The following is a 57,671-nucleotide window of genomic DNA, read 5'->3' on the forward strand; positions in this document are numbered from 1 at the left end:
TTCCATTTATGTAGTCCATTACTACCTTCTTCTTGAATTCATAACTGTATTTTGACATAAAAATACCGACCTCCAAAATTAGATTTTTTAGGTCTAACTTTTGGGGGTCGGGTCATTACTTTACGATATTGACTGCTGTTTTTATATTGTTCTATTTTCTTTTCTTTATTAATTACGGTTTAACAAAATACTTTTATAGTTACTTGGCAAAACAGTTTGCTAAACTATATTTAAAATCTTTTGAATTTAAATTATTATACAGTAAACTCTGTCAATAATCAATAATTTTCTTCGTGAATTTCAAAGTATGACTGTGGGTGAGCGCACACAGGGCAAACCTGCGGAGCTTTCTCTCCTACTACAATATGACCGCAGTTACGACATTCCCATACCTTAACTTCACTCTTTGCAAACACTTCCTGCATTTCAACATTATGGAGTAATGCACGGTAACGCTCTTCGTGTGCTTTTTCAATAGCACCGACCATACGGAATTTCTTTGCGAGTTCAGGAAATCCCTCTTCCTCCGCTGTCTTTGCAAAACCTTCGTACATATCAGTCCACTCGTAATTTTCGCCCTCTGCAGCTGCGGCAAGATTTTCTGCTGTACTGCCAATACCGTTCAATTCTTTAAACCACATCTTTGCATGTTCTTTTTCATTATCTGCTGTTTTCAGAAATAATGAAGCTATCTGCTCAAATCCGTCTTTCTTAGCCTTTGACGCAAAGTAAGTATATTTATTTCTTGCCTGTGATTCACCTGAAAAAGCCTCAAGTAAATTTTTCTCTGTCTGTGTACCGGCATATTTATTTGCCATAAAGTTCAACCCTTTCTAATTCATATTTTCTATAATTATCATATAAATCAGTAACGATTACTGTATTTATATGATATACTATTCTCGAGTATTTGTCAACACTTTTCCGAAAAATTTTTCAAAAAATAAAAAGGCAACTTTTACATTTTCTTTCTACCAAATTATAAAGTTTTAATTTTACACAAGCTCTATCGGAGCAAGCTGCGGAAATATATTTCTCAATACCGTATATATCATTATCGCTATAAACGCACCCCATAAAAAGTATTTGCTGTGTACAAATGTGCGCAGTTTTTTTCCGAAAGCTCTGAAAACGAGTTCAATATAAAGTACAAATAATGCAGCAAGAGAAACTATAACCAACGGATTTTGCTTTAACGACAATATAACATCTCCGTGAATGAGCGCATAAACCGCTCTTGTACAGCCGCATCCGGGACAGTAAATTCCTGTAAGCTCGTATAAATAACAAGACGGTAATGTTATGTATCTGAAAACATACAACGAAAACAAATACGCCATACCAACAGATGCAAACGGTAATATAAATACCAATATTTTTTGATATGTTTTATATGGAGTAATTATTTATACCACCTCGTATATAAACTTGCTGTAAAAATTAATAATAATTATAGCTGCTTGAACCGCTGAATAAAGCAGCACCTGTTGCTGCTGAAATAATAATCATAATAATCATAATACCTAATGCAATAGCAGACAAGATAAGCTGTGCTCTTGCAAAATTCTTAAGTGACTTTTTAGGTGTGCTGCCAAAAGCCCAAACAAACATCATAATAAGATAAACAATAGGGCCTACGCACGGAATGATATTAAGGCAGAAAATTCCAATCCAGTGAAGAACAGAAACATGCTCTTCGTCATTGCTCATATTGTTATAGTTAGGCTGCTGATAAGACGGAGTCTGATTGTAACCTGTGCCGTAAGAATTCTGATAATTTTGATTGTTGTCAGTCCCATATGGTCGCTGGTAATCCTGTGCGGAATAGTTTTGCGAACCGTATGGCTGCTGATAGTCCTGTGCAGAATATGTATTCTGATTTTGCTGTGGATTTTGGTTATTGTTCCAAGAATCGTTGTTGTAATTGTCCATAGTTTTCCTCCAAATTTTAATAAGCCACAAAAGCAAATTAATATAACCTACTCAATATAATTATAAAATACAGTTATTTTAATGTCAATAATTTATTGAAAATATTATAATTTTACAAACCTGCTTAATATGTAATCTCCACAGGAGCAAGTGCGGGAAAAATATTTCTTAAAATTGTATAAACAATCAATAAAGCAAACATTATCCATATAAAACCTTGCATATTAATAAATGTATTGATTTTTTTACCAAAAGCACAGAGTACGAACTGAATATACAGAATAAGCACAATAACTATTCCAACCGCTAAAAAAGCATTTTGCCTTAGCGAAAGCAGAATATCTCCGTTAACAAGCGCATATACCGCTCTTGTCGCTCCACAGCCGGGGCAATACAAACCTGTAAAATGATGTATATAACACGGTGGCAATGAAATGTACTTAAACGCAAAAGCACAAATCAGATAACACAAAAAAAGTAAGGCAAACGGTAAAATTAAAACCAAAATTTTTTGATATGTATTGTACGGCTTAATAATAAAAATCACCTCAAAGCAAAACAAGCAGACATATAGTCCGCTTGTTGCTTGCTATGTAATAAAATTAATAGTAAATTAGGAAATTGAACTGATAAATGCGCCTGAAACAATTTGAGTAATAAGAAGTATTGCCCATATTACTAAAGCAATAATAGAAAGAATGATACCTGCAGTTGCAAGTCCGTTATTTTCAGGCTTTGCCTTTTTAGAATTAATACCAAGAATAAGACCAACTATACCGCAAGGAGCACAACAGCAAAGACCTATAATACCGAGTACAAGTGATGCAGTAGCATTATTCTTTGCGCTTTTATCCTCTACAGGATACTGATTGTAGTTAGGATACTGCTGCTGATAGTTATTCTGATTGTAGTTATTGTAATCAGGCTGTGAACCGTATGGCTGCTGATAATCATTTGCACCATATGACTGCTGCTGATAACCCTGATTATTGTCTGTACCGTAAGGCTGCTGGTAACCCTGATTATTGTCTGTACCGTAAGGCTGCTGGTAACCCTGATTTGAGTAGTTATTCTGCTGTGGATCCGGGCCGTTGCCCTGTGGGTTATTCCAAGAATCGTTGTTGTAGCCGTTATTGTTGTAATTGTCCATCTTTTTCCTCCATAAATTTGTAAGCATAAAATCAGCAAACCACTGTAAATATACATAATTTACCTTAATGTTTATTATAAAGTACAAATCAACAAATGTCAACAATTAATTAACAAATGCCACAAATTAATACATATTTATTTACAGTTCAATACTCATAGTGGCAAAAGCATTAAGGTCTGTGCTTGCAATATTTCCGCTTAAAAATTCATAATATCCCTGCGAGCCAACCATTGCCGCATTGTCACCGCAAAGAGATTTTTCGGGCATATAAAAAGCAAGTCCGTGCTTATCACATTCTTCCTGTAAAGAAGAACGCAAAAGTCGGTTTGCAGACACACCGCCCGCAATAACCAGCTTGTCAACCTTTAAATCTTCTGCCGCTTTCAAAAAATTGGTTTTTAAACAGTCAACAACCGCATATCTGAAAGATGCGCAAACATCTGCCTTGTTAAGTTCTATGCCCTTTTGCGCAGAATTATGAATTAGATTTATTACAGCTGTTTTAAGTCCCGAAAAGCTGAAATCATACTGTGAACCGCTTACGGTAGGTCTTGGCAACTTAAATGCAAAAGGATCGCCGTCCTCTGCTACCTTATCAAGTGCAATTCCGCCCGGATACGGCATACCCATAGTTCTTGCCGCTTTATCAAATGCCTCGCCTGCCGCATCATCTCTTGTTTTGCCGATAATGCGCATTTTTGTGTAATCCTCAACCATTACAATATGACTGTGACCGCCCGAAACAACAAGGCAAAGAAACGGCGGTTTTAAATCGGGATTAGAAATATAATTAGAGGCAATGTGCGACCTTAAATGATGGGTCGGAACAAGCGGAAGTCCTGTTGAAAGAGAAAGTCCCTTTGCAAAATTAACTCCTACAAGCAAAGCCCCTATAAGACCCGGTGCATATGTAACCGCAATTGCATCTATTTCTTTTAAAGTAAGTTCTGCCTGCTCAAGCGAGTTTTTTACAACAGGCACTATTGCCTCGGCGTGTCTGCGGGATGCAATTTCGGGAACAACACCGCCATACAGTTTATGCTCCTCAACCTGAGAGGCAACAACAGAGGATATAACTTTTCTTCCGTCCTCAACAACCGCTGCTGCGGTTTCGTCACAAGAGGACTCTATTGCAAGTATCTTCATAAAAATAATCCTTTCGTTTTATCAAAAATACTTTGTCATCAGTATTGCGTTTTCGACAGGTTCAGAATAATAATTCTTTCTCTCCCCCACCTTAACAAAGCCTGCGTTTGAATACAGTCTTATTGCATTTTCATTGGATTGCCTTACCTCAAGAGTCAAAAAAGCCAGGCTGTTTTTCTTGGCAAAGGTAACAAGAGTATTTATCAAAGCCGTACCTATGCCCTTTTTTCGTGCGTTTTCATCAACCGCCACATTAAAAATATATCCTTCGTCAACAACAACATTCATTCCTATGTAGCCGAGAACCTTATCGTCCTCAACACTTACATAAAAATGCGAGCCGTTGTTTTTTAGTTCAGACTCAAGACTTTTTAATGACCACGGATGAGAAAAGCATTTATTTTCAATCTCTGCCACCTGTAAAAGGTGGCTTTCTTTCATTTCTTCAATTCTCATATTGCTTTAAAATTTCCTTAACGGCACTGCAAATTTCATCTCGGCACTGTCTGTAAACCTCAACGCCGCACATATACGGGTCGGCAACATTAATAACCTCGATTTTATCGGCAGGAACAGCGCACTGCGTCATAAGAAAAAACTTGTGGCTAGTCGACATACAGTAGAATTTATCGTATTCGTCAAGTTTTTTATCGGAATAAGCCGTAGAATGCATATCCGAAATATCAATACCGATTTCTTTGCAGACTTCAACCGAATTTTCAGAAACAGGCATACCCGTAACGGTTGTTGTACCCATACTCTCTGCCCTTACGGCAAGTCCTTTTTCCTCTGCAAAACGGTTAAAAACAGCCTCTGCCATAGGGCTGCGGCAAGTATTGCCTGTGCATACAAACATAATTTTATTTTTTGGCATCATACCAAGTCCTTCCGACAGCAGCGTCGGCGGTAAGAGGAACAGAAAGTTTTACGGCGTTTTCCATTTCCTCCTGCAACAGCTTTGCCACTGTTTCCTTTTCATTTTCGGGAGCCTCGACAATCAACTCATCGTGCACCTGCAAAATAAGTCTTGCCTGCAAGCCCTCTTTTTTCATTCTTTCGTCAACTTTAATCATTGCGATTTTGATAATATCTGCGGCAGTGCCCTGAATCGGCATATTTCTTGCCACACGCTCACCGAAAGCTCTCATCATATGCTTGCCCGAGCTAAGTTCAGGCAAATATCTTCTTCTGCCGAACATTGTTTCAACATAACCGTCACGCTTTGCTTTTTCAACGACATTTTTCATATATTCGTCAACACCGCTGTAATGAGCGAGGTAGTCTTTAATATATTTAGATGCCTCTTTATTGGTTACTTTAATATCCTTGGCAAGTGAGTAAGCACCGATTCCGTAAACTATACCGAAGTTTACCGCCTTGGCACGACTGCGCATTGTAGGAGTAACCATTTCAACAGGCATATTAAAAACCTGTGACGCTGTAATAGTGTGAATATCGGCATTCGTATTAAATGCCTCTATCATATTCTTATCGCCCGAAATATGAGCAAGCACTCTTAATTCAATTTGAGAATAATCGGCATCAACAAGCACCCAACCCTCTCTTGCGGCAAAAAACCTTCTCAATTCTCTGCCGATTTCTGTACGGACAGGGATATTTTGTAAATTAGGCTCTGTTGAGCTGATTCTTCCCGTTCTGGTTTCGGTTTGATTAAAACTTGAGTGTATTCTGCCGTCCTCGGCAATAACCTTTAACAGCCCCTCGCAATAGGTTGAATAAAGTTTTGCAAGCGTACGATACGAAAGCACCATTTCAACCGCAGGATGTTCGTAGCGCAGACTTTCAAGCACCTCTGCGTTTGTACTGTAGCCGCTTTTTGTTTTCTTCTTACATGGAAGTCCTAAATCTTCAAAAAGCGCCTTGCCAAGCTGTTTCGGAGAATTTATGTTAAATTCATAACCGATACTTGTGTATATCTCATTTTCAAGATTTTTTATCTGTTCGTGCAATATCTTGCCGTAGTCCTCTATACCCTGCCTGTCAACGGCAAATCCGATGTTCTCCATTTTAGCAAGCACCTTTGCAAGAGGAATTTCAATATCTGTCAACAGCTTTTCCTGTTCGTTTGTATCTATATCTTTCTTAAGTTTTTCGCAAAGCACATCATACACGGCAAGAGCAGAAAGTTCCGAAAACTTCTCGTTTTTCGGAAGCGTTATTCCGTAACCGCCGCATAAATTTTCGTCACTGTAATCTTTTGATGACGGCTCAATAAGATATGCCGCAAGTTCAATATCAAACGCAAGCGATTTTACTTCAATATTCTTCTTATCGGCATAAGCAAAAACTGTCTTACTGCCGTGAGTAAATTTCAAAATTTCTTCATTTTCAAGAAGTTTGTCGAAAAATTCGTTATCCTTAACAATATAAACTTTACCGTCAAAAAGAATATTGCAAACAGGATTTTCTATATCAGAAAAATCAGTTTTAAAATATACCTTACCCTGTTTTTTAATATTCTCATACAGAACATTAGCATCTGCATTTTCTACAACTTCAAAGTTCTGCACAGCTGCAGGCTTTTCCTCCGCTGTCGGCATTTCTTTTAATCCGAGTTTGTCGATAAGCGAGAATAGCTCAAGTTTTGCCATAAACCTCGCACATTCTTTGGGGTCTTTTAATTCTACTTTGTAATCCTCAACATTTGTATTGATAGGAACTTCGCAGAAAATCTCACCGAGCATACGGCTTAACTTCGCATTTTCCTCGGAATTTTTAAGTTTATTTCTGATTCCGTCCTTAACATCTATCTCGTCAATATGGCTGTAAATGTAATCAATACTGCCAAAGCGTGAAATCAAATCGCCTGCACCCTTAGGACCGATTCCCGCAACACCGGGAATATTATCGGACGAATCGCCTTGAATAGCCTTAATTTCTATAAGCTGTTTTGGTGTAACACCGTAATCCTCAAGAATTTTTGCGGGTGTATAACTGATGTCTTGCTTGTTTGTGCAGAGATGCACTGTTGTTGTATCGGAAACAAGCTGTAAGCTGTCACGGTCACCTGTCGCAATCACACATTCGTTGCCGTTTTTCTCGCAAGCCTTTGCAAATGTTCCCAAAATATCGTCGGCCTCATATCCCTCGCAGGTCACAAGAGTATAACCCAAAAGCTGTAAAAGCTCTTTTAGCGGTTTAATCTGTGAGGCAAGCTCTTCCGGCATACCTTTTCTTGTTGCCTTGTAGCCTGCATATGCCTTGTGGCGGAAAGTAGGAGCTTTAAGGTCAAAAGCAATAGCTACCGCATCGGGATTTTCTTCGTTTTTTATTTTTGTGAGCATTGTAAGAAATCCGTAAATCGCATTTGTAAACTGACCGTCTTTTGTTGTAAGCGGTCTTATACCGTAAAAAGCACGGTTTACTATACTGTTTCCGTCAATAACAAGCATTCTCATAGCTTATACATCACATCCATTACTTTTCCGTTTTTAATATAAATTCTCGGTACACGCTTGCCTACAAGGCAAACTACTTCATAGTTAATAGTATCAGTATTTTTTGCAAGGTCATCGGCTGTCATTTCGCCGTTTTCGCCTGTTCCGAAAATCACTACCTCGTCACCGATTTTTACATCTTCAATATCGGTAACATCAATCATAGTCTGGTCCATACATATTCTGCCCACAATTTTTGCTTTTTTACCGTTGACAAGCATATATCCGTCCTTTGCGTTCTGACGAATAAAACCGTCGGCATATCCAATCGGAACAGTTGCAATCTTCATATCTTTAGGAGCGGTAAATGTTCTTCCGTATGAAATATCAGCACCCTTTTTAAGATTTTTTACATATGCAACCGTTGATTTTAAAGTCATTGCGGGAATAAGATTTAAATTATTCTGAATTTTATACGACGGAGCAAGTCCGTAAAGTATAATACCCGCTCTTACCATATCGCAATATGTATGCTCGTAATCTTCAATAGCACCGCTGTTTGAACAGTGGCAAATCTTAATGTTAATTCCCGATTCTTTAAGTTTATCCCTTACATAAGAAAAGCAACTGTACTGCTTTTCTGTAAAGTCTTTGCCGTCCTCGGCTTCATCCGACACACAGAAATGAGTAAACATACCCTCAAGCTCAAGATTTTTTAGAGTGCAGGCTGTTCTGATTTCTTCGACAGAATAATCATCTCTCGGAAATTCCTGACACATAAAACCTATTCTGCTCATACCGGTATCAACTTTGATGTGAATTTTACAAACCACATTCTGCTCACAGCAAGCCTGAGAAAGCATTTTTGCGTATTCAAGGCTGTAGACCGCTTGAGAAATGTTATATTCCGAAAGTCGTTTAGCTTCATTTGCAGGAGTAAAGCCTAAAATTACAATAGGCAATTTTGCGCCTGCCTCACGGATTTCAATACCCTCGTCAATATTTGAAACGGCAAAAAAGTCAGCGCCAAGTTGCTCATAGAGTTTAGACAGTTCAACGGCGCCGTGACCGTAACCGTCTGCTTTTATAACGCAGCAAATCTTTGCTCTGCCGCCGACTTTGTTTTTTATTTCATTAAAATTATGCTTAATTGCATCAAGCGATACCTCTGCCCAGGTTCTCTTTAAGTAATCCATCAAACTACCTCTTTTATTTTTATTCGCATCTAATTTAATACCGTAAACATCTGTATTTTTACAAATCAAATTGTACTGTCTTAAATATTTATTATAATACTTTTACACCGATAAATCAATCCATATTGACAAAGAAAAACTGAGTGCTAAAATATTAGTAGATTACGCACAAAAGGTTGATTTTATGGAAATAAATATTCGCAAAGCAGTCATAAGCGATTACCCTGCCATGGTTGAAATCTGGAACGAAGTTGTAGAGGACGGAATAGCCTTTCCGCAGCTTGATTTACTTGACGAAAACAGCGGTGCGGAATTTTTCGGTTCACAAACATATTGTGCGGTTGCGGAAAATACCGAAAGTCACGAAATTTTAGGCTTATACATTCTTCATCCCAACAATGTAGGCAGATGCGGTCACATTTGCAACGCAAGCTATGCTGTAAAAAGCAGTGCAAGAAATTTACATATCGGTGAAAAGCTTGTTTCGGACTGCCTTGTTCAAGGCAAGGAAAACGGATTTACAAAAATGCAACAACTGTAGTTAAAACAGAAATGTTGGAATATCATTTCAATAATTTAGGAGGTTGGGCAGGAGATTTATAAACGTTAATGATTAATACTTATATTCAATTGGACGGTAGTGATAATTATGATGAATTTTATAATAAATTTTATCAATTAATTGGTGACAATGATTTTTCATTATCTATGAAGGATTTGTATGCTGATACAGATGCATATAATATCTACACTTTATTAGATGGAACCTCAAATTGTTTAGCTGATTCAACTAAAACATATTATAGTGATGGTTACAAAAAAAGATATAGTTCATTTACAAATAATTGGAACAGAGAAACAATATTAAACCTTGTTAAAACCTATACAAATACTAATTATCTTTTAGATATAGATATGTTAAGGTGGCCATTATTCAATGAATCAAATAAGGTTGATGGAACTGAATATTATAATTTTTCAGAAAATCAATCGAATGCATCTGCCGAGGCTTTTACTGACTTTTTGATGCATCAGTTGCAAAAGGAGAGATAATATTGAAGTTTAAAATTATCGTCATAATCGAAACGATTATTATTGTATTTTTATTTTTATTGTTGCCTTTATCTTGCAGTTATATCAGTGAACATACAACAATAAAAGATCCACAATGGTTCAGAGAAGTTTCTCCCGATGAACAACACACTATTGTAGCTAATTTTATCGGCAACAATACTTCGGAAAGAATCTGCGTTCAAATAATGATATTTAATGAAAATCATGAAACGTCAACTATGATGATTACTGTGGATAATGACGGTGATGTTCCGGATGAAAAAAACTACAGATTGGAATGGCATGATGAATATGTAAAAATAACGACCATCAATAATAAAGGGAGTGAAAAATCCTTTAGATTATATTGGGAGGATTTGAATTTCAGCAGTAGCACATATGATGAATCCAATAGGTTTTTATTCGACTGGTAATTTTTCATTTAATAAAGCCCATGAAAACCAACTGTGGTGATTATAGTAAATAATATAGTTTATCAGCCAGAAGGGGCTGTCGCAAATGAGTGAAATTTGCAACAGTCCCTATTTTTTTGATAGATTAAGTTTTAGTAAGAATGAAATTTTAAAAAAGTTGAAAATATCTTCAATGGCATACGCACTAATTCAGAGGGTGGATAAAATTTCCATCCTCTTTTTTCGGATTGTTTACTTTTCTTAACGCTATGCGATTTTTTTCTCAAATAAAGGTTTGTGAAAACGGTCAGATTTTGTTCGGTTCCATAGTTTTTGAATATTGAAAGCGAATGCAAGAAGAAAAAATTGCGTTTCGGTCTTTTTTTTCCTCTCGTTAAAAATCTTCTAAATGCAAAGTCTTGCTTGATTACTCCGAATGCTCCCTCTACCTGAATTGAACGGTTCATTCTCAGGATAATACCCTCATCTGTAGTTATCCGTTGTGTGGCTTCCTTCTTCTGCCTTGCCATTGTCGGAGAAAACGCTATCTTTCGATTTTCATATTTTCCCTTGTAGCATTTTTCTCGGTGCGGACAGCCTGAACAGTCCTCACATATATAATTTCTCCTTGTTGTTTCATATCCATTCTGACTTTTGCGTTTGCTATCATAAGCAAAGATCAGCTTTTTGCCATTAGGACACACAAAGTAATCTCCTGTTTCATCGTAAAAGAGATTCTCTTTGCGGTAAATATCATTCTTGTATTTTCGCTTTTTGCTAATCTCATAATCGGCAGGCTTGATATACGCATTTTGTTCTTCCGATTCAAGATATGTGTAATTTTCCTCACTTGCATATCCTGCATCTGCTATGATATTTTCGTATTTCTTTTCGGTGTTTTTTCGTATTCTCTCTAGAAACGGTATCAGTGTAGTTGTGTCTGTGGGATTAGGAAACAAGCCTACTCCGACAATATATTCGCTCTCTACTCCTATCTGTACATTGTATCCCGGCTTGAGCTGTCCGTTGAGCATATGATCCTCTTTCATCCTCATAAAGGTCGCATCCGTATCAGTTTTTGAATAGCTCTTTCTCTTGCCGCATATTTCTAGACTTTTGTTGTAGTTGTCCAGTCTTTCAAGATAACTGTAAAGTTTCTCGTAATCCCGTTGCAGCTGCGTTTTGTGTTTGCCTCATCCATGTACAAATTCAATATTAAGCAATTGAATTGAACAGTTCAGAAACTCAATTACCTCTTCCAAATTACTTCCGTCGGCTAATCCGTATTTTTCACAAATAGAAGCCAGTTCCTGATTAATTTTATTTTTTAATTTTTGTAGATTCTTTTCTACCGCCTTCGCCCAGACAAAGGTATATCTGTTGGCATTGGCTTCTATTTTTGTACCGTCTATGAATATGTTTTTGTAAGAAATTTCGCCTAAATCACAGAGTTTTTCAACCAATTGACAGAACAACTCCTCAATTACTCCGGCAAGCCTTTCATTTTGAAATCTTGCAAAGGTTGAGTGGTTCGGAACAGGTTCCTCCTGCAAAAGCCACATAAAGCGAATATCATTTTTGCATGCTTTTTCAATATCCCTGCTTGAATAAATGCCGTTCATATATGCAAACACAAGTATCTCAAACAAAACTGCCGGATCTATTTTTCGCCAGCTTCTCAGGTACAAAGAATAGAGCTTTGTGTAATCTAATTCATCACATATTTCCGCTAATTTTCTTACCGGATCATTTTTCTCGATTTTTATTTCTAAATTTAATGGTAAAACCAATTGATTTCTGCTTCTCATTGTTGTATAATTTACTTGCTTTCTTTGTGGTTTTGTTTGCAATTAAATTATACTATAGAAAGCACTAACCGGGCAACCCTTTCGGGCTACCCGGCTTTTCTTTTTGGAGCTGTTATTGCGACAGCACCCTTAATTTTTATTTTAATGCGTCAATAGCTGCTGTAATGAGTGCAATCTGCTCTCTTTCCTTTGCAGCCTGACCCTTTACTTTTTCGATAACGGCTTCAGGTGCTTTTGCAACAAAGCCTGCATTGTTAAGCTTACCCTCGCTCTGTGCAAGTCTTTTCTTAACCTGCTCAAGCTCCTTGTTAAGTCTTGCAATTTCTGCGTCTTTGTCAACAAGTTCGCTAAGCGGAATATAAATCTTTGCATCAGCGGTAACAACCGTTACTGCACCGTCAATGTCAAAACTCTCCGCAATTTCAACTTCATTTGCAGAAGCAAGTTTCTGAATGAAAGGTGTGCCGTTGGTAAATGTATCCGCAAACTTAGTTGCAACATAAACCTTAGCTTTCTTTGACGGCGGAACATTCATCTCACTGCGGCGGTTACGGATAGCACGGATAGCGTCCATAACTCTTTCCATTTCGGCAACATCCTCCGGGAAGTCAAGTTCTGCCTTGAACTCCGGATACTTAGCAAGCATAACGGTTTCACCCTCGTGAGGAATAGTCTGCCAAATTTCTTCTGTTACATACGGCATAAACGGATGGAGAAGTCTTAAAATCTGATCAAGTACATAAAGAAGTACCTGTCTTGCATTTTGAGCGTCCTCGCCGTCACCCGAAAGTCTTGTCTTAGCAAGTTCAATATACCAGTCGCAGTAACAATCCCAAATGAACTCGTAAACTTTCTGAACAGCAATACCAAGCTCAAATTTTTCAAGGTTTTCGTTTACTTCCTTAGCTACTGTATTGAACTTAGAAACAATCCACTTGTCCTCTGTAGTAAGAGTGTCGGGAAGTTTGTTCTCAACATCATAATCGTCGATATTCATATGAACATAACGGGCAGCATTCCAAAGCTTATTAGCAAAATTAGCGCAAGCCTCAATACGCTTTTCCGAATATCTGATGTCATTTCCCGGTGAGTTACCCGTTACAAGCAGGAATCTGAGCGCATCGGCACCGTATCTGTTGATAACATCAATCGGGTCAGGACCGTTACCAAGTGACTTAGACATCTTTCTGCCAAGCTCATCTCTTACAATACCGTGCATAAATACGGTCTTGAACGGTGCTTGACCTGTCTGCTCAATAGCAGAGAATATCATTCTTGCAACCCAGAAGAAAATAATATCATAACCGGTTACAAGTGTATTTGTAGGATAGAAATACTCAAGCTCAGGTGTCTTGTCAGGCCAGCCGAGTGTTGAGAACGGCCATAAAGCCGAACTGAACCATGTATCAAGAGTATCTTCGTCCTGATGCAAATGATTTTTACCGCACTTAGGGCAAGCTACGGGAGTTTCCTTTGCTACGATAACCTCACCGCAATCGTCACAATACCAAGCAGGAATTCTGTGTCCCCACCAAAGCTGACGGGAAATACACCAATCCTTGATGTTCTCCATCCAGTGATAATATACTTTTTCAAATCTTTCCGGAATAATCTGTGTCTGCTTTTCCTTAACACACTTGATTGCAGGCTTTGCAAGAGGTTCCATTTTTACGAACCACTGCTTTGACACTCTCGGCTCAACAGTTGTCTTACAACGGTAGCAAGTACCTACATTGTGAGTGTGAGGCTCAATCTTAACGAGGAAACCGCCCTCTTCAAGGTCTTTAACGATTGCTTCACGGCACTCGTATCTGTCCATACCCTGATATTTTCCGGCATTTTCGTTCATATGGGCTGTATCGTCCATAACATTGATTACCTCAAGGTTATGTCTTAAGCCGACTTCAAAGTCGTTAGGGTCGTGTGCAGGAGTAATTTTAACTACACCTGTACCAAAATCCTTTTCAACATATGCATCGGCAACAACAGGAATTTCTCTGCCTACAAGCGGAAGAATAAGTGTTTTGCCTACAATGTCTTTATATCTTTCATCATCGGGATTTACCGCAACCGCAGTATCGCCCAAAAGTGTTTCAGGTCTTGTTGTAGCAAGCTCAACATAACCGCTGCCGTCCTTTAACGGATAGCGGAGATGCCAGAAAAAGCCCTCCTGCTCTGCAAAATCCACCTCTGCGTCTGAAATTGATGTACAGCAATGCGGGCACCAGTTGATAATACGCTCACCACGGTAGATAAGTCCTTTATTGTAAAGTTTTACGAAAACTTCCTTAACCGCCTTAGAACAACCCTCGTCCATTGTAAAGCGCTCACGCTGCCAGTCACAGCTTGAACCGAGTTTACGGAACTGACGGGTAATTCTTCCGCCGTACTCTTCTTTCCACTCCCAGGCACGTTTGAGGAAACCCTCTCTGCCTAAATCATCTTTGGTAACGCCCTCTTTGCGCATAGCCTCAACAATTTTAGCCTCTGTCGCAATAGACGCATGGTCTGTACCCGGAAGCCAAAGTGCAGCATAGCCCTGCATTCTTCTCCAACGAATGAGAGTATCCTGAAGTGTAAGGTCAAGTGCGTGACCGATATGCAGCTGACCTGTAATGTTTGGCGGCGGCATAACGATTGTGTATGGTTTTTTATCTTTGTCAACTTCTGCATGGAAGTAGTTGCCCTTCATCCAGAAATCATAAATTCTGTCCTCAAACTCAGACGGTTTGTAGGATTTAGCAAGCTCCTTTGCCATAATCATATCTCCTTACAATTTATTCGGGCAGATTACCCGACAAATATACCTTTATATTATCGCATTTTGCTTGCAATTTGTCAATTATGCAGAGATAAAAAATCATAGTAATTAATCATATTCAAAACATTTTGTGTTATAAGAATTATGTTGACAGTCAAATTTTGAAATGCTACAATACTTATAGCTTACTTTAACTTAAACGAGGTGTTCTTATGCAATATACTATAGGTGAAATTTCAAAAAGACTTGATATGCAGCCGTCAACTCTTAGATATTATGACAAAGAAGGACTTATGCCGAATGTACAGCGTACAAACGGCGGTATCCGCATTTTTGACGATTCCGATTACGAGTTATTAACTCTCATTGAATGTCTTAAAAGAACAGGTATGTCGCTTAAAGACATCAAAGTTTTTATAGACTGGACTCTTGAGGGGGATTCTTCAATTGACAAGCGACTTGAGCTTATCAGAAAGCAAAGAGATGCCGTACTTGCTCAAATGGAAAAACTGAATGAAACTCTCGGAATTTTAGATTACAAATGCTGGTATTACGAAACTGCGCAAAAAGCCGGCACTTGCAAAATTCATGATACACTAAGCGCCGACGATATACCGCAGGAACTGAAAAAAGCGGTGTCGAAACTTAAAGGTCACCAGTAATTCATATAAATTCATATAAATTCTTACAATTTGCACATTCATATCATTAATATGTTAGAAATACTTTACATTCCGTAAATTGACTAAAAACGCAAAAAATGATAAAATAATATATATTATATCAATATCGGGATGTGTCACAATGAAATTTATTATAAAGCGCACCTTACCTGTTTTCTTATCACTTTTTGCTGTAATTTTTCTTTTCAGCGGTTGCGGTGATAAAAGCGAAAATGAGGTGTTAAAGGGAAAATGGGTCCCTGTATCTGCCGTTATCGACGGAGAAACCGTACAATACAGCGAGCTTGAGCTTAAGGACGGATATTTTGAATTTAATTTTAAAGGAAACGGCAGCTGTACCGCAACGCTTGCGGGTATTGAATATAAAGGCAGTTATGTTTTCAGCGGCACAAGCGTTGACGCTACACTAAACGGCAACAGCGAAAAGCTGAGTTATGAAGCGACAAGGCAAACTCTCACCTATTCGTACGATAACACAACATCATTTACATTTATAAAAGACCAGAATTAAAACTTTCCCCTGCATATTTTTGAGTATGCAGGGGAATTTTTATGCTTCTGTTTTATTGTTAATCTGTTTTTGGTATAACTTTTTCATTAATACAACCGAAATAACGGCAGACAAAATCTCTGCAACAGGTACGGAAAGCTAAATTATCCATTCGCCGCAAATTGATTTATTGACAAGCACAGTAAATATCCATGCAAGAGGCAATACAAACACAAGTTGTCTGCAAACTGAAACTATCAGCGACTGCATTCCGCCGTTAATTGCCTGAAACATTCCCTGAAAAGCTATGTTAATGCCGGCAAATATAAAACTTGCAGAAACAATCCGCATTGCGCCGATACATAAAAATTGTGTTTCACCCGAAAGTCCAAAGGCACTTGAAAGCGGATTAGCTATAATTTCTATTACCGCCAGACCTACAAACATTATTACTGTTGTGTAAATTGAGCCGAATTTTATACTGTCGTCAATTCTCTTTTTACTCTTCATTCCAAAAGCATATGACATAATCGGAGTTATGGCGTCCCTTAATCCGAACGCTGCAAAAAGTATGAATTGCTGTATTTTATAGTACAATCCGTAAGCTGTTACCATCGCCTCACTGACCGTACCCAAAATAAGATTAAAGCCGTAAGTCATAACCGACATAAGTGCCTGTGCAATTATTGCAGGCAAACCGATTTTGTAAATGTTCAGTATTGTATTTGCCGACGGCTTAATGTTTTTAACATTATTGGTTATATCTTTGTTAAACTTTATATGAAAAATAAAAGCAACCGCAAGTGAAATAATTTGACCGATAACCGTAGCGTATGCAGCACCCTTTACACCGAATTTCGGACAGCCTAACAAACCGTAAATCATAATAGGGTCAAGAATAATATTTGCAACTGCGCCGCAAATCTGTGCAATTGTCGAAAATACCGATTTGCCTGTTGCTTGTAAAAGTTTTTCATAAAGAGAGAAAAATACAAGTCCAAAAGAATATACGCAGCATATTCTTAAATAATCACACGCCATTTCTAAAACAATTCCGTTTGCAGTCTGCGTGCCGATATATAATTTAACACCGAACAATCCGAATATTAAAAACACTGCGTAAATAACAACAGCAAGAAATACACCGTTACCCGCAGCCTTATCGGCATAGTTTCTGTTACCCTCTCCAAGGCTTTTTGCTACAAGAACATTAACACCCACACCTGTACCTATGCCGATTGCAACTATTAACATTTGCAAAGGGAAGGCAAGCGTAAGCGCATTAAGCGCAAGTTCACCGTTATCTTCCATATTAGATACAAAAGCACTGTCAACAATATTATAAACTGCCTGCAGTACCATAGAAAGTATCATAGGAACACCCATTCTAAGCATAAGGCTTTTAACAGGCAAAATTTCCATTTTGTCTTTTTCTTTTATTTTTTTCATAAAAACACCTCTTAAAACAAAAAAGTGCTGCACTACTGATTGGAATTACGCAGTAGTGCAACACATCTTTATATATTATACTATTTTAGTTTTGCAGATGTCAAAGGAAGTTTTCACTAAATAATATCAGTTATTCTTTGAAATTATTATCTGAAGATTAGTAATATCGTTGATATCTATTATTCCGTTGCCGTCAATATCGGCATTATCAAAGCTGACGGTATCATTTATATCAACAAAATCCGAACCGTCCTCTGCTTTTTTGCCTGCCACAAACAACTGAATAACTGTTATATCGGCAACATCTATATTACTGTCATTATTCACATCGCCCTTGCTTTTTGCAAATAACGATATGTCAGTATTACTGCCGATATTTTCTTCTTTAACAACAACTTCCGTTACCGTCGAATCGTAAAAATAACCGACAGCGGATTTTTTCTGCTTAATATAATAAGTGCCAACCTGTAACGGCTTAGCAAATTCGGCTATACCGTTATTGTCTGTTATTGCCGTATCAATAAGATTTTGACATTCCACATCTGAAAACAATTCAAACTCCGCACAGTTTATCGGGGCTTTAAACTCATTTGTAAGATTTACTCTTACTGTCGAAGTATCCAACTTTATTGGTGTATTTTCAGCTTGAGCATAATAAACCGTAAGACCGCTCCATGTATATTGATAAACATTATCAATAATTATTCTGTCAGAGAATAATTCAAAGCCTTTCGGAGCAACAACCTGCTTTGCGTAATAATTACCGTACGGCATATAAAGAGCTGAATCGAATGCACTTTCATTCCATTTAATATTATTTACATCGTCGGTTTTCTCTTTTGAGGTTGCGCATACCCAGCCGTCTTCGCCTGTTTTCATATAACCGCAAAAAGTGTTATCGGAATTATAAACTTCATAAACCGCACCGCTAAGTGAATAATTTTCATTATTATCGGTGAATTCGGAATAAGATGACACATTCTGAATACGGAGTGCTATTTTAGGCGTCTTGTTTATTTTGCTTAATTTATGGTTATTTTCATTTACAGCTACACCTGCATAGTATCTTTCCGTACCGCCCCATGTCAATGTAGACTTTTCAAATTTATATACCGTGTTGTCTGCAACATACCCGTTCGGTGTTTTTGTTTCTTTGCACCAATAAGAAGTATTTGCAACAGGCACACCTCTCGCAACCGCACTTGATGAAGAATACTGTTGACTGCTCGTCAGACCAAATGCACCGAATCCGTCAGACTGCGGTACAATTTTTCCGACAGGCTTTCTACAAGCCGAGTCAGCATAAACCGTGTATTCAAACTGTGAATAATCGTATGAAGTACCCTTTAATCCGCTTTGTGTGCTGTTAAGCTGAATATTAAGATCAATACCGTTTGAACAACCTGTTTTATATACATACAATCCGTAGCAAGTACCCCTCGGTTCAATATTTGTGATTGTATTTACATTTTTATATTGAGAATGCCAGAACTTGTTATTTTTTGAATTATTGCCGTAAAAAATACCGACATGAGCGTCAGCCGTACCGAGCATAAAAATAATATCGCCTTTTTCAAGCACTCCGCTGTTCAATGCATTATTAATGGCACTTGTACCGTCAAAATAATATGTCTTGATATTGTTATTGCTCGCCCAATTAATCCATGTATCCTGACCCGTATCATAAGCCGCATACGAATAACTCGGAATATGAGTGTTTGCGTATGCATAGCTTACCGACTGACCCTTTTGTGCCTTGGTATTTGCAAGCGACTTGTAAAGTATATGCCATACAAATCCTGTGCAGTTCATCTGCGGCTTGTACGATGAACCGTTAAGCTCGTCTTGTCTGCCGTAACCTACACAGTAATATCCGCTGTTTGGTGAATATAAATCTGTATTAAAGTAACCTTTGGTATCTCCTTTTGGTGTACGATGGTCGCCCGATGTATATTTTGTACCGAGATAATAATCAGTACCTACAGATGAATCATAATTTTTAGAAACAGTGTAAGTCTGATAATCATTGCTTGAATCATTATCGTGATTTACAATCCATTTGTAGTATTCGGCAGTATCTATTCCCAATGCTTCGCATACGGTTTTACTGCCCCATTTGCTGTAAGAAACCGATTCTGTTACTTCTGCGCCAAATGCAGTAACTGTAGAAGAAAATGCAAGCACGGCAGTCAGCGTAATTGCAGATAATTTTTTTATTCCTCTCATTTTCATTCCTCAATTCAAAAAAATTCTTTATCAAAAATTGTGGGAAAGTATGGTTTAGCGCACGAGTTAAACCATAATCTATTAATGTTACCACAACATTTAAAATAGGACATTAAAACAAAACTTTAAAAGGGCGACAGAATAGCTCTGCCGCCCTATGACTTCATTATGTTATGCTTTTAGATAGCACGAACACGGATTACACCTTCAATAGCTGCAATAGCAGCAGCGTTTTCAGGGTTACCGCCTGCAACATCAATAATTGCATAAGCGTAGTCGCCACGGCTCTTTGAAAGCATATTTTCTACATTGCCTTTTACCTCTGAAAGTACCTTCTTAAGAAGTTCAGGTACATTCTTGTGCATTACGCAGAAACGAACATTCTCTGTATTTGTTCTTGCAAGTGAAAGTGCAGGATAGTTTACAGAATTTACGATGTTACCGTTTTCGAGGTACTCTTTAAGCTCATCGCAAGCCATAATTGCGCAGTTATCTTCACTTTCGGGAGTTGATGCACCGAGATGTGGAAGACAAATGATATTCTCTTCGCCGATAATATCATCAGTTGCAAAGTCTGTTACATACTTAGCAACCTTACCGCTCTTAACAGCCTCAAGAACAGCTGTTGAATTTACAAGACCGTCACGGCTGAAGTTGAGGATACGAACGCCGTCTTTCATCTTAGCAATCATATCTGCATCAACCATATCCTTAGTGTCAGCTGTAAGAGGAACATGGATTGTAAGGTAATCACAGTTTACCATTACATCTTCGCCGCTCTTCATAAGCTTAACGGCAGGATTGAGCTTTAATGCGTTTGTTACAGACATAAACGGATCAAAACCGATTACATCCATACCGAGTGCAACGGCACAGTTGGCAACAAGAATACCTATAGCGCCAAGGCCGATAACACCGAGAGTTTTGCCCTTAATTTCAGGACCTACAAACTGGCTCTTGCCTTTTTCTACCATCTTACCTACTGCGTCACCGTTACCTTTGAGTGTCTTTGCCCAGTCTGCACCCTCCATTACTCTTCTTGAAGAGAGTAAAAGACCTGCAATTACAAGCTCTTTAACAGCATTTGCATTAGCACCCGGAGTATTGAAAACCACAATACCCTTTTCAGAACAAACATCTTTAGGAATGTTGTTTGTACCTGCGCCTGCTCTTGCAATGGCAAGGAGATTATCTTCAAACTGCATATCGTGCATAGCGGCACTTCTTACGAGAACTGCGTCAGGATTCTGAACATCGTCACCGTAAGCGTAATTGTCACCAAGGCGGCTTGTGCCAACGGCAGCAATTTTATTGAGAGTAAGTATATTAAACATTGTATTCATCCTCTTTTATTTTATTTAAAGCAGATTGTTTGAGCAAAAATTACTTGTTTTCTGCCTCAAACTTCTTCATAAAGTCAACAAGAGCAACTACACCCTCATATGGCATAGCATTGTAGATAGAAGCTCTCATACCGCCAACTGTACGGTGACCCTTGATGTTTACAAGACCTGCCTCTGTTGCCTCTTTAACAAACTTAGCATCAAGGTCAGCATTGCCTGTTACGAACGGAACATTCATAAGTGAACGATCCTCAGGGACAACAGTACCCTTAAAGAGTTCTGAATTATCAAGGAAGTCATAAAGAAGTTTAGCCTTTTTCTCGTTAAGCTCTTTCATCTTATCAAGACCGCCAACCTCATTCTTAATCCACTCAAGAACAAGCTTTGCAATATAAATTGTGTAGCAAGGAGGTGTGTTGAAAAGTGAATCTGCGTCAGCGTGAGTCTTATAATTAAGCATTGTCGGGCAGATATCCATAGCATTGCCGATAAGATCCTCACGAACAATTGCGATTGTAAGACCTGCAGGAGCCATATTCTTTTGAGCACCTGCAAAGAGTGCGCCAAACTTAGTTACATCAATAGGCTCTGAAAGAATACAAGATGAAATATCTGCAATAAGCGGAATATCGCCTGTATCCGGAAGTTCGTGATAAACAGTACCGTAAATAGTATTGTTCATACAAATATACACATAGTCGGCGTCCTCTCTGAACATTGACTTATCTGTCTTAGGAATATAAGAGAAAGTTTTATCCTCCGAAGAAGCAACAGCCTTAGCGTCGCCATAGCGAGCAGCCTCTTTGTAAGCTTTTTTAGCCCACTGACCTGTGATTATGTAGTCAGCCTTTTATTGTTCTTGTTCATAAAGTTGAGTGCTACCATTGCAAACTGTGTAGAACCGCCGCCCTGGAGGAACATAACCTTGTAGTTGTCAGGAATGTTCATAATCTCACGAAGTAAAGCTTCAGCGTCCTTAATGATTTTATCATATGTTTTGCTGCGGTGTGACATTTCCATTACACTCTGTCCGCTGCCCTGATAATCAAGCATTTCATCTGCTGCTGTCTTTAATACTGCCTCCGGAAGCATTGAAGGACCGGCAGAAAAGTTATATACTCTTGCCATATTAAAAATCTCCCTTGAAAATATATTTTATTTACAGTTTTAACTAATACTGACTATTAAATTATACCGCCAACTTTTAGCAAAGTCAACAATATTTGGTGTTTAATACATAAAAACAACAATTTATTGTATTATTTCTTAATTTTGCCTATGCAGCCGATAATTTCGTCACGCATACGAACCGCCTCGTTGTAAGCAGCCTTTGCAAAATCATTCTCGGTAAGGCCCTGTTTTTTCCATGCGCACATAATACCACGGCTTGAATTGATGATTGCGCCAAGACCGTTTTCATCAAATGCGTTTTTAACATCATTTGCACCGCCGCCCTGTGCACCGTAACCCGGTACAAGGAAAAATGTGTGCGGACATTTAGCTCTCATTTCGGCAAGCTGTTCGGGATATGTTGCACCGACTACTGCGCCGACACCCGAGTAACCGTATTTGCCCTCAAGCTTTGTTCCCCACTCTTCGCACATTTTACCCATTTGCTCATAAACGGTTGTGCCGTCATCAAGTTTCTTATCCTGTAATTCGCCAGAACTTGGGTTAGATGTCTTAACAAGTACAAAAATGCCCTTATCACCGCTCTTGCAGATATTAACAAGCGGTTTGATACCGTCTGTGCCGAGGTAACCGTTTACTGTAAGTGCGTCTGCACCAAAAGCCTCTACCTCTTCGCCTGCAACTGTGGTTGAGCCGAGGTGAGCGGCAGCGTAAGCCTCCATTGTTGTACCGATGTCGTTACGCTTACCGTCTGTAATAACAAACATACCCTTTGACTTTGCATATGCAATAGTGTCGGCAAGTGCCTTTACACCCTGCCAGCCGTACATTTCATAGTAAGCTGCCTGCGGCTTAATTGCAGGAACTACCTCATAAAGAGCGTCAATAAGAGCCTTGTTGAACTCAAACAAAGCGGCAGCCGCACCCTCAAGAGTTTTGCCGTACTTTGCAAAGCACTCCTCTTTGATAAATTCAGGTACATAGTCAAGCTTTGGATCAAGACCTGCAACTGTAGGATTCTGCATTTCTGCGATTTTATCAATAAGTCTGTCAAATGCCATTTTTTACTCTCCTTTTAAATTCAGTAATAACGCTTACGATATTACTTTTATCTCTATTCCCAATACGCCGTATTTTTCCTGCTGTTTTGCCGAATAATATGCAAGCATATCTTCGGGTGAGGCAGTCTTTACATCTCCCTTTGTATACCCGCATTTAAGTAAAGGAAGAACAGCGTATAATTCTTCAAAAGACTTAAATTTATAAATATTAACAATTTCCGTTTTTAATGTTTTTCGGTTGTCTTCCGTATTTATAAAAGTAATTTCATCTCCGACATTAATCAGTCTGCGTTTTTCGTCATTAAGTCTTAACTCAATGGTTTTTTCTCTGCTTTCAATCATTGCAAACGGAGATGGATTTAATCTCATTATATGCTGCATCAGCTGTTGATAATGTCAAAAAGCTCGTGAGCAAAGTTTGTATAATCTTTTCTGTCATCTTTAACAAATGAAATAGCCGGACGAGGGTGAGTATTATACTGACCTGTAAGCATATAAGGAACATCGTATCCCCACTTAACTCCGCTTTCTCTGAACTGCTGTGTATACTCAAGCATCTTGAGAATCGGGTCAACCTTGTACTTAGGATTTTTGAGGAAACCTAAGAGTAGCTCAAGTGCGCAGTTGCCTGCACCTCTGCCCATACCGTCTACTGTTGCGTCAAGGTAGCTGACACCCTGTGTCATAGCCTCAATAGTATTTGCAAAAGCAAGCTGCTGGTTGTTGTGTGCATGAATACCGACTGACTTGCCGTACTTTTCACCGTATGAACAATATAACTCTGCGAGTTTTCTTGATTCTTCGGGATATAAAGCGCCGTAACTGTCTACAATATAAAATGCGTTTACAGGGCTTTTGCCGAGAATATCAAGAGCTGTAATAATATCCTCTGTTCTCGCCTTTGAAACAGCCATAATGTTGATTGTGGTTTCATAGCCTTTCTTTGCGCAGTCCTCAATCATTTCTACTGCCGCAGGAATTGTGTTGATATATGTTGCAATTCTTACAAGGTCAATCGGACTTTCGTTCTTTGGAAGAATGTCATTCTTAAAATCTGTTCTGCCAACATCAGCCATAACTGCAATCTTAAGGTCTGTATTGTTTTCGCCAACAACTTCTCTTATGTCGTCATCGTTGCAGAATTTCCACTTGCCAAATTCTTTTTCGTTAAAAAGCTCTTTAGATGCCTTGTAGCCGAACTCCATATAGTCAACGCCTGCTTTTACATTTGCGTTATATAAAGCCTTAACAAATTCGTCGGGAAACTCAAAATTATTACAAAGTCCGCCGTCACGAATTGTAGCGTCAACAACTCGTATATCTTCTCTTACTGATAACAAATCACCTTTTTGTGCCATTTTGCCAAATCTCCTTTAATCTGCGAGCGCTCCGATTATTTATCTTCAAATACGGTTTTTCCGCCCAAAATTGTATATTTAACCTTTCCGCAGAGCGTTTTGCCCTTGAAAGGAGTATTTTTACTCTTGCCGTGCAATTTATCTACATCAACAACCCATTCTTCGTTCAAATCAACGAGTGCAAGGTCTGCAGGCACACCGACTTTGATATGTCCTGCATTGATTCCGAGAATTTCGGCAGGATTTGTGCTCATCTTTTCAACAAGCTCCGAAATTGTAAGAAGTCCTGTTTTTACAAGATATGTGTATGATACCGCAAATGAAGTTTCCATACCGATAGAACCGTTCGGTGCTTTTTCAAAATCGGACTTTTCTTCCGGTGTATGCGGTGCGTGGTCGGTTGCAATAGCGTCAAGCGTACCGTCTTTAAGACCGCTTATTATTTCAACAACATCTTCATGTGTGCGGAGAGGCGGATTCATTCTGAAATCTGCGTCCTTTGCAAGCAATTCTTTTTCTGTCATTGAGAAATAGTGCGGTGCGGTTTCTGCCGTAACCTTAACCCCTCTTCTCTTTGCATCTCTTACAAGTGCAACGCTTGTCTTTGTGCTGACATGACAAATGTGTATCGGCACATCAAGCGCCGCCGCAAGTGCAATTTCTCTTGCGGTACCGCAATCCTCTGCTGCGGCAGGAATACCCTTTACGCCGAGATTTTTGCTTACTTCGCCGCTGTTGATTTTACCGCCGTCTGCAAGGAAAAGATCCTCGCAGTGAGCAACAACCGTCATACCGAGCTGCGGAGCTTTTTTCATTGCCTCGCTTAAATACTTTGTGTTTTCAACCGGTCTGCCGTCATCCGAAAGAGCAATTGCACCTGCTGATTTAAGTTCTTCAATATCGGTCGGTTCAAGACTTTTGAGTCCCTTTGTAATACTGCCTGCCACATAAACATTGGCGTCGGCATTCTTTGCCTTGTCAAGAATATATTTTACGGTTTCGGCATTATCCGTAGTAGGGATTGTGTTAGGCATTGCAAGTAAACTTGTAACACCGCCCGCAGCAGCTGCTTTACAGCCTGTTATAATATCCTCTTTGTGAGTTTGACCGGGGTCACGAAGATGTACATGCATATCCACAAGACCCGGAATAAGTGTTAAGCCGTCTGCATCAATCACATTGCCCTCTGTAGAGATGTTCTCTGCAATTTTTGTGATTTTGCCGTCTTTTACAAGAACATCGGCAACTTTATCAAGTCCATCTGACGGTGAAACTATGTGTGCGTTTTTAATTACTAAAGTATTTATTTTAATCACCTCTGATTACTTTCTTCTGTTATTGTTCTGCTGTGGTTTTCTGTTTGGTGTTTTGCGAGCTGACTGAGATGCTCTGCCGTTAGGTTGCGGTCTTCTCTGTGTGGCGCTGTGTACCTTTACAAGACCGTTGCCGTCACGCCTTTGCGCAGCCTGCTGTTTTCTCACACGCTCTCTTTCTCTGCGCTCAAGCTCTGCTTTTTTACGCTTTTTAGCCGCATGCTTACGCTTTATAAGTCTTGAAACATTTGTGCAGAAATATCCGCAGTGTACAAAGAAATTCTTTATTCCGTTACCTGCTTTTTCCGCAGCCGCAATAAAGCTTTCTGTCTTATCGTTATCCACAGCGGTTTCAACCTCTACGGCACGCTTTTCTTCCTCTGAAAGAACATCGTAATCGACCGCATTTTTGAGGTCTGAACTGTCAACATCAATGATACCTACAATTCTTCTCGGCTTTTCCTCAAAGAAATCATAACCTTCATCAAAATCATCGGCTGTATTTTTTTCAGCCTCTCTTCTCAGTTCTTCCTCGTTTTCTTCTTCGACTTTATCTTCCGTTTCTTCTTCGTATTCAGATTCAACTTCTTCAATTGTTTCTTCTATTTCGTCTGTCGGTTCTTCTTCTGTTGAAATTTCTGCCTGTGCAGCTTCTTCGTATTTTCCGTCGTCCGAAATTACTTTTTCTTCCGATTGATTTTCAACGGCTGTATCGGTAGCATCCGCATCTGCCTCCTCGGTTATTTCCGAGTTTTCTTCAGCTTCGTTTTCATCTTCAGGTTCGTCAACAGCCACGGTTTGAACAACCTCTTCGGTCTGTAAATCCTCCTTAGCCTCTTCAAGTCGGTCTTCAATTACTTCCTGCGGCTCAAGTTTTTCGGCACTTGTTTCTATTACTTCAACATCTGCGCCCTCATTCTTAAGCCTTTCTTTGCTCTCATTTACTATTTCGTCAATTTCATAATCCGAAACTGTCGGCTTTTCGTAAATCTTAACCTTTACTTCTTCTTCGTCAATGTCCTTGTAATCGTCAAAGAGATCATCGTCTTTTCTGCTACTGCTTATGTCGTTGTTTTCTTCTTTTAACTCATCATAAGCCTGATGAATGCTGACAATATCATCTTCCTGTAATTTTTTTACAGGTTTATTGTTTGATTTGTATTTATCGGTAAGTTCACGCAAAATTTTTTCGTTTTTGCTCTTTTTGTTTTTCTTTCTTGTCTTTTTACCTGCAATCATAACTATGATAAAAAGAATAATAACAACAGCAACTATACCTATGTAAACATATTTTGTAAAGTCGCTTTCCGGGTCAGCTTTTGCATTAAAAGTAACGGTTGAAAGAATTGACTTTAAAGTTTGATAATCGGCAGATGTAACATCGCCGCCGTTATGCTGAATAGTAATATTAATACTCATTCCGTCATAAACAGTGTTTGCCTGATAAGTCTTGATTCTGTCACTGCCGCTCTCTACATTAAGGTCAAACATAAGCCATACAAGGTCTTGCGCCTGATCCGGCGTGCAACTGATATATTCCTCTTGAGAAATAAAACTTTCTCTCACTTCATAAAGCTTTTCGTCCGAAAGAAGTTTATAATTCTTAATACCCTCGCTGTCACCGTTGCGTGTCATAGTAACCGTGACCGTCGTGGTTGCCTGATTATCCATAGCCTGCATAAAAATATCACTGCTCTTGAAATCAGACATTGTTTTGTCATAATCAAGTCCGAAAACTGAAAAATACTTGTCGGTACTCTTGCTGTCCCTTGTTATGCCAAGCATATTGTCGGGCAGTTGAATTGTCATATTATCAAGTTTTTCAATCTGTATTTTACTGCCCGCCGCACTGCAAACAACGGCAGTACAAGCAACAAGTGCCGCACAAACAAATGCGGTAAAAAATTTTTTTATATTTTTAGCTGTCATACTAAAAGCCTCCGAAAAACAGAATATTCTGTCAATAAATCCATATACATCAATTATTATACATAATACAAGTAAAAAATACAAGTGCGAGGCGGTGTTTTAAGAGAATTTTTTTGAAATTTAAAGCACTAAAGCGTTTGTTTTTTCCAATAAAGAAAACAAAAACCAAGTGACAGCCATTTTGTCACTTGGTTTTTAAAATAAAATTTCTAATGTTTATTTTTGTAAATTACTCAACAGTAACTGATTTTGCAAGGTTTCTTGGCTTATCAGGGTCATTACCCTTATTGACCGCTGTGTAATAAGCAAGAATCTGGAGCGGAACAACCGCAGAAATCGGCATAAGAAGTTCATCTGTCTGCGGAACTTTAATAACATAATCCGCAATACCGTCCTCAAGAGTTCTTGCACAAGCCTCCGAGCAAACAAGAATATTCATAGCACCTCTCGACTTAACCTCAACAATATTACTGATAGTTTTTGCAATAAGGTCACTCTGTGTTGCAACAGAAATTACAGGCATACCGTCCTCAATAAGAGAAATTGTACCGTGCTTTAATTCACCTGCCGCATAGCTCTCGGAGTGAATGTATGATACTTCCTTAAGTTTAAGCGAACCTTCCATTGAAAGAGCATAGTCAAGACCTCTGCCAATGTAGAGCAAGCTGTCTGTTGTGATAAGTTTTGTCGCTACATACTTGCATTTTTCCTCTGTTGTTTCAATAACATACTTAACAGCTTCCGGCATTTTGAGAAGTGCAGACACAAGTCTTTTGCACTCTGCTTCGCTTACGGTTTCCTTTGCAAGAGCAAGCTCAAAGGCAAAAAGATACATAACAGAAAGCTGTGTAATATACGCTTTTGTCGACGCTACAGAAATTTCAGGGCCTGCAAGAGTGTAAATAAGCATATCCGCCTCTCGTGCAATTGAACTTCCCTTTGCGTTTACAATAGCAAGAGTAGTTGCTCCTTTCTGCTTTGCAAGGCGCATTGCGGCAAGGCTGTCGGCAGTTTCACCCGACTGCGAAATAATAATTACAAGGTCGCCTTCACCTACAATAGGATTTCTGTATCTGAACTCTGACGCAATATCAACTGTAACAGGTACTCTCGCAATACTTTCAATAATATATTTACCTACAAGACCGGCATGCATAGCTGTACCGCAGGCAACAACCGAAATTGATTTAAATTCTCTTAATTTTTCGAGTGTAATACCGCATTCTTCAAGGCAAGGCAATCCGGCTCTTACTCTCGGAGCAACGGTGGTTCTGATAGCTTCCGGCTGTTCTTTGATTTCTTTAATCATAAAATGCGGATAACCGCCCTTTTCGGCAGCCTCCATATCCCAATCCGCAACCTTTAACTCTTTTTCGATAGGGTCAAGGTGCTCATCTACAAATGAAACGCCGTCTGCTGTAAGTGTAGCAATCTCATCATGGTCGAGAAGATAGTAATTCTTTGTGTATTTAAGAATTGCAGGAACATCGGACGCAATAAAGGTTTCGCCGTCAGCTACGCCAACAATAAGCGGACTCTCTCTTCTTACGGCAAAAATTCTGTCCGGGAAATCTTTGAACATAATACCGAGAGCAAAAGAACCCTTAAGTTCAGCCATTACGCTGTCGATAGTTTCAAGCGGATTTCCGTTATACTTATAATCAAGTAGCTGTGCAACAACCTCGGTGTCTGTATCACTGAGGAAAGTTCTGCCCTTTGATGTTAAAAATTCTTTTAATTCAATGTAATTTTCAATAATTCCGTTATGAACAATGGTAACTCTTGCGCCGCTGTGCGGATGTGAGTTTACATCTGAGGGTTCACCGTGAGTTGCCCATCTTGTATGGCCTATACCTACATGACCCTCCGGTTTACCCTCAACTGCCATCTTGTCAACAAGATTTTTAAGTTTACCTTTTGTTTTAACTGTTTCAATGCCGTTTTTTCCAAAAACAGCTATACCCGCTGAATCATAACCTCTGTATTCAAGCTTTGTGAGTGCGCTTACAAGCACATCACTGCAGTCTTTAGGTCCAACATATCCAACAATACCACACATTATGTATTCTCTCCTTTGCTGATGAATAAATATATCAGTTTGTCTTATGGTTAAAAGTAGGTACAAGATCCGCAAGAAGTTCTACCGTTTTTTCGCTGTCGTTGCTGTTAGCAACAACTTTAAGCTCATCAAGTTTTTTTAGCAGTTCTGCGGAATTAATATTTATCTGATTACCGATAAATATCTTTTCGTTTGCGGTAGACTTAAGTCCTTCTTCGTCCATCAAAAGTTCCTCAAAAAGTTTTTCGCCCGGTCTTAAGCCCGTGAAAACAATCGGAACATCTTTATATGGAATCTTGCCGTACATACGAATGAGATTTTCGGCAAGAGTTGTAATCTTTACGGGCGCACCCATATCAAGAACAAAAATCTCGCCGCCGTGAGCCATAGCGCCTGCCTCAAGAACAAGCGAAACAGCCTCGGGAATAGTCATAAAATATCTGATTATGTCAGGGTGAGTAACGGTTACAGGTGAACCGCTTTCAATCTGACGCCTGAACAGGGGAATAACCGAACCATTTGACCCAAGAACATTACCGAAACGAGTGGTTACAAATTCGGTATGAGTGCTGTGCTGAGCCTTGTGCTGAATTATCATTTCACATGCTCTTTTGGTTGCACCCATAACATTGGTCGGATTTACAGCCTTATCGGTTGAAATCATAACAAATTTATCGGCTTTGTACTTTTCTGCAAGTGTTGCAACATTAAAAGTACCGAAAATATTATTTTTAACTGCCTCTTCCGGCACGGTTTCCATAAGAGGAACATGCTTGTGGGCAGCTGCGTGAAATACAAGCTGAGGACGATATGTTTTAAATATCAGTTCCATTTTGTCGTAATCACGGATAGATGAAATCAAAGTTACAAGATTAAGTTTGTTGCCGTACTCAAGCACAAGTTCCTGCTGAATATCATATGCGTTATTTTCGTATATGTCAACAATAATTACCTGCTTAGGCGAATACTTTGCAATCTGTCTTACAAGCTCGCTGCCTATAGAACCGCCGCCGCCTGTAACCATACAGATTTTTCCCGTAACCAATTCTTTTATTTCTTTTTTATCAAATTCAATCGGCTTTCTGCCAAGTAAGTCTGAAATTTTAATTTCTTTAGCCTGTGAAATAAGCTCTGTGTGCTTATCGTCAAACAAAAGCTCGCTCAAATAAGGAATTATCTTGATTTTACAAGTAGTTTCCGAGCAATAATCAAGGATTTTGCGCTTTTCCTCTTCTTCGCAAGACGGAACAGCCACAATAATATTTGTAATCTTTTTATCATTGCAAATCTTAGAAATTTCTCTGCAAAAACCGAGAACAGGCACACCGTTAATGCTTCTGTTAAGTTTTGTTTCATCATCATCAACAAAACCTACCGCAATAAGATTGCGCGCGGGACTGTTTTCGTCATAACTTGCATTCTGAATTTCGGTAAGAATCATTCTGCCTGCATTGCCTGCGCCAACAATAAGCGTACGCTCACAATTATCCGCTCTGCCGACTTCAATTAAATTAAGGAAAGTACGCTTAAATATAAATCGGAATAAGAGCACTCCGCCTGTTGCGAGAATTGCATATAAAGTAACAAACAAAACAGATTGCTGTATCTGCAAAATCGACATAATAAGATAGCCCAAAGCGAAGCCTGCGAACATCGCCAAACCGCAAACCAAGTAATCCTTTTCATTAAAATATCGCCAAAGTCTTTTATACGCACCTGCACCGTACATAATAAGCATACACAGTGCTAAGTTTACTATTATTGTATATAACAGTCCTCTGCTTGCTTCCGAAAGTTCCGGAAATATAAGCGACATAGCAAAATTAAGCACAATACCGCTTACCACAATAATAAAAACATCAGCCAAAGCAAGAATAAGCTTACGATAATTTATTTTTTTCATTTTTTAATTGTCCCCTGCAAATTTTATCTGATTATATAAAATTTAATACAAACATATCGTCTAATTTTAAAATATTATACAAATTAACACACAATATTATACATCAAATTTAATTTTTTGTCAAATTGCAAAGCAATGCTCTTTTCTTATTTGCGTAGATAAAATATGTGTTTTTTTTACCTAATTTGACAAATACTTAATTTAGATATAATATAATTTTATCAACAATATAACATTATTCTTAAAAAAAGGACATTTTTATGAAGAAAGCAAAGAAAAGACTACCTTTAATTATTTTTTCTGCTTTATTTGCTCTTACAATAGGAGAATTAATACACAGCAACCTGTTTTTTAAAACTACAGAATATAATCTTAAAGCCGATAATATTAACGGTAATTTAAAAATTGTGTTTATCTCCGATCTGCACAATAAGGAATACGGTGACAATAATAAAAACCTGATAGAAAAAATCGCCAAACAAAGCCCTGACTTCATTGCAGTGGGCGGTGATATGGTAACCCGCACATTCGTTAATGACGATAATATGAAAAATATTCTGTCAAAACTTTCAAAAATCGCACCTGTCTATTGCTGCCTCGGTAATCACGAAAGAGATATTGCCGACAAGATTGACTTCAAAACAGACATAACTGCCTGCGGAGCTACCTTACTTGACAATGAAGCTGCGTTTTTCACCACAAAAGACGGACAAAAAATACTAATAGGCGGACTATCCGATTATCCGTACTATGAATACAACGGCACCGACTACGATGTTCCGGAAGCTCATTTTTGGGAGCAATTAAACGAAGAAGCAAATAATTACTACACAATTCTTTTGCATCATCAGCCTGAATACATTACCGATATGGTTGCAGAGTCAAATGTAGAGCTTGTTTTGTGCGGTCACACTCACGGCGGACTTGTCAGAATACCGTTTGTCGGCGGAGTAATTGCACCAAACCAAGGACTTTTTCCGCAATATGACAAAGGTGAATTTGATTTTAACAATACCTCTATGATAATTACAGGCGGGCTCGGTGTTTCAAACCCTATACCACGATTTAACAATCAACCTGAAATTTGCATAATAAATATAACCAAGGGCAATTCCTGATTCGGAACTGCCCTTTTGTTTTAACCTAATACCTTTTTAGCCGTATCTACGCTTTCCTTAGCATCTCTGCAATAGTAGTCAGCGCCGATTTTCATAGCATATTCTTCCGTAAGTACAGCACCGCCGACAAAAATTACGCATTTACTGCTTCCGTCGGGATTCTGTAATTCTTTTGTTTCTCTTACAAGTTTGATTGTATCTTCCATACTCTTAAGGGTAGTTGTCATAAGAGCAGACAAACCAATCATCTTTATATCCTGCTCAATTGCAGTATCGACAACAAGTTGAGGGTCAACATCTTTGCCAAGGTCAACAACCGTATACCCGTAGTTGTCAAGCAATACTTTTACAATGTTCTTTCCTATGTCGTGAATATCACCCTTAACGGTTGCAACAATGATTTTGCCCTTGCTTACGGTTTCTCCGCTTGTTTTGGAAATATGTGATTTAATTACATCAAAGCAAGCCTGTGCGGCATTTGCACTCTGAATAAGCTGCGGTAAAAAGATTTTGTTCTTTTCAAAACCCTCTCCCACCTTATCAAGAGCAGGAATAAGCATTTCGTTTACTATTTTCATTGCGTCGCCTGTTTCAGCAAGCATTTTTTCGGTAAGCAACGCACCTTCTTTTTTCAAGCCGTTGAAAACAGCGGTCATAATATCCAAATCGGATGCGGCAGAATTATTATTTGCGGCAGGTGCTTGCGCCGCATCGTTATATGCGGCAATAAAATCCATAGAGTTTTTATCAATACCGTCAAGCACACGGTATGCTCTTACCGCACCCGTAATAGAATCAATATTCGGGTTAATAATCGGTAAGTCAAGTCCCTCTTCAAGAGCCATAGTAAGGAAAGTTCTTGTAACAAGGTCACGATTCGGAAGTCCGAATGAAATATTTGAAACACCGAGACAGGTTTTACAGCCAAGTTCGGTTTTTACTCTGTGCAAAGCATTAAGCGTCTGTCTGCAGGCAGACTGTTCGGCAGAAACCGTCATCGTAAGGCAGTCAATAAACACATCTCTTCTGTCAATGCCGATTGCCTCTGCCCTCTCTACAATTCTTTTTGCAATTTCAAATCTGCCCTCCGCTGTCTTTGGAATACCGCTTTCGTCAAGTGTAAGACCGACAACGCAAGCACCGTATTTTTTAACAAGCGGTAAAACCGTGCTAAGGCTTTTTTCCTCACCGTTTACCGAGTTTACAATCGGTCTGCCGTTATAAGCACGAAGTCCTGCCTCAAGTACATCGGGTTTGGTAGAGTCAATCTGCAGAGGTGCATCGCAAACACTCTGAATTGCTTTGAGCACACGCACCATCATCTGCTTTTCGTCAATTTCGGGATGACCTACATTGACATCAAGAATTTCCGCACCTGCGCCCGTCTGACTAAGTGCCTGTGTAAGAATGTAATCAATATTATTATCAACAAGTGCCTGTTTAAACAGCTTTTTGCCTGTAGGGTTGATTCTTTCGCCGATAATTCTCGGATGATTAACTTCAACAACAGAACTTGCACTGCATACTATTGTATCAACTTGACTTTTTGACGGCTGATATTTTTTATCTGCAAGAGCGTCTTTAAGAGCCTTTATATATTCGGGATTTGTACCGCAGCAGCCGCCGAGAACTTTAACACCGTACTTTAACAGTGACAGAGATGACTTTGCAAAATCATCGGGCATAACATCGTATTCATTGGTGTTAGGGTCAGGCAAACCTGCATTCGGCTTAATTACAATAGGAAGATTTGTGTACTTGGAAATCTCACTTACAATCGGCTCAAGATCATCAGGTCCAAGCGAACAGTTTACGCCGAGAGCGTCAACGCCGAGATTTTCCATAGTTACGGCAAAAGCAGACGGCAATGTGCCTGTAAAAGTACGCATATTACGCTCAAATGTCATAGTGGTGAATATTGGCTTGTCGCTGTTCTCCTTTGCGGCAAGTACAGCGGCCTTAAGTTCATAAAGATCCGTCATAGTTTCAAAAACTATAACATCAGCGTCTTTACCTGCAAGGATAAGCTGTTTGTAATATTCATAAGCCTGTTCAAAAGTAAGCGAACCAGCAGGTTCGAGCAGCTGACCGATTGAACCGATGTCAAGGGCAACAAGCGCTCTGTCGCCGACAGCGTTTTTAGCAATGCTGATACCTGCTCCTACAATTTCTTCAACACTGTAGCCGCATCCCTCAAGTTTGTACGCATTCGCACCAAAGGTGTTTGCATAAACAACATCTGCGCCCGCATCTACATAAGCTTTATGAAATGACGCAATAAGTTCGGGATGTGTAATATTAAGCGTTTCGGGCACTTCGTCATACTGTACACCGCTTTTTTGAATCATAGTGCCTGTCGCACCGTCAAGTATAATAAATTCTTTTTCCTTTAATAATTCTCTAAACCCCACAATGAAGTCCCTTTCTCCTGAATTTACAGGTTTCTCTCATATTACAGATGGCACACCCACGCTTTTTTCTTTCTATAGGATTTTTTGAAAGTCCCAGCACCGCCGTAACAGACTTTGTCGGTGTAAGCAAAAAGTTATCGTTTGTGCAAAGTCCTATTTTCTTTGGCGCATCAAGCATTTGCAAAATTATTTTTTGCAATTCAATAGGATAATCTCCGTAGCCCGGGCTGAATCGAAATGTCATATTATAATCGCTGTATTTTTCCGCAATTATCTTGTCAAAAGCATTGCAGACCTGCTCCACGGCAACACTTGCAAGGCTGTCCATTACCACAGCACGGGCCATATCGGAAATCTGCGAAATTCTGATTAGTTTGTCCACCTCTGAACCGACGGTGGCGCACATAACAATAGCTTTTTCACAACCGTTTAAGTGTGATTCTATATCTTTTCCACCCATAATCTGCGGGCACGGCAAATCCTTTTCTACATAAAGATATTTTGGCGACGCTTTTTCAAGCACAGCCTTTTCACATTCATCCATCAGTACATCCATTCGGTAATTAAGCCTGATTCCCGCTCCTCCGAGATAACGCACTGCCTCGTTTCTGTTAAGTTTTTCTAATTCTATCATAGTATAACCCCTATACATTCAATGCAATCGGATTTATTTTTAATACTGCAAATCATTTAATAAAAACTCTCTGTTAAATCATAAATTCAAAACCGACCGCATAGCTATACTTTATTATTGTAACACACAAAACATAATAAAACAATACGGGTATTTATTTTTTAAATCAATCTTAAAGAAGCCGCAAAAGCGGCTCATTTGCTTAAAAAGTTGCATTTTTTCTTAAAGTATGTTATGATAAAAATGTATAAATATGTATCGAAAGGAATCAATACACTATGAAATACAACAGAATTAAAAAAACTTTGTGCCTTATTGCGGCACTTGCACTTATTCCTGCATTTGCAGTCGGTTGCTCAAACGATAAAAGTGAATCCGAAAATTCAAAAGCAACAGAAGCAACTCCCGCTGCCGTTGCCACAATTGACGAAGCAAAAGTCGGACAGCCTGCCGTATCCGCACTTGAAGATATGGGCATTGTTCCGTCAACCGTAGGTATTAATCCTTCTATAAATTACGACAACAATAAAGTAGGTTTCCAGCTTGACGCTCCTAACGACGGCGACACTATTGCGATTATGCACACCTCAAAGGGTGACATAAAGCTCCGCCTTTTTGCGGACCAAGCGCCAAAAACCGTTACAAACTTTATTAATCTTGCCAAAGAGGGCAAATATGACAACACCATTTTCCACCGAGTAATCAATGATTTTATGATTCAGGGCGGTGACTACGAAAATGCCAACGGCACAGGCGGCACAAGCTCATACGGTGAAAGTTTTGAAGATGAATTCTGCGACAAACTCTTTAACATAAGAGGTGCGGTATCAATGGCAAACAGCGGTCCTGACACAAACGGAAGTCAGTTCTTTATCAATCAGACCACACCCGAAGCTTATAAAAAGAACGGCGGTTTTTCTGCCTTTGAAAATCAGTGGGCAAACATTAAAGCACAGCTTGAAAATTATAAAGATTCCGAGCTTTTCTCCGCTTTTGTTCAGCAGTACGGCACATACTGCTACAACACAGATGTAATCAGTGATGACATCAAAAAGCTTTATGACGACAACGGCGGTAACCCATACCTTGACGGCGCTTACAATGCAGTTGACAGAGGTCACACCGTATTTGCACAGGTAATTGAGGGAATGGATGTAGTGGATTCAATCGCATCTGTAGCTGTTGACTCATCGACAAATAAACCTACGGAAGATGTAAAAGTAACTTCTGTAGAAATTACAACATATTCTGCCAATTAAGAGGATTATTATGAACGGAAAGCCTATTATTGCAATAATGTATGATTTTGATAAAACGCTTTGTACAAAAGATATGCAGGGATACGGCTTTATTCCGAGTCTTGGCATAACCGAGGAAGAGTTTTGGAATTACGCCAACGAAATCGGGCACAAGGAGCATATGGATTCAATCCTTGCATATATGTATGCAATGGTTAAAATATCTAAAGATAAGAACATTCCTTTATTAAGAGAAAAACTTGTTGAAACGGGCAAAAAAGTCGAACTTTTTGACGGAGTTTCAAAATGGTTTTCACGAATAAACAATTTCGGTAAAAAACTCGGCGTATGTGTCGAGCACTATGTTATTTCGTCCGGTCTTAAAGAGATTATCGAAGGTACGGATATTGCGAACGAATTTAAAAGTATTTTCGCCTGTGAATTTCTTTACGATGAAAACGGCAACGGAATATGGCCGAAAACCGATGTTAATTACACAAATAAAACTCAATTTGTGTACCGCATAAACAAAGGTGTTCTTGATGTTGCCAACGATAACGACCTCAACAAATCAATGCCCGACGACAGCAAGCGTATTCCTTTTTGCAATATGATTTATATCGGCGACGGTCTTTCAGATGTACCGTGTATGAAAATGATGAAAGCATACGGAGGATATTCCATTGCCGTATATCAAAAGAAAGACGCAAAAGTCGAAGATTTATTACAGCGTGGCAGAGTTGATTACATTTACCCTGCCGACTACAGCGAAAACAGCGGACTTGACAATACAGTCAAAAATATAATTCAAAAAATGGCAATAAGTGAAACACTTTACCGTGAATATTCAAAACAAAAGCACGAAATTAACAACTGATATTTTTCAAAGGGAATCCTTGACGGGTTCCCTTTTTATTCTGCTATATTCTGTTTGTAAATATTTTGTATTTGTATTGCAGATTTTTGGAAAATAAGGTAATATATAATATATACAAATCATTTCACACAAAACACATATTTTATTTATAAATTAATCTAAAAAAGTAGAAATTATGGTGAAAATATGAATGAATTTAAATCTGTTTTAAATGAAGTAAGAAAAGTTATTAACGGCAAAGACAGGGAAATTATTATTACAATGCTTGCTCTGCTCGCAAACGGCAATATTCTTATAGAGGATATACCGGGCGTCGGCAAAACCACTATGGCTCTTGCTTTTTCAAAGGCTCTCGGACTGAAGTACGGCAGAATACAGTTTACTCCCGATACTCTGCCGTCAGACATAACGGGATTTTCTTCTTTTAACAAAGAAAGCGGAAAAATGCATTTTAACAAAGGAGCTATTTTCTGTAATTTGTTTTTGGCAGATGAGCTTAACCGTACTTCAAGCCGTACTCAAGCGGCTTTGCTTGAGGCAATGGAAGAAAGGCAAGTTACCGTTGACGGACACAGTTATCAGCTTGAAAATCCTTTTTCCGTAATTGCAACCCAAAATCCTGTAGGTGCCTCGGGTACACAACTTTTGCCTGACTCTCAAACCGACCGTTTTACAGTAAGAATTTCAATGGGATACCCTAATTTTGAGGCTGAATGTCAAATGCTTATTAACCGCAGTCGGCAAAACCCTCTTGATAAGGTAAAACAAGCAGTTACTGTTGAAGAACTTATTAATATGCAAAACAAAGTAAAAGAAGTTTTTGTAAGCGAAGATATGGCAAAATACATTGTAATGCTCGTAACAGCCACCAGACAGAACAGCCTTTTTGAAAGAGGTGCAAGTCCAAGAGCCGCACTTTCACTTAAAGATATGGCAAAGGCGGCGGCATTTGCGGACGACAGAGATTACATTGTTCCCCGTGACATTCAGAATATTTTTGTTGCTACCATAAGTCATCGTGTTATTTTGAGCGCAGAGGCAAACGCTAAAAAAATCAGCGTTACAAAAGCTCTTAATGAGATTTTGAGAACAACAAGACAACCCAAAATTTAGTGAGGGAAAAATGATAAAGAACATACTTATATATATTGCGGTTCTTGCAATATCATTTTCGTTTGCGGTTTTTTATTATGCCTGGTTTTCCAATTTTCTGCTGATTGTTGTACTTTGTCTGCCTGTTCTTTCATTGTTATGCAGTCTGCCTTTTATGATTTATTCGGCCGTCAAAGGTTTTTCTCTTTATGCTTCCAAGGTCATTTATGCAGGCGATGATGTTGTAATTAATCTTGCGGCAAACAACCGCAACGGTCTTTTCTGCCCTTTGATTAAAGTTCTTGTTTACTCAAAGAACAGTTTTTGCGGCAAATCGAAAAAAACAGCGTTTAAATACAGCGGAATGATAAATAAGCCCGTAAATATTCCGCTTTCAAAAATCGGCAAAGATTGCGGATTACTCGAAATACAAACAAGATGGCTTAAGATTTACGATATGCTCGGAATCTTTTTTATTCCCGTAAGGTTTAATACTGCGGCAGAAATACTTGTAATTCCTAAAACCGCAAATTGCAACGAAGAAGTCCTGACGGGCAAACAAGCTATTATAGGATACAAAAAGAAAGCCGGAGGCGGATTTTCTGATGATTACGAAATCAGAGAATACCGTGACGGCGACAATCTGCGTAATGTTCACTGGAAATTATCTGCCAAAAATGATGATTTAATGGTTCGAGAACCGAGCCTGCCGATTTACAAGAATTTTAAAATTATGCTTATGCTTGGCGACAACCCCGAAAACAACAATAAAGTTTTGGCGAAATTTGCAGGCGTTTGCAAGAACGCAATAAAAAATGAAATTCCGTGTACGGTGTGTACTACCAAAAATGCAGGTGCATATCCCCTTACCCCTCAAACAAATATTTATTCCATATACAAAGCAATTTACACACGGCAAAATCTCGGTAACGCAGATACTTCAAATGCAGAAATTCACAGTATTTTTGCCGACTCCGAGGAGGTGGCAAAATGAAAAAATATTTGCTTTCCACTCTGGCAGACGGTATATGCGTAGTTCTTTTGTCGGTCTGCCCAATACTCTGCTATGCAAGCGCATTTTCTGTTAAACTCGAATCTTCGGTACTGATTATGGCGGCTGTATTATTTTCAATTGTTTTCAGCCTGCTGTCAGCCTTTGTAAAAAGCAATTTGAAATACGCTTTATGTATGACAGTAATTGCTTTTGTGGCATTTTTGGTATTTGTTTTTGCAAATGAGAGTATTTTTGCACAGGCAAACTACGCAATTAACAAACTGCTTGAACTGTATTCGGTTTATCTTTCTGTTTACAGCAACATCAAATTTGCAAGTTATATAGCGAACAACGCTACAGGATTCTTTGTTTTGCTGTCATTAATTCTGAACGGATTGTTTTCTTTCTTAATATCACGAATTAAATCAATCAAAATTGCAGGACTTTTGAGCATTGCGTTACTTGTACCCTGCTTTGTACTTGTAAACACTTTGCCCGACCTTGTACCGCTGCTTATAATATTTACAGTTCTGTTTGCGCTTTACTTTTCATCGCAGACAAGACAATTAAACTATGCACACAGCGGTGTAATAACTGCGGTTTGTGCCGTTATTTTGGCTGTACTCATTACTGTTTTGGCTGTAATAAATCCGGTTGCCAATTATGAAAGACCGAAGTGGCAGGACAATATGCTAAATACAGTACAAACTCTCACGGGAATGAAAACTTACAACGGCAGCGGCAAAATCTCATCCGCTCTTGCCGAAGTAGGAAATAATGTCAGCTCCGAAGTAGATTTTTCAAATGCAGGCGCACTTACTCAAACAGGGAAAAAGGTTATGACTGTCACATCAAGTACAGACGGCAGAATTTACCTTAAGAGTATGGCATATGCAAATTACGAAAACAACAAATGGTCTGTACTTACCGATGAGCAGGCAGACAACTATCCGCAGGATTATCAATCCTTTATTATGACTATTATGACGCAGTATTTCGAAGAGGCAGAAACCGTAACCATTGACACCGTAAACAAAGAAAATGTTATTTACACACCCTATTATCTTAATTATATCAACAACAATTTTTCGCCTGTATGCGATGTGTTCATAGCAAACACCGACAAGGCAACAAACTACACTATGTTTGTTATACCGTATTCCGAGGAAAATATTAACGACTTTTCACGAATAGAAATAAGTGGCACCTCAAAATACGATGATTTTGCACAATGCTATTTATCTCTGCCAAACGATACCAAACAGGCAATGCTTGAAATTGCCGAGCGCAACAATATTAAAGATTTATCCAAGAGTGATATTTCTCAAACGGTTGCGGCGGTTAAGGACTTTGTTTCACATTCCGCATCGTATTCTCTCAATACACAAAAAGTACCCGATGGCAGAGATGTTGCAGAATGGTTTTTAAACGATGCCGAAACAGGTTATTGTATGCATTTTGCAAATGCGGCGGCTGTAATGCTCAGAGCGCTGGGTGTTCCTGCAAGATATGTAACAGGCTACTGCGCAAATGTAGTTGACGGCAAAGCTATTGTCACCTCTGACAATGCCCACGCATGGGTAGAGTATTATGACAGTAGTATCGGTTGGATTCCTCTTGACGCTACATCATCTGATTTTGAAGTGCCGCAAGCTACCGAATCAGTGCAAACAACAACGCAGGCACAGACAACCTCTCCTACCGTTCAGCCTACTACACAGGCACAAAATACTAAGCCTGTAAAAACAGAAGTAAAGGCAAAAATTTCAACACCTGCCATAATTGTTATAATTATTTTACTGATTATAGCTTTGGCAATCTTAAGAATTATTTTAATACGGTATTACAGAAAATACAGTTTTACTCACAAAGATTATAAATCAAGAGTAATCTGCATTTACAGATATTTAAATAAACTTTCCGTTCATGCAAAAGTCAGAATACCTAAAAAAATTGAAAATATCTGTACCAAAGCAAAGTTTTCCACGCACAATATTTCTGATAAAGAATATAAAATTGTTCTTAATTATGTATTAACATTCAGGAATAAAACAATCGGTAAAATGCCGATTGTTAAAAAGCTGTATTGCATAATAATTCTCGGTATATAAGTAAAAGCTGTACCCCGCAAAAGGATACAGCTTTTTGCTTTACCGCAAGATTACTTACAACCGCAATCCTGTTTTAACTCAAAGCTCTGGCAGTCAGTGCACTGACATACTGTTGGGTTTGACTCATGTGTACCAATCTTGATTGATTCAAGTGAGCAGTAATGCTCTGCCTCGTTGTTGTGAGAACAGTTATTTACGGTGCATTTAATGCTGCGGTTTACATAGGAGTTGTTCATCATTATAAATCACCTCATACATTATTAGCGAACACTGCGCCGTTGCAGTTCTGTTCGCCCTCTTATTGTCTGCAAAATAGCTGTAAATATACCTCACCAATTCGGTTATTATTAATAAAATATAGCGAGGTGATTTTTGTGACAGCGATTTCAACCGCTATACTTATTATTTTTGCCGTAATGGGAATAATATACTGCGTAAGGGAAATTACATATTTCCTTTATAAAAACAAAAATAATTGCTCAATCATTATTGTTACTCCGCTTGAAGGAGAAAATCAAAATGCCGAATTTATATTGCGAGGTGCGGCGTCAAGATTAAGATGGTTTTGTCGTGGCGGTAAAGACTGCATACTTTGCCTTGACTGCGATATGGACGAAGAAACCGAAAACATTTGTAAAGCCTTGTGCAAAGAATACGGATTTATTCGTATGATAAAAAAGACTGAACTTATACATCTTTTAAACGAATAATCGCAAGGTGTATTGTTAAAGCAAAAAAACAGTGCTATAATAATTATAATTGTGGCAAAATACCGCTGTATTTTTTAAGGAAACAGGTATGTTTTTATGGATGACAATACACTTTTACAGCTTGAAGGCTATGTTGAAAGCGTAGTTTACAGAAATGAAGAAAACGGTTATACCGTTGTTGAAATATCGGACGATGACGACTATATAACAGCTGTCGGCATTATGCCAAGGGTACATCAGGGCGACCTTTTAAAGCTCACAGGCAATTATAAGGAACATCCTAATTACGGCAGGCAATTCTCTGCCCAGGTCTGTGAGCTTTGCCGTCCGAGCGGTACAGCAGGGATTCTGCGTTACCTTTCTTCCGGTGCAATCCGTGGAATAGGCGCAACAACCGCACAAAGGCTTGTATCTGAATTTGGCGAAAAAACTCTTGATGTTATGGAAAACGAACCCGAAAGAGTAGCAATGCTCAAGGGAATTTCAAAATCAAAGGCAGAAGATTTTTCTCTGCAGCTAAAGCAAAGCACGGGTATCCGCTCGCTTATATTATTCCTCGGCGAATACGGAATAGGCAATGCTGCGGCCGTCAAAATTTTCACAGAACTCGGAACTTCCGCTATTGAACAAATTAAAGAAAACCCGTACATACTTTGCAACGGAGAGTTCGGCATAAGTTTTCAGACTGCCGACTTTATTGCAAAAAAGCGTGATTTTGACGAGCAGAGCACAGAGCGACTTCGTGCCGGAATTGCTTATATTTTAATACATAACGAAGGAAACGGTCATACCTGTTTGCCTTTTGAGGTTCTCTGCAAAAAAGCTGCAGATTTTCTGAAAGTTGACATAGCACTTATTGCTTCAACAATGCAGGAAATGATTTTCGACCGCTCGCTTATCAAAGACAATGTAAACGATAAAGAATTTATTTTTTCTCCTAACACCCATCTTTGTGAACTTTATATAGCCTCAAGAGTGAAAATGCTGCTTGGATTTGCGGCTGAACAAATTAAAAATATTGACACCGAAATTGAAAAATGCGAAAAAAATGACGGAATAGAATATGCCGCACTGCAAAAAGAGGCAATCACACAGGCACTCACAAAAGGTATGCTTGTGCTGACAGGCGGTCCGGGCACAGGTAAAACCACAACATTAAACGCTATTATTAAAATATTGCAAAACAACGGCAAAAAAGTTTTGCTTGCCGCACCGACAGGAAGAGCGGCTCAACGAATGAGTGCTTTAACGGGAGTTGAGGCAAAAACTATTCATCGTCTGCTTGAAGTAAGCTGGGACAAGCACGATAAACCTATTTTTAATAAAAACGAATGCAATCAGCTTAAATGTGACGCCCTCATAGTTGATGAGGTTTCTATGGTTGACACCTTTATTTTTGAAAGCGTTATGAAAGCCTTGCCTATCGGTTGCCGTCTTATACTTGTCGGCGACTCTAACCAGTTGCCGTCCGTAGGGCCGGGCAACATACTCGGCGACCTTACCGACTGCGGAATTGTACCGGTTGTAAGGTTAAACGAAATTTTCCGTCAGGCACAGAAAAGTCTTATTGTTACAAACGCACATAAAATAGTCAACGGCGAAATGCCCGTTCTCAATGCATCTGATAAAGACTTTTTCTTTTTATTAAGGAATAACAAAACCGAAATTTCTCAAGTAATCGTTGACCTTTGCGCACAAAGATTACCAAAGGCTTACGGTTACTCTGCATTTGACAATATTCAGGTGCTTTGCCCGTCAAAGAAAGGCGAACTTGGCACTGCCGAAATGAATTTCAGACTTCAAAAGGCTCTTAATCCAAAATCAGCCGATAAAGCTGAAATTGAAATTGCATCAAAAGCATTCAGAATTGGCGACAAGGTAATGCAAATAAAAAACAACTACGATATAACCTGGATAAGAGATGACGGAGAGCAGGGTTCGGGAATTTTTAACGGTGACATAGGAATTATTGATTCTATCGACCGCAAAAGCCGTACGCTTATAGTTATTTTTGACGACAAGACAGCCAAATACACTTATGAATACGCAACCGATCTTGACTTTGCATATGCGGTCACTGTACATAAAAGTCAGGGTAACGAATTTGACTGCGTAATTATACCTATGTTTCAAGGGCCTCCTCAACTTTATTACAGAAATTTACTTTATACAGCCGTTACACGAGCAAAGAAAACGCTTGTGCTTGTCGGAAATCCAAAAACGGTAGAATATATGGTACAAAATAACCGCCGTACAAAAAGATACAGCGGATTAAAGGAATTTTTACTGCGTGATGAACAGTTATATTAAAAGAGCAATGCTGTTTTTGCAGGACATAATTTTCACCGTAAAGTGCCCGTACTGCGAAAAAGTTATTGACAGGAATGACTACGCCTGTAAAGAATGTAAGAGTAAATTTCCGCAAAAAGGCTATGAAACTTACGCTGTCGGAGGATACAAAACAATAGCGCCGTTTAAATATGACGGTATATTTGCAAGCGGTGTAAAAAACTTTAAATTTTATGAAAATCCGTCATATGCCCGACAACTTGCAGTTCCGCTTGTTGACGAGATACTTGCCAAGTATGATATAAGAACTTTTGATATTATTACCGCCGTACCGATGTATTATAAAAATATGCGTGAACGGGGATATAATCAATCGGAACTTCTTGCAAAAGAATGTGCGGAAATTTTTAACATTCCGTATGCAGAACTTGTTGAAAAGCATAAGAAAAATAAAGCTCAACATACGCTTAAAGGAAAAGAACGAGAAAGCAATGTTCAAGGTGTGTACCGTGTAATTGACAGTCAAGCAGTGGCTGACAAGAATATTCTTATAATTGACGATATTATTACTACGGGCAACACACTCGGAGAATGTTGTAAGGTTCTTAAAAAAGCAGGCTGCAAAAACATATGCTGTGCAGCGCTTTGTGCGGCTATTGTATAACTTAAAAAGGTTGAAAAAATTGGAGTATTACCAATTCTTTCAACCTTTAGTTTTATTGTTTTTAGATAGTTGTGAATAAATTATGGCTTAGTAAATTGTTTTGCCAATCTTTTATAATTGCCTGACTAAGTATTCATAATTCCTGATTTTTAAAGAACATTATACTGTCATTGAAATATACTTTTGAAGAACAGTAACATCGTTTACATCAATTTTTCCGTCGTCGTTTAAGTCACAATAAATTTTATATCTGTTTTCATCAAATATTGAATCTTCTTCGACAAAAAGAGAACCGTTAAGATACATCTGCAAATTTGTAACATCATTTACATTTGTTGACTTATCGGCATTAAGATCGCCGTAATATCTGGCATTAAAATAATATAAAGTATCAATATCAATAACACCGTTAGTGTATAATTCAACAGCATTTTGTACTTTATTATCAGCATAAAAGTAATTGCCCACAGGTGAATCTTCATAAATAGGATATACAAAATTTCCTGTTTTTAAAGATTTAATATTATTGTTTGATGAATAATGTTCCTCAACTAAAATATAATCGAATTTAACTTCTTCGCTTATTGCAGATAATTTCAAATAAAAAATATCATAATCGCTTTCAGGGCAAGGGTAAGCTAAAGTTTGTTCAATATATTCTCTTGTCAGTTTTTCAATCTTAAAAAATTCATCCCATGTAATTTTGTTATCAACACTGTAGTAGTCTTTATCTGCAAGATCAATAGATACCTTTATATCGGCATCACCAAGGTTTAATATCTGTTCTTTTGTTGAAATGCAGAACAAACATTCACTTGCGGAAAAATATTTTATTTCTGATACTGAATATTTTTCATCAATAATTTTCTTTTTATCATCGGGCTTCTGACTTCTTATAATATTTTTATATTCCTCATAATCACGCAATAATTCATCACTATAAGTCTTTCCGCCGTCTTCATTTACAATAATCTCATCTAAGCGATCGTTTTTATCTGCAAATGTATATATATCTTCACAATATGAAGTTAAATTAATTTTAACCGCAACCGTATCTGTATCCGCAATATCATCAATCGCCCACATAAGTTCTCCTGTTAAATTATTTTTAAAATCGTGATTCCACATCTCTACATCACCAACGGCTGAGTTTCCCGTATCAGCCGCAAATGCTGTTGTTGTGCCGCAAAGAACAGCACTTGCCAAAATTGCTATTGCCATAATACCGCTTATAAGTTTTTTCATAATATAGCCTCCTTTAAAACATAAGTCATATTTCTTACGATTATTGTACTATATCATTAAATATCAAGCAAGTGTATTATTGTACAATCTTTCGATTAAATTGTTAGTTATTTAGACTAAACAAAATCATATACAAAAACTCCCTCCGTAAATACGAAGGGAGTAACTAATTTGATTAAATTATCAAACAGGATGAACCATATTTTTCTTGTCGAGCTTATCGCCGTTAATGCCAACTTCGGCATTTCTTCTCTTCTCAAAGAAGTCGAGCGCAACCTTCGGGAACTGAGCGTATGAAAGAACATCCTCTTCCTGCTCAATCCACTGTGAAATCTCACCTCTGAGCTTATCAAGCTCCGGCTCAAGTAAATCTGCAGGACGGCAAGTAATAATCTTCTTATCGCCGCAAATCTTCTTCTGGAATGCAGGATCAATCGGCATTGGTGTTGTGCCGTACTCGCCTGCAACAAGACCCTTAAACTCGTTTGTACACATCTTGTATCTCTCACCTGTAATTACATTGAATACAGCCTGTGTACCAACAATCTGTGATGTAGGAGTAACGAGCGGTGGGTAACCTGCATCTTTACGAACTCTCGGAACTTCCTCAAGTACCTCTGTAAGCTTGTCTTCTTTGCCTGCCTGCTTAAGCTGTGAAAGAAGGTTAGAAAGCATACCGCCCGGAACCTGATAGATAAGAGCCTTAGCATCTGTAGCAAGCATCTTCTGATCAAGAAGACCGTTCTTAAAGTATTTCTCACGAAGAGTCATAAAGTAAGCACGAATTTCAGCAAGCTGCTTAATGTCAAGACCTGTATCATACGGTGTGCCTGCAAAAGCGGCAACCATTGACTCTGTAGGAGCATGTGAAGTACCGAGTGCAAGTGGGCTGATAGCGGTATCAATACCGTCAGCGCCTGCCTCAACACCCTTTAAAAGACACATTGATGCAAGACCTGATGTGTAGTGTGTGTGGAGCTGAATAGGAAGATCAACAGCAGACTTAATAGCCTTTACAAGGCTCTCTGTAGCTGTTGGTGTAAGCAAAGCAGCCATATCCTTAATGCAGATAGAATCTGCGCCGGCATCGGCAATTCTCTTTGCATACTCTACATAGTATTCATCTGTGAATACAGGACCTGTTGTGTAGCTGATAGCTACCTGTGCTTCAGCCTTGCCGTTTTCTCTCTTTGCAGCATTGATAGCTGTCTTGAGGTTCTTAATATCGTTAAGAGCGTCAAAAATTCTGATAATATCAATACCGTTAGCAACCGAACGCTGAACGAGGTACTCTACGCAGTCATCGGCATAGTGACGGTAACCGAGCATATTCTGACCTCTGAAAAGCATCTGCAGCTTTGTATTCGGACAATGCTCACGAATTGTACGAAGTCTTGCCCATGGGTCTTCATTTAAGAAACGAAGACAAGCGTCATATGTTGCACCGCCCCAGCACTCAAGTGAATAATAACCGATTTTGTCAAGCTTATCAAGAATCGGGAGCATTTCCTCTGTTGTCATTCTTGTAGCAATAAGTGACTGATGTGCGTCACGCAGGGCAGTTTCGGTAACTCTAATTTTCTTTGCCATTTCGGACATCCCTTTCGTCAGTTATTAGTTAAGAGTAACAAGTGTTTTACCTGAATCTACAGACTCACCCTTAGCAACATCAACAGTTGCAACTACACCGTCCTGAGGAGCCTTTACAGGAGTTTCCATCTTCATAGCCTCAATAAATACGAGGTCGTCACCGGCTTTAACTGACTGACCGGCTGAAACAACAACATTAACAACTGTACCCGGCATAGGAGCTGATACTACTACTGAACCTGCTGCGCCTGCAGGAGCTGCCGGCTTTGCTGCAGGTGCGGGTGCTGCTGCCGGAGCAGGAGCTGCTGCAACAGGAGCTGAAGAACCGCCGAGCTCTTCAACCTGAACATCGTATGCTGTACCGTTTACTGTAATTCTTAAATTTTTCATTTTAAATATCCCCTTTATTTAAACAAACATATTTATCAGATTGTTGAATGTTTCTTAGCAACTGTAGGAACTCTCTTGCCTGCAAGCATATCAAGAGCGGAAATAAGAGCTTTTCTTAAATCCTGCTGTTCAACAATACCGTCAACATAGCCGTTCTGTGCTGCGTTGAAAGCAGAGAGATTTTCTGCCGCAAACTTTTCGGCAACTGCCTTCTGCTCTGCAACAGGAACATTCATAGCGTCAGCTGCAAGAATAAATGCCGCAGCCTCAACATTTACAGGAGAAATAACAGCCTGCGGAAGTGCGTAAACCATATCTGCGTTTGCGCCTGTACCTGCAAGTGCAATGTAACCTGAACCGACAGCCTGACCGTAAACTACGGAAATCTTAACTGTAGTAGCCTCTGCATAAGCCGAAGCTGCCTTTGCGGCTGACTTAATTGATTCAAAGCCCTTACAGTCAACAAATGTAAGTATCGGAAGTGAGAAAGCATCGCAGAAACGAACAAATTTTGCAATCTTTGTTGTTGCGGAACATGAAAGCACACCGCCGTTTGTCTTTACAATACCAACTACCGAACCGCCAAGACGGGCAAGTCTGACTTTAGCGTCTTTGCCGTAGTTGTCAAAAAGTTTATAAACACTGCCGCCGTCAACAGTTGAACCTACGATGCAATCGCAGTCTGCAGGCTCTTCCTCAAATGACTCCGGAGCAGTATTGAGATTGTTAGACGGAAGATAAAGAACAAGCTCTTTAGCCTTAGCTACAGCCTCAGCAGAATCCTTTGCAACAACAGATGCAACACCATGCTCTGCGTTGTATTCGGCACTTGCATTCTCGCCTGTAACATCAAGAGAAAGCTGTGCCTTTTCACTCATAATAACAAAATCCGCACTTGCTGCGTTAAGAGCGTTTGTACCAAGGCAAGTTCCGAGAACTACCGAAATCTGCGGAACCGCACCCGAAACCGCAGCAGCGCTGTTAAGAACCTGACCGCAGCCTGCAAGAAGCTCATTGCCCTGCATAAGTCTGCCGCCGACACTGTCGTAAAAACCTACAACAGGAGCGCCTGTTTTAAGTGCAAGATCATAAATCTTTTTAAGCTTTGCAGCCTGTGCCTTACTCATAGCACCGCCGCAAATGTCGCTGTTCTGTGCGAAAGCGTAAACAGGCATACCCTCAACTGTACCAAAGCCTGCAACAACCTCTGCAAAACCTTCGCCGGACTTTGCAAAAGCATCAATTTCAGTAAAGCTGTCTGCATCAAAAAATTCTGTTATTGTTTTATAAGCAGAAGTAGATGCGATTTCAGCCTTTGCCTGATTGATTTTTTCAATACTCATCTTAAACATCCTCCAATACAATGTATTGAATATGCCGACAAATAGCATAAGTCGGCATACTAATTTACCACATATATCATTATATCCTAATATTTATCAAACTACAAGGAAAAAGCAAAGCTATTTTTAAAATTTGAATATTTACAACAATGATTTTGCACAAACATTCTGATTTACTGTGCATTTTAACTTGTGATTTTATTTGATTTTTTGTCCCAAAAGTTAAGTTTTTAAGGCTTTGGATTAAATAAGCTGTTTTCCGTTTACAAACGGGTTTGAAAGCAGTTTTTTTACCTCAATTTCGGTAAGGTCACGCCAATCGCCCTGTTTCAGCATACCCATTTTTACGCCGCCGATTTGTATTCTTTTAAGTCTTGCAACCTCAAGGCCCACAGCCTCGCACATACGGCGGATTTCACGGTTCTTGCCCTCATGAAGTATCATTTCGAGTACAACTCTGCCCGGTTCCTGATGAAGTACATGCACCATTGCAGGGGCCGTCTTTACTCCGTCAAGCTCAATACCGGTTTCAAGCTTAACAAGCTGATCTTCGTCAATAGACGGACGGACTGTTACTCTGTAAATTTTATAAACGCTGTTCTTCGGGTGCATAATTTTGTTTGCCAGCTCACCGTCATTTGTGAGAATGAGCATTCCCTCCGAATCTTTGTCAAGTCTGCCAATAGGGTAAACTCTTGTGCCCACATTTTCCACAAGTTGAGCAACGCATTTTCTGCCTCTGTCATCGCTCATTGTAGTAATAAATCCTCTCGGTTTATTGAGCATAATATAGCGGTAAGACGGCTTTGCGTTGGTAAGCACACGCTTACCGTTTACAAATACCTTATCTGTCGGTCTTACCTTGTCGCCGAGTTGAGCGGTTTTGCCGTTCACTTTTACATGACCGTCAATAATCATCTGCTCTGCTTTTCTTCTTGATGCGATACCGCATTGTGATAATAACTTTTGAAGTCTTATTGGTTCATTCTTTGCCATATGTAAAAAAATCCTTTATCTTAGTCCAAATACTTTTGTTTTTATTCTGCGTATTGCTGTATTCAACAGCGGTTAAATTTGTACTTGCAAGCGTTTTGCCGTCAAGCGTGTATTCTATTCTGCCTACAATATCTCCGTCTTTCACAGGTGCATACAAGAAATTATCGGCATATGCGGTTCGTACAACATTGCTTTTCTTGTCAAGAGGCACTACAACATTTTTGCCCTTTGTACCCGTAACACCGATGCTCTCGTCATCACCGCCCGCACACGGAATTTCAAGGTAATAATCGGAATCATCGCACTCAACACAGGCAAGTTTGGAAAAGCCGTAATTATAAAGAGCTATGTGGTCATTCCAATCGTTTCTGTCATTGAGTGTAACGCAAACAAATGTAAGTCCGTCCTTTTTGGCGGAAGAAACCAAACATCTGCCTGCCGCCATTGTGTAGCCTGTTTTTCCGCCCGTACAATACTCATACATAGAGAGCAGGCGGTTATGGTTTGTATAGGTTGTTCTCTTTGACTGCGGTTCGCTGAATTCTACCGTAACGCTTTTTTGCGAAGTCAGTTTTGCAAAACTTTCGTTTTCAAGCGCATAGCTCATAAGCAAAGCCATATCGTAAGCCGTAGAATAATGATTTTCGTCATCAAGTCCGCTCGGTGTAACAAAATGTGTGTTTTTCATTCCTATTACAGCCGCCCGATTGTTCATAAGCTCGGAAAATTTTTCTGCACTGCCCGCAATAGAAATTGCCGCCGCATTTGCTGCGTCATTTCCCGATGCCATCATCATTCCTGCCGCTAAATCACTGAGTTTAACCTTTTCCCCCACTTTAAGGTACATCGAACTGCCCTCGGCTGTCATATCCTTGGTAAAAGCAACAACCTTGTCGGCAGAATCGGCATACTCAAGCGTAATGAGTGAAGTCATCAGCTTTGTGGTACTTGCAGGTTTCATTTTTTTATTTTCATTTACAGAAAAATACACTTTTCCGTCATCAACACAATAAAGCACGCAAGCCTGTGCATTTACTGCCGGCTTGTCGGTTTCCTGCGCAAATGCCGTAATCTGTGCGGTTTGCGTTAATGTCACCACAACTACAACTATAACGGAAAGTATTTTTTTCATAAGCTCGCCTCCGAACTAATTTTATGCGAAGGCTTTGCCATAAATTACACCATATCTATATCGTCCTGTGTTATTTCCGAGAAATCATCGGCATCTTTCTTCTTGCTGAACATTCCCTTTACTTTTTGAAGAACATCCGGGATCATACCCACAATGCCCTCTGCGGTACTGCCGTTGTTGTCAACGGAAACAAGTCTTACTTCTCCCTGATAAACAGTTAAAAATGCAACAGGCTGAATTGTAACGCCTGCGCCGCTGCCGCCGCCAAAGCAATCTTTATTTTCTTTTTTGGTAGGAAGATCCGAGCCGCCTGCCGCAAAACCGTAGGTTACCTTTGAAACAGGAATAATGAGCGTACCGTCGGGAGCGGTAATCGGCTCGCCGACAATAGTATTTACATCTACCATTTCCTTAATTTTGTTCATAGTAGTGTCCATAAGATTTCCAATAGGATGTTCCATAGCAATTCTCCTTTGTATTGAATAATCGTCATAACTGCACAAACAGATATGCGATAAATATCGTTAATTGTCTTTTATATTTTTAAGCTCCATAAGCATTTTTAATGCCTTAAAGCCGTGTTTTAATACTATTTTAACAAGATGTGCTATTCTTGTTTTAAATATCGCAAAAAACTCAATCTTGGTTTTAGCACCCTCCGTAAAGTCGGGAAGAATATCCACACCGTAATGCGTATATTTCATTGAACTTATAACCGCACTTGTCAGCGGATAGACAACCGAGCAAACCTTGCCGTAATTTATAGCCGTATCGGCAGCGTCTTTTCCTCCGACTTTTATGCTTAACGCAAAGCTTTTGATTATTATGTGTGCAAAAAAGTCTTTTAATACACCAGCGGCAAGCTCTGTAATCCTTGTAAAAAGATTTACAATTCCCGAAAGTCCCAACTCTTTTAAGAAGTTATCATTAGGTTTTTCCTCTTTTTTAGGAGCAGGCTTTTGCGGTTGTTCGGTTTTTTTCTTCTTTTTGGGTTTCTTTTTCTTTGGCACAGGCGGATAAAGAATAATCTTTACAAAGCCTATGCGAAGTCTGCAAAAGAATTGTTTTTTATATTGAACGCAGACCTCAATGGGAACAGCAAGAATTATTGCAAAAAACAAGACTATCCCCAGCAGTATATACAGCCAGAGCAAGGCAAAACCTCCTCCGAGTTTAGTTTATCATTTTAAAAGCAATTTTACTTAATCTTACTGATTTAATATAAATACTGCCTACTTTTTCGCCTTTGGCATCGGTAATTCGTCATACATTGCATTGAATAAACCTGTCAAAAAATCTTTATTATCAACTTCATCCACCAAAAGCATTTCCTTTGCTCCCTCATACGGCAGCTCATATACAGCTGTCGGAATATATTGGATTGCGGATTTTACAGGCTTTACAAGTAATCTGTCATCATATATTCCGCCTATTATTTTACCACGATAGTAAATAATAAATTCACCCATCATAGCACGATAAATAATTTCATCTAAATCGGAAAGTTGTCCTAAAACAAACTGCAAATATTCCTTGCTTGACGCCATAACCTGCATACACCTCAATTTAATGCCAGTCAGACAAATCCAAAACTCTGCAAACCATATAATGTATTGGTTTTCCGTTGTCAGCCGGCTTTTTATGATGCGGATTATACCATGGCTTAAGATTTTCGTTTTTAGATAATTCAATAGCTACTCTGAGAGCCTCATCGAAATTTTCTGTCAAACCATCGTCACCAAAAGGGATACACTCTCCATTTGAGTTTACAACACCATTAATTCTTTTTTCATTTGAATTAATAACACTATACAGTTTACTGTCTTTAAATTTAAATTCTTCACGATCTAAGCTAAGCAAAATCCCCTCGAATAAAATATCTTCATTAGGTTTTTTATTAACCCAAACAACCTTGCCGTACTCAAGCTGAACCAATTTTTCTTCCAAATGAATAACATCATATAACAGCGGAATTTTATCGGTATATTCATTATACGGCCATGATTTATGCAATTCCTCATATGTTCCGCATCGTGTAAAGCCTTTGTTGCTTGTTATAAAAAATGTAAAGTCGTCTGATTTTGAAAATAAATAATTATTTTCATGTTCCGGAAAGTCAAACATTTATATCCCCCTGTTTATAGTTAGTTATTTGTCACTTTGTTCTATTTCATTAGAATTATTCTCAGGCTGTTCCTTTTCGGATTCTTCTTCCGAATTTGCGTTTTTGTCACTTTCGGGAAGCGGAGGGAGATTTTCTATGCTTTCAAGATTAAAACATCTTAAAAAGTTCTCGGTTGTTCCGTAAAGCAACGGTCTGCCCGGAAGTTCAAGTCTGCCCTTTTCCTCGACAAGTCCCTTTGTGGTAAGACTGCCGAGAACACCGCTGCAATCTACGCCTCTGACCTGTTCCACAAAAGCCTTTGTAACAGGCTGATTATATGCAACAACGGCAAGCACCTCAAGCGCCGCCTGCGAAAGCGGAGTATTTCTGCGCAAGTCCATAACTTTACGGATTTCGGGAGCAAATTTTTTAGCCGATACCATTTGATAGGATTTATTCAGCTTAATTATTCTTATGCCCCTCTCCTGCTTTTCGTAATCATCCATAAGCTCTAAAATTAATTTTTCGGCCTGTGATGGTTCCATTTCTATTGCCTGTGCTATTTTGTCAGGCTCTGCCGGCGAACCGTTTGCAAACAGTATTGCCTCGACTGCCGCTTTTTTATCATACATTTTTGTTCTCCTTGTTATCTATCATATAAACGATTGCGTGGTCGCCGTCACCGTCAACTCTGACACGCTTGCCTTTTACAAGTTCCAGTGTAGCAAGAAAAGTCGCTACAAGTTCGCTCTTTTCTTCGCAGGCGTCAAAAAGTTCTTGATACTCTATTCTTCTGCCTTTCCACAGCTTACGCATTACATGAATAATTCGGCTGCTTACAGACACAAACTTTCGTGCCACAATTACGCTGAATGCCGATTCCGGCGGCGGAAGTTTACGCTTTCCTCTTCCGACTGCACTTACATATGCCCTTGCTATATCCTCGCTCGGATGAATACGGTTATATGTGAGATCATATTCAACAGGCGACTCCTCTCTGTAAAAGCTGTCGTAATCGTAAATCTCGCTGAATTTCTTGGCTATCTGACGGCAGATTGCATATTCAATAAGCTGTCCAGTGAGTTCTTTCTTAAGTTCTTCAACTTCTTCTTCATACTTAGGGAGCAACATTACTGACTTTATATAAACAAGTCTTGACGCCATCGTAAGAAATTCCGACTCAATGTCAAGCTGATTTTCCTGCATAACCTTAATTTGCTCAAGGTACTGTTCAATAAGCTCGGCTATCGGTATATCGTAAATATCTATTTTGTTTTTTGAAATCAGGGTAAGCAATAAATCAAGCGGACCTTCAAATGCCTCCAACCTGTATTGCAACGGCTGTGAATCCATAGCTCTACCTCTTAAAATAATTCTGCAAAAAATCTGACAGGGCTCAATGCCATATTGCTTAAGAAATTCAAAATTCCGTTTGTGGCAAAACCAAGCACCGTACTAAGACCGCCCGTAAAGATTAAAAAGATAAGTGCCAAAGAGAAAATAGTTTCATACTTTGTCATAAATGCAATTGCCTTATAAGGCAAGAATGCAAATAAAATCTTTGAACCGTCAAGCGGTGGAATCGGAATAAAGTTAAACACCGCAAGACTGACATTACAAGATGCATAAAAAACAAAAAAACTTCTTATCATAAGTCCTATGTCATTCAAATAAAAGAATGACGGGAACGCAAAAGCTAAAATATAATAAATAACCAAACCTACATATGCCGCAAGAAGATTTGCCACAGGGCCTGCAAGAGCGCAAAGCGCCATACCCAGCTTTGGTTTTTTAAAGTTATTGGGATTGATAGGTACAGGCTTTGCCCAACCGAAGCCGACAAATATCATAGCAAGCGCACCTACTATGTCAATATGGCTTATAGGATTGAGCGTTAATCTGCCACGACTTTTTGCCTCTTTGTCGCCGAGTAAATACGCAACAAAAGCGTGCGCCCACTCGTGAAACGGCAAAATTAAAAATATAATAAGTAAAACTGCTACCAGATAGGCTACAACATCGTAAAAATTAAACGAGCCTGAAAAAATCTGTTGTAACATAATTATCCTCCAAAATTTTATTTAGCAATTGATTTTGTTTTTAAAGACATTAATTTTCCACAAAACAAGCAAAAGCAAAAGAACAGCCATTTAAGCGATATTTCAGAGCGAAATTTATCTATCATAAAGATAAAAATCACGCCTAAGCTATATATAATTACTATTATATAATAAAGCAAATAAAAAAACAAGAAAAGAAATTTTAAAAAAACACTTGCATTTTTGTTCGTTTTCTGTTATTATAACAAAGTTAGATGTGAAAAATGATTTTTAAGGAGGTGCAGACGCATGGCAAAATGTGATTTCTGCGGTAAGGATGTAAAGTTCGGCATCAAGGTATCTCACTCACACAGACGTTCCAACAGAACTTGGAAGCCTAATGTACAGCGTGTAAAGGCTATTGTTGATGGCTCTCCAAAGCGTGTATATGCTTGCACCCGTTGCTTACGTTCAGGTAAGGTTACCAGAGCAAACTAATACAGACAAGTCGAAAACCAATGCCGTTCTGATTTCAGAACGGCATTTTTCGTTGTCTTATGCTTAGTTTTAGGTTATTTATTAAAAAAGTTGGTAGAATTATAGTTTATCAGAATATATCTGCAAAGTATTTTTCTAAACCACAACTTAACAGTTACACAGACAAAGCCTTGCTTTCTCAGATTGAAAGCAAGGCTTTTTTGCTTATAGAGATTACTTATCACAATCATCAACAGAGTTTTGTTCTGTCAATATCTCTAATATCTATTCTCTTTATTTTACCGCTGATAGTCTTTGGCATTTCGTCAATAAATTCAATATGCTGAATATGCTTATATGATGCAACCTTTGAATTTACAAAGTGCTTTATATCCTGCATAAGCTCTTTGCT

The 57,671-nt window shown here is 38.9% G+C and carries 54 protein-coding genes and 1 pseudogene (1 of these 55 running past the window's edge); 15 read left to right on the forward strand and 40 right to left on the reverse strand.

Going from position 1 to position 57,671, the window contains the following annotated elements; genetic code table 11:
- Nucleotides 1-278 precede the first annotated feature (278 nt).
- From rbr to alr, 9 genes are all read right to left on the reverse strand, one after another.
- Nucleotides 279-818 carry a rubrerythrin gene (gene rbr, locus I2E21_RS08985; RefSeq protein WP_022234411.1) on the reverse strand — a complete coding sequence of 180 codons (540 nt, stop codon included), beginning with the start codon at nt 816-818 and terminating at the stop codon, nt 279-281.
- A 177-nt stretch (nt 819-995) separates the two neighbouring features.
- Nucleotides 996-1,340, reverse strand: coding sequence for a DUF2752 domain-containing protein (locus I2E21_RS08990; protein WP_186935911.1), 345 nt, complete (start codon nt 1,338-1,340; stop codon nt 996-998).
- Between the two features lie 100 nt (nt 1,341-1,440).
- Nucleotides 1,441-1,932 carry a hypothetical protein gene (locus tag I2E21_RS08995; RefSeq protein ID WP_195411115.1) on the reverse strand — a complete coding sequence of 164 codons (492 nt, stop codon included), beginning with the start codon at nt 1,930-1,932 and terminating at the stop codon, nt 1,441-1,443.
- A 613-nt stretch (nt 1,933-2,545) separates the two neighbouring features.
- A complete protein-coding gene (locus I2E21_RS12315) occupies nt 2,546-3,082 on the reverse strand; it encodes a DUF4190 domain-containing protein (protein WP_195411117.1) in 537 nt (178 codons plus the stop codon).
- Nucleotides 3,083-3,223: 141 nt separating this feature from the next.
- Nucleotides 3,224-4,231: a tRNA (adenosine(37)-N6)-threonylcarbamoyltransferase complex transferase subunit TsaD gene (tsaD, locus tag I2E21_RS09010; RefSeq protein ID WP_022234414.1), complete on the reverse strand. Its 1,008-nt coding sequence runs from the start codon at nt 4,229-4,231 to the stop codon at nt 3,224-3,226.
- A gap of 21 nt (nt 4,232-4,252) precedes the next feature.
- Nucleotides 4,253-4,687, reverse strand: coding sequence for a ribosomal protein S18-alanine N-acetyltransferase (gene rimI / locus I2E21_RS09015; RefSeq protein WP_178585992.1), 435 nt, complete (start codon nt 4,685-4,687; stop codon nt 4,253-4,255).
- On the reverse strand, nt 4,677-5,108 hold the full coding sequence (locus tag I2E21_RS09020) for a protein-tyrosine-phosphatase (protein WP_022234416.1): 432 nt from the start codon (nt 5,106-5,108) through the stop codon (nt 4,677-4,679). The genes rimI and I2E21_RS09020 overlap by 11 nt, the downstream gene beginning before the upstream one ends.
- Nucleotides 5,092-7,650, reverse strand: a complete 2,559-nt coding sequence (polA, locus tag I2E21_RS09025) for a DNA polymerase I (RefSeq protein ID WP_195411118.1) — start codon at nt 7,648-7,650, stop codon at nt 5,092-5,094. Before polA ends, I2E21_RS09020 begins: the two co-directional genes overlap by 17 nt.
- The gene (gene alr, locus I2E21_RS09030) at nt 7,647-8,825 is read right to left on the reverse strand and encodes an alanine racemase (protein WP_195411119.1); all 1,179 of its coding nucleotides are present in this window, start codon (nt 8,823-8,825) and stop codon (nt 7,647-7,649) included. Before alr ends, polA begins: the two co-directional genes overlap by 4 nt.
- Before the next feature lie 184 nt (nt 8,826-9,009).
- Here alr and I2E21_RS09035 point away from each other — a divergent pair, with 184 nt between their 5' ends.
- The 3 genes from I2E21_RS09035 to I2E21_RS09045 all read left to right on the forward strand — a co-directional run bounded on the left by I2E21_RS09035 (nt 9,010) and on the right by I2E21_RS09045 (nt 10,312).
- The gene (locus I2E21_RS09035; RefSeq protein ID WP_195411120.1) at nt 9,010-9,366 is read left to right on the forward strand and encodes a GNAT family N-acetyltransferase; all 357 of its coding nucleotides are present in this window, start codon (nt 9,010-9,012) and stop codon (nt 9,364-9,366) included.
- 68 nt (nt 9,367-9,434) lie between these two features.
- Entirely contained in the window at nt 9,435-9,878 is a 444-nt protein-coding gene (locus tag I2E21_RS09040; protein WP_022234420.1) for a VWA domain-containing protein, read from the forward strand.
- 2 nt (nt 9,879-9,880) lie between these two features.
- Complete coding sequence (locus I2E21_RS09045; RefSeq protein WP_195411121.1) at nt 9,881-10,312, forward strand: hypothetical protein; 432 nt, start codon at nt 9,881-9,883, stop codon at nt 10,310-10,312.
- 131 nt (nt 10,313-10,443) lie between these two features.
- On the opposite strand, the gene I2E21_RS12570 is transcribed toward I2E21_RS09045, so the two are convergent.
- From I2E21_RS12570 to I2E21_RS09055, 3 genes are all read right to left on the reverse strand, one after another.
- Complete coding sequence (locus tag I2E21_RS12570; protein WP_333780934.1) at nt 10,444-11,346, reverse strand: transposase; 903 nt, start codon at nt 11,344-11,346, stop codon at nt 10,444-10,446.
- A 138-nt stretch (nt 11,347-11,484) separates the two neighbouring features.
- Nucleotides 11,485-12,099: a transposase gene (locus tag I2E21_RS12575; protein WP_347708281.1), complete on the reverse strand. Its 615-nt coding sequence runs from the start codon at nt 12,097-12,099 to the stop codon at nt 11,485-11,487.
- Between the two features lie 136 nt (nt 12,100-12,235).
- On the reverse strand, nt 12,236-14,857 hold the full coding sequence (locus tag I2E21_RS09055; RefSeq protein WP_195411122.1) for a valine--tRNA ligase: 2,622 nt from the start codon (nt 14,855-14,857) through the stop codon (nt 12,236-12,238).
- A 215-nt stretch (nt 14,858-15,072) separates the two neighbouring features.
- On the opposite strand from I2E21_RS09055, the gene I2E21_RS09060 reads away from it, so the two are divergent.
- Nucleotides 15,073-15,522: a MerR family transcriptional regulator gene (locus tag I2E21_RS09060; protein WP_195411123.1), complete on the forward strand. Its 450-nt coding sequence runs from the start codon at nt 15,073-15,075 to the stop codon at nt 15,520-15,522.
- 142 nt (nt 15,523-15,664) lie between these two features.
- Complete coding sequence (locus I2E21_RS09065) at nt 15,665-16,054, forward strand: hypothetical protein (protein WP_186935889.1); 390 nt, start codon at nt 15,665-15,667, stop codon at nt 16,052-16,054.
- 138 nt (nt 16,055-16,192) lie between these two features.
- Here the strand turns inward: I2E21_RS09065 and I2E21_RS09070 are convergent, their stop codons facing one another.
- The 11 genes and pseudogenes from I2E21_RS09070 to I2E21_RS09120 form a co-directional block, all read right to left on the reverse strand.
- Nucleotides 16,193-17,482: an MATE family efflux transporter gene (locus tag I2E21_RS09070; RefSeq protein WP_207735329.1), complete on the reverse strand. Its 1,290-nt coding sequence runs from the start codon at nt 17,480-17,482 to the stop codon at nt 16,193-16,195.
- A 126-nt stretch (nt 17,483-17,608) separates the two neighbouring features.
- Nucleotides 17,609-19,708 (reverse strand): SpaA isopeptide-forming pilin-related protein, encoded by a 2,100-nt coding sequence (locus tag I2E21_RS09075; protein WP_195411124.1) that lies wholly within the window; start codon nt 19,706-19,708, stop codon nt 17,609-17,611.
- Between the two features lie 179 nt (nt 19,709-19,887).
- Nucleotides 19,888-21,042, reverse strand: coding sequence for a 3-phosphoglycerate dehydrogenase family protein (locus I2E21_RS09080; RefSeq protein WP_186935885.1), 1,155 nt, complete (start codon nt 21,040-21,042; stop codon nt 19,888-19,890).
- A gap of 49 nt (nt 21,043-21,091) precedes the next feature.
- Nucleotides 21,092-22,179: pseudogene (serC, locus tag I2E21_RS09085) on the reverse strand (3-phosphoserine/phosphohydroxythreonine transaminase).
- Nucleotides 22,180-22,310: 131 nt separating this feature from the next.
- Nucleotides 22,311-23,243, reverse strand: coding sequence for an orotidine-5'-phosphate decarboxylase (gene pyrF, locus I2E21_RS09090; RefSeq protein ID WP_195411125.1), 933 nt, complete (start codon nt 23,241-23,243; stop codon nt 22,311-22,313).
- Between the two features lie 33 nt (nt 23,244-23,276).
- Nucleotides 23,277-23,612, reverse strand: a complete 336-nt coding sequence (locus I2E21_RS09095; RefSeq protein ID WP_243240614.1) for an ASCH domain-containing protein — start codon at nt 23,610-23,612, stop codon at nt 23,277-23,279.
- An 11-nt stretch (nt 23,613-23,623) separates the two neighbouring features.
- Nucleotides 23,624-24,601 (reverse strand): aldolase catalytic domain-containing protein, encoded by a 978-nt coding sequence (locus tag I2E21_RS09100; RefSeq protein WP_195411127.1) that lies wholly within the window; start codon nt 24,599-24,601, stop codon nt 23,624-23,626.
- A 35-nt stretch (nt 24,602-24,636) separates the two neighbouring features.
- Nucleotides 24,637-25,908: a dihydroorotase gene (locus I2E21_RS09105; protein ID WP_195411154.1), complete on the reverse strand. Its 1,272-nt coding sequence runs from the start codon at nt 25,906-25,908 to the stop codon at nt 24,637-24,639.
- 15 nt (nt 25,909-25,923) lie between these two features.
- Entirely contained in the window at nt 25,924-27,843 is a 1,920-nt protein-coding gene (locus I2E21_RS09110; protein WP_195411128.1) for a hypothetical protein, read from the reverse strand.
- A 229-nt stretch (nt 27,844-28,072) separates the two neighbouring features.
- Nucleotides 28,073-29,902, reverse strand: a complete 1,830-nt coding sequence (gene glmS, locus I2E21_RS09115; protein ID WP_022234436.1) for a glutamine--fructose-6-phosphate transaminase (isomerizing) — start codon at nt 29,900-29,902, stop codon at nt 28,073-28,075.
- A gap of 34 nt (nt 29,903-29,936) precedes the next feature.
- Nucleotides 29,937-31,805 (reverse strand): nucleoside-diphosphate sugar epimerase/dehydratase, encoded by a 1,869-nt coding sequence (locus I2E21_RS09120; RefSeq protein ID WP_195411129.1) that lies wholly within the window; start codon nt 31,803-31,805, stop codon nt 29,937-29,939.
- Between the two features lie 260 nt (nt 31,806-32,065).
- Here I2E21_RS09120 and I2E21_RS09125 point away from each other — a divergent pair, with 260 nt between their 5' ends.
- Entirely contained in the window at nt 32,066-32,923 is an 858-nt protein-coding gene (locus I2E21_RS09125) for a metallophosphoesterase (RefSeq protein WP_195411130.1), read from the forward strand.
- 20 nt (nt 32,924-32,943) lie between these two features.
- Here the strand turns inward: I2E21_RS09125 and I2E21_RS09130 are convergent, their stop codons facing one another.
- Together I2E21_RS09130 and I2E21_RS09135 are read right to left on the reverse strand one after the other, a co-directional pair.
- Nucleotides 32,944-35,334 carry a homocysteine S-methyltransferase family protein gene (locus tag I2E21_RS09130; protein WP_195411131.1) on the reverse strand — a complete coding sequence of 797 codons (2,391 nt, stop codon included), beginning with the start codon at nt 35,332-35,334 and terminating at the stop codon, nt 32,944-32,946.
- Entirely contained in the window at nt 35,324-35,968 is a 645-nt protein-coding gene (locus tag I2E21_RS09135; RefSeq protein ID WP_186935865.1) for a methionine synthase, read from the reverse strand. The genes I2E21_RS09130 and I2E21_RS09135 overlap by 11 nt, the downstream gene beginning before the upstream one ends.
- Nucleotides 35,969-36,246: 278 nt before the next feature.
- Between I2E21_RS09135 and I2E21_RS09140 the strand changes: the two genes are divergently transcribed.
- The 5 genes from I2E21_RS09140 to I2E21_RS09160 all read left to right on the forward strand — a co-directional run bounded on the left by I2E21_RS09140 (nt 36,247) and on the right by I2E21_RS09160 (nt 42,280).
- On the forward strand, nt 36,247-37,227 hold the full coding sequence (locus tag I2E21_RS09140) for a peptidylprolyl isomerase (RefSeq protein ID WP_243240615.1): 981 nt from the start codon (nt 36,247-36,249) through the stop codon (nt 37,225-37,227).
- A 10-nt stretch (nt 37,228-37,237) separates the two neighbouring features.
- Nucleotides 37,238-38,083, forward strand: a complete 846-nt coding sequence (locus tag I2E21_RS09145) for an HAD family hydrolase (RefSeq protein WP_022234443.1) — start codon at nt 37,238-37,240, stop codon at nt 38,081-38,083.
- 186 nt (nt 38,084-38,269) lie between these two features.
- A complete protein-coding gene (locus I2E21_RS09150) occupies nt 38,270-39,196 on the forward strand; it encodes a MoxR family ATPase (protein ID WP_022234444.1) in 927 nt (308 codons plus the stop codon).
- 10 nt (nt 39,197-39,206) lie between these two features.
- Nucleotides 39,207-40,169 carry a DUF58 domain-containing protein gene (locus tag I2E21_RS09155; RefSeq protein ID WP_195411132.1) on the forward strand — a complete coding sequence of 321 codons (963 nt, stop codon included), beginning with the start codon at nt 39,207-39,209 and terminating at the stop codon, nt 40,167-40,169.
- Nucleotides 40,166-42,280 (forward strand): transglutaminase domain-containing protein, encoded by a 2,115-nt coding sequence (locus I2E21_RS09160; protein WP_195411133.1) that lies wholly within the window; start codon nt 40,166-40,168, stop codon nt 42,278-42,280. The genes I2E21_RS09155 and I2E21_RS09160 overlap by 4 nt, the downstream gene beginning before the upstream one ends.
- A gap of 50 nt (nt 42,281-42,330) precedes the next feature.
- Here the strand turns inward: I2E21_RS09160 and I2E21_RS09165 are convergent, their stop codons facing one another.
- Nucleotides 42,331-42,519, reverse strand: a complete 189-nt coding sequence (locus I2E21_RS09165) for a DUF1540 domain-containing protein (protein WP_243240616.1) — start codon at nt 42,517-42,519, stop codon at nt 42,331-42,333.
- Nucleotides 42,520-42,654: 135 nt separating this feature from the next.
- On the opposite strand from I2E21_RS09165, the gene I2E21_RS09170 reads away from it, so the two are divergent.
- The 3 genes from I2E21_RS09170 (at nt 42,655) to I2E21_RS09180 (ending at nt 45,943) form a co-directional block, all read left to right on the forward strand.
- Entirely contained in the window at nt 42,655-42,990 is a 336-nt protein-coding gene (locus tag I2E21_RS09170) for a hypothetical protein (RefSeq protein WP_022234448.1), read from the forward strand.
- A gap of 96 nt (nt 42,991-43,086) precedes the next feature.
- Nucleotides 43,087-45,300 carry an ATP-dependent RecD-like DNA helicase gene (locus I2E21_RS09175; protein ID WP_195411134.1) on the forward strand — a complete coding sequence of 738 codons (2,214 nt, stop codon included), beginning with the start codon at nt 43,087-43,089 and terminating at the stop codon, nt 45,298-45,300.
- Entirely contained in the window at nt 45,284-45,943 is a 660-nt protein-coding gene (locus I2E21_RS09180) for a phosphoribosyltransferase family protein (protein WP_195411135.1), read from the forward strand. The genes I2E21_RS09175 and I2E21_RS09180 overlap by 17 nt, the downstream gene beginning before the upstream one ends.
- A gap of 159 nt (nt 45,944-46,102) precedes the next feature.
- Here the strand turns inward: I2E21_RS09180 and I2E21_RS09185 are convergent, their stop codons facing one another.
- The 13 genes from I2E21_RS09185 to I2E21_RS09245 form a co-directional block, all read right to left on the reverse strand.
- Entirely contained in the window at nt 46,103-47,188 is a 1,086-nt protein-coding gene (locus I2E21_RS09185; RefSeq protein ID WP_195411136.1) for a dockerin type I repeat-containing protein, read from the reverse strand.
- Nucleotides 47,189-47,371: 183 nt separating this feature from the next.
- Nucleotides 47,372-48,778: an oxaloacetate decarboxylase subunit alpha gene (locus I2E21_RS09190; RefSeq protein ID WP_022234945.1), complete on the reverse strand. Its 1,407-nt coding sequence runs from the start codon at nt 48,776-48,778 to the stop codon at nt 47,372-47,374.
- 24 nt (nt 48,779-48,802) lie between these two features.
- Complete coding sequence (locus tag I2E21_RS09195; protein ID WP_022234946.1) at nt 48,803-49,168, reverse strand: DUF2118 domain-containing protein; 366 nt, start codon at nt 49,166-49,168, stop codon at nt 48,803-48,805.
- A 35-nt stretch (nt 49,169-49,203) separates the two neighbouring features.
- Nucleotides 49,204-50,511 carry a carboxyl transferase domain-containing protein gene (locus tag I2E21_RS09200; RefSeq protein WP_195411137.1) on the reverse strand — a complete coding sequence of 436 codons (1,308 nt, stop codon included), beginning with the start codon at nt 50,509-50,511 and terminating at the stop codon, nt 49,204-49,206.
- 243 nt (nt 50,512-50,754) lie between these two features.
- Nucleotides 50,755-51,507, reverse strand: coding sequence for a pseudouridine synthase (locus I2E21_RS09205; RefSeq protein ID WP_022234948.1), 753 nt, complete (start codon nt 51,505-51,507; stop codon nt 50,755-50,757).
- Nucleotides 51,494-52,639, reverse strand: a complete 1,146-nt coding sequence (locus I2E21_RS09210) for a D-alanyl-D-alanine carboxypeptidase family protein (RefSeq protein WP_195411138.1) — start codon at nt 52,637-52,639, stop codon at nt 51,494-51,496. The genes I2E21_RS09205 and I2E21_RS09210 overlap by 14 nt, the downstream gene beginning before the upstream one ends.
- 44 nt (nt 52,640-52,683) lie before the next feature.
- Nucleotides 52,684-53,100, reverse strand: a complete 417-nt coding sequence (ytfJ, locus tag I2E21_RS09215) for a GerW family sporulation protein (protein WP_022234950.1) — start codon at nt 53,098-53,100, stop codon at nt 52,684-52,686.
- 63 nt (nt 53,101-53,163) lie between these two features.
- Nucleotides 53,164-53,793 (reverse strand): DUF2953 domain-containing protein, encoded by a 630-nt coding sequence (locus I2E21_RS09220; RefSeq protein WP_195411139.1) that lies wholly within the window; start codon nt 53,791-53,793, stop codon nt 53,164-53,166.
- A gap of 78 nt (nt 53,794-53,871) precedes the next feature.
- Nucleotides 53,872-54,186: a TfoX/Sxy family protein gene (locus I2E21_RS09225; RefSeq protein ID WP_022234952.1), complete on the reverse strand. Its 315-nt coding sequence runs from the start codon at nt 54,184-54,186 to the stop codon at nt 53,872-53,874.
- Nucleotides 54,187-54,205: 19 nt separating this feature from the next.
- Entirely contained in the window at nt 54,206-54,763 is a 558-nt protein-coding gene (locus tag I2E21_RS09230; protein WP_195411140.1) for a hypothetical protein, read from the reverse strand.
- 24 nt (nt 54,764-54,787) lie between these two features.
- Complete coding sequence (scpB, locus tag I2E21_RS09235) at nt 54,788-55,375, reverse strand: SMC-Scp complex subunit ScpB (protein ID WP_195411141.1); 588 nt, start codon at nt 55,373-55,375, stop codon at nt 54,788-54,790.
- Entirely contained in the window at nt 55,368-56,096 is a 729-nt protein-coding gene (locus I2E21_RS09240; protein WP_195411142.1) for a segregation/condensation protein A, read from the reverse strand. Before I2E21_RS09240 ends, scpB begins: the two co-directional genes overlap by 8 nt.
- Before the next feature lie 11 nt (nt 56,097-56,107).
- A complete protein-coding gene (locus I2E21_RS09245; RefSeq protein WP_195411143.1) occupies nt 56,108-56,803 on the reverse strand; it encodes a site-2 protease family protein in 696 nt (231 codons plus the stop codon).
- A 288-nt stretch (nt 56,804-57,091) separates the two neighbouring features.
- Here I2E21_RS09245 and rpmB point away from each other — a divergent pair, with 288 nt between their 5' ends.
- Nucleotides 57,092-57,280 (forward strand): 50S ribosomal protein L28, encoded by a 189-nt coding sequence (gene rpmB / locus I2E21_RS09250; protein ID WP_022234957.1) that lies wholly within the window; start codon nt 57,092-57,094, stop codon nt 57,278-57,280.
- A gap of 229 nt (nt 57,281-57,509) precedes the next feature.
- Here the strand turns inward: rpmB and I2E21_RS09255 are convergent, their stop codons facing one another.
- Nucleotides 57,510-57,671: the final stretch of an AMP-binding protein gene (locus I2E21_RS09255; RefSeq protein WP_195411144.1), read on the reverse strand. It continues 1,488 nt past the right edge of the window; only the last 162 of its 1,650 coding nucleotides appear in the window; its start codon lies beyond the right edge, outside the window; the stop codon is at nt 57,510-57,512.

This window comes from Ruminococcus sp. BSD2780120874_150323_B10 (genome assembly GCF_015553695.1).
Classification (GTDB): Bacteria; Bacillota; Clostridia; order Oscillospirales; family Acutalibacteraceae; genus Ruminococcoides; species Ruminococcoides intestinale_A.

Excerpts from the sequence above, each read along its gene's own strand:
- I2E21_RS09075 (WP_195411124.1), bottom strand. The coding sequence starts at position 19,708 with ATGAGAGGAATAAAAAAATTATCTGCAATTACGCTGACTGCCGTGCTT.
- I2E21_RS09245 (WP_195411143.1), bottom strand. The coding sequence starts at position 56,803 with ATGTTACAACAGATTTTTTCAGGCTCGTTTAATTTTTACGATGTTGTA.
- scpB (WP_195411141.1), bottom strand. The coding sequence starts at position 55,375 with ATGTATGATAAAAAAGCGGCAGTCGAGGCAATACTGTTTGCAAACGGT.
- I2E21_RS09095 (WP_243240614.1), bottom strand. The coding sequence starts at position 23,612 with ATGAGATTAAATCCATCTCCGTTTGCAATGATTGAAAGCAGAGAAAAA.
- I2E21_RS09190 (WP_022234945.1), bottom strand. The coding sequence starts at position 48,778 with ATGGCAAAGAAAATTAGAGTTACCGAAACTGCCCTGCGTGACGCACAT.
- tsaD (WP_022234414.1), bottom strand. The coding sequence starts at position 4,231 with ATGAAGATACTTGCAATAGAGTCCTCTTGTGACGAAACCGCAGCAGCG.
- I2E21_RS09195 (WP_022234946.1), bottom strand. The coding sequence starts at position 49,168 with ATGAAAAATTTAAGAATTACAGTAAACGGTACAGCATACGATGTTCAG.
- I2E21_RS09040 (WP_022234420.1), top strand. The coding sequence starts at position 9,435 with ATGATTAATACTTATATTCAATTGGACGGTAGTGATAATTATGATGAA.
- rimI (WP_178585992.1), bottom strand. The coding sequence starts at position 4,687 with ATGAGAATTGAAGAAATGAAAGAAAGCCACCTTTTACAGGTGGCAGAG.
- rpmB (WP_022234957.1), top strand. The coding sequence starts at position 57,092 with ATGGCAAAATGTGATTTCTGCGGTAAGGATGTAAAGTTCGGCATCAAG.
- I2E21_RS09055 (WP_195411122.1), bottom strand. The coding sequence starts at position 14,857 with ATGGCAAAGGAGCTTGCTAAATCCTACAAACCGTCTGAGTTTGAGGAC.
- I2E21_RS09060 (WP_195411123.1), top strand. The coding sequence starts at position 15,073 with ATGCAATATACTATAGGTGAAATTTCAAAAAGACTTGATATGCAGCCG.
- I2E21_RS09210 (WP_195411138.1), bottom strand. The coding sequence starts at position 52,639 with ATGAAAAAAATACTTTCCGTTATAGTTGTAGTTGTGGTGACATTAACG.
- I2E21_RS09070 (WP_207735329.1), bottom strand. The coding sequence starts at position 17,482 with ATGAAAAAAATAAAAGAAAAAGACAAAATGGAAATTTTGCCTGTTAAA.
- I2E21_RS09240 (WP_195411142.1), bottom strand. The coding sequence starts at position 56,096 with ATGGATTCACAGCCGTTGCAATACAGGTTGGAGGCATTTGAAGGTCCG.
- I2E21_RS09180 (WP_195411135.1), top strand. The coding sequence starts at position 45,284 with ATGAACAGTTATATTAAAAGAGCAATGCTGTTTTTGCAGGACATAATT.
- alr (WP_195411119.1), bottom strand. The coding sequence starts at position 8,825 with ATGGATTACTTAAAGAGAACCTGGGCAGAGGTATCGCTTGATGCAATT.
- I2E21_RS12315 (WP_195411117.1), bottom strand. The coding sequence starts at position 3,082 with ATGGACAATTACAACAATAACGGCTACAACAACGATTCTTGGAATAAC.
- I2E21_RS09120 (WP_195411129.1), bottom strand. The coding sequence starts at position 31,805 with ATGAAAAAAATAAATTATCGTAAGCTTATTCTTGCTTTGGCTGATGTT.
- I2E21_RS09150 (WP_022234444.1), top strand. The coding sequence starts at position 38,270 with ATGAATGAATTTAAATCTGTTTTAAATGAAGTAAGAAAAGTTATTAAC.
- I2E21_RS09065 (WP_186935889.1), top strand. The coding sequence starts at position 15,665 with ATGAAATTTATTATAAAGCGCACCTTACCTGTTTTCTTATCACTTTTT.
- I2E21_RS09135 (WP_186935865.1), bottom strand. The coding sequence starts at position 35,968 with ATGATAGAATTAGAAAAACTTAACAGAAACGAGGCAGTGCGTTATCTC.
- I2E21_RS09225 (WP_022234952.1), bottom strand. The coding sequence starts at position 54,186 with ATGGCGTCAAGCAAGGAATATTTGCAGTTTGTTTTAGGACAACTTTCC.
- ytfJ (WP_022234950.1), bottom strand. The coding sequence starts at position 53,100 with ATGGAACATCCTATTGGAAATCTTATGGACACTACTATGAACAAAATT.
- I2E21_RS08990 (WP_186935911.1), bottom strand. The coding sequence starts at position 1,340 with ATGGCGTATTTGTTTTCGTTGTATGTTTTCAGATACATAACATTACCG.
- I2E21_RS09110 (WP_195411128.1), bottom strand. The coding sequence starts at position 27,843 with ATGACAGCTAAAAATATAAAAAAATTTTTTACCGCATTTGTTTGTGCG.
- I2E21_RS09175 (WP_195411134.1), top strand. The coding sequence starts at position 43,087 with ATGGATGACAATACACTTTTACAGCTTGAAGGCTATGTTGAAAGCGTA.
- I2E21_RS09020 (WP_022234416.1), bottom strand. The coding sequence starts at position 5,108 with ATGATGCCAAAAAATAAAATTATGTTTGTATGCACAGGCAATACTTGC.
- I2E21_RS09125 (WP_195411130.1), top strand. The coding sequence starts at position 32,066 with ATGAAGAAAGCAAAGAAAAGACTACCTTTAATTATTTTTTCTGCTTTA.
- I2E21_RS09205 (WP_022234948.1), bottom strand. The coding sequence starts at position 51,507 with ATGGCAAAGAATGAACCAATAAGACTTCAAAAGTTATTATCACAATGC.
- I2E21_RS08995 (WP_195411115.1), bottom strand. The coding sequence starts at position 1,932 with ATGGACAATTACAACAACGATTCTTGGAACAATAACCAAAATCCACAG.
- I2E21_RS09035 (WP_195411120.1), top strand. The coding sequence starts at position 9,010 with ATGGAAATAAATATTCGCAAAGCAGTCATAAGCGATTACCCTGCCATG.
- I2E21_RS09160 (WP_195411133.1), top strand. The coding sequence starts at position 40,166 with ATGAAAAAATATTTGCTTTCCACTCTGGCAGACGGTATATGCGTAGTT.
- I2E21_RS09230 (WP_195411140.1), bottom strand. The coding sequence starts at position 54,763 with ATGTTTGACTTTCCGGAACATGAAAATAATTATTTATTTTCAAAATCA.
- rbr (WP_022234411.1), bottom strand. The coding sequence starts at position 818 with ATGGCAAATAAATATGCCGGTACACAGACAGAGAAAAATTTACTTGAG.
- I2E21_RS09185 (WP_195411136.1), bottom strand. The coding sequence starts at position 47,188 with ATGAAAAAACTTATAAGCGGTATTATGGCAATAGCAATTTTGGCAAGT.
- glmS (WP_022234436.1), bottom strand. The coding sequence starts at position 29,902 with ATGTGTGGTATTGTTGGATATGTTGGACCTAAAGACTGCAGTGATGTG.
- polA (WP_195411118.1), bottom strand. The coding sequence starts at position 7,650 with ATGAGAATGCTTGTTATTGACGGAAACAGTATAGTAAACCGTGCTTTT.
- pyrF (WP_195411125.1), bottom strand. The coding sequence starts at position 23,243 with ATGGCATTTGACAGACTTATTGATAAAATCGCAGAAATGCAGAATCCT.
- I2E21_RS09100 (WP_195411127.1), bottom strand. The coding sequence starts at position 24,601 with ATGGCACAAAAAGGTGATTTGTTATCAGTAAGAGAAGATATACGAGTT.
- I2E21_RS09140 (WP_243240615.1), top strand. The coding sequence starts at position 36,247 with ATGAAATACAACAGAATTAAAAAAACTTTGTGCCTTATTGCGGCACTT.
- I2E21_RS12575 (WP_347708281.1), bottom strand. The coding sequence starts at position 12,099 with ATGAGAAGCAGAAATCAATTGGTTTTACCATTAAATTTAGAAATAAAA.
- I2E21_RS12570 (WP_333780934.1), bottom strand. The coding sequence starts at position 11,346 with ATGAGGATGAAAGAGGATCATATGCTCAACGGACAGCTCAAGCCGGGA.
- I2E21_RS09200 (WP_195411137.1), bottom strand. The coding sequence starts at position 50,511 with ATGAGTATTGAAAAAATCAATCAGGCAAAGGCTGAAATCGCATCTACT.
- I2E21_RS09155 (WP_195411132.1), top strand. The coding sequence starts at position 39,207 with ATGATAAAGAACATACTTATATATATTGCGGTTCTTGCAATATCATTT.
- I2E21_RS09080 (WP_186935885.1), bottom strand. The coding sequence starts at position 21,042 with ATGTTTAATATACTTACTCTCAATAAAATTGCTGCCGTTGGCACAAGC.
- I2E21_RS09165 (WP_243240616.1), bottom strand. The coding sequence starts at position 42,519 with ATGATGAACAACTCCTATGTAAACCGCAGCATTAAATGCACCGTAAAT.
- I2E21_RS09145 (WP_022234443.1), top strand. The coding sequence starts at position 37,238 with ATGAACGGAAAGCCTATTATTGCAATAATGTATGATTTTGATAAAACG.